General features: G+C 51.0%; 48 protein-coding genes and 1 tRNA gene (2 of these 49 running past the window's edge). 23 read left to right on the forward strand and 26 right to left on the reverse strand.

Translation table 11 applies throughout. From position 1 onward, the window contains the following. From ACTJJJ_RS07815 to ACTJJJ_RS07825, 3 genes are all read left to right on the forward strand, one after another. Window positions 1-531 carry the 3' portion of a chromate transporter gene (locus ACTJJJ_RS07815; RefSeq protein ID WP_440701695.1) on the forward strand. It extends 657 nt beyond the left edge of the window, so only the last 531 of its 1,188 coding nucleotides appear in the window; its start codon lies beyond the left edge, outside the window; the stop codon is at window positions 529-531. Between the two features lie 151 nt (window positions 532-682). Next, window positions 683-3,724 carry a SusC/RagA family TonB-linked outer membrane protein gene (locus ACTJJJ_RS07820; RefSeq protein ID WP_426294194.1) on the forward strand — a complete coding sequence of 1,014 codons (3,042 nt, stop codon included), beginning with the start codon at window positions 683-685 and terminating at the stop codon, window positions 3,722-3,724. Window positions 3,725-3,738: 14 nt separating this feature from the next. Next, complete coding sequence (locus ACTJJJ_RS07825; protein WP_426294193.1) at window positions 3,739-5,169, forward strand: RagB/SusD family nutrient uptake outer membrane protein; 1,431 nt, start codon at window positions 3,739-3,741, stop codon at window positions 5,167-5,169. A gap of 105 nt (window positions 5,170-5,274) precedes the next feature. On the opposite strand, the gene ACTJJJ_RS07830 is transcribed toward ACTJJJ_RS07825, so the two are convergent. From ACTJJJ_RS07830 to ACTJJJ_RS07850, 5 genes are all read right to left on the reverse strand, one after another. Beyond that, on the reverse strand, window positions 5,275-6,315 hold the full coding sequence (locus ACTJJJ_RS07830; protein ID WP_426294192.1) for a ligand-binding sensor domain-containing protein: 1,041 nt from the start codon (window positions 6,313-6,315) through the stop codon (window positions 5,275-5,277). 88 nt (window positions 6,316-6,403) lie between these two features. Further along, a complete protein-coding gene (locus ACTJJJ_RS07835; protein ID WP_426294191.1) occupies window positions 6,404-7,108 on the reverse strand; it encodes a DUF6250 domain-containing protein in 705 nt (234 codons plus the stop codon). 5 nt (window positions 7,109-7,113) lie between these two features. Next, the gene (locus tag ACTJJJ_RS07840; protein WP_426294190.1) at window positions 7,114-8,487 is read right to left on the reverse strand and encodes an arylsulfatase; all 1,374 of its coding nucleotides are present in this window, start codon (window positions 8,485-8,487) and stop codon (window positions 7,114-7,116) included. Between the two features lie 24 nt (window positions 8,488-8,511). Beyond that, entirely contained in the window at window positions 8,512-10,767 is a 2,256-nt protein-coding gene (locus ACTJJJ_RS07845; protein ID WP_426294189.1) for a RagB/SusD family nutrient uptake outer membrane protein, read from the reverse strand. Between the two features lie 13 nt (window positions 10,768-10,780). Continuing rightward, window positions 10,781-14,092 carry a SusC/RagA family TonB-linked outer membrane protein gene (locus ACTJJJ_RS07850; protein ID WP_426294188.1) on the reverse strand — a complete coding sequence of 1,104 codons (3,312 nt, stop codon included), beginning with the start codon at window positions 14,090-14,092 and terminating at the stop codon, window positions 10,781-10,783. A gap of 388 nt (window positions 14,093-14,480) precedes the next feature. Between ACTJJJ_RS07850 and ACTJJJ_RS07855 the strand changes: the two genes are divergently transcribed. The 4 genes from ACTJJJ_RS07855 (at window position 14,481) to ACTJJJ_RS07870 (ending at window position 21,433) form a co-directional block, all read left to right on the forward strand. After that, a complete protein-coding gene (locus tag ACTJJJ_RS07855) occupies window positions 14,481-17,120 on the forward strand; it encodes an exo-rhamnogalacturonan lyase family protein (RefSeq protein WP_426294187.1) in 2,640 nt (879 codons plus the stop codon). 264 nt (window positions 17,121-17,384) lie between these two features. Continuing rightward, complete coding sequence (locus ACTJJJ_RS07860; protein ID WP_426294186.1) at window positions 17,385-18,695, forward strand: hypothetical protein; 1,311 nt, start codon at window positions 17,385-17,387, stop codon at window positions 18,693-18,695. A 33-nt stretch (window positions 18,696-18,728) separates the two neighbouring features. After that, entirely contained in the window at window positions 18,729-20,588 is a 1,860-nt protein-coding gene (locus tag ACTJJJ_RS07865) for an arylsulfatase (protein WP_426294185.1), read from the forward strand. Between the two features lie 5 nt (window positions 20,589-20,593). Next, window positions 20,594-21,433 (forward strand): alpha/beta hydrolase, encoded by an 840-nt coding sequence (locus ACTJJJ_RS07870; RefSeq protein WP_426294184.1) that lies wholly within the window; start codon window positions 20,594-20,596, stop codon window positions 21,431-21,433. Between the two features lie 40 nt (window positions 21,434-21,473). On the opposite strand, the gene ACTJJJ_RS07875 is transcribed toward ACTJJJ_RS07870, so the two are convergent. Beyond that, entirely contained in the window at window positions 21,474-22,904 is a 1,431-nt protein-coding gene (locus ACTJJJ_RS07875) for an MFS transporter (RefSeq protein WP_426294183.1), read from the reverse strand. A gap of 189 nt (window positions 22,905-23,093) precedes the next feature. On the opposite strand from ACTJJJ_RS07875, the gene ACTJJJ_RS07880 reads away from it, so the two are divergent. Further along, entirely contained in the window at window positions 23,094-23,399 is a 306-nt protein-coding gene (locus tag ACTJJJ_RS07880; protein WP_229221297.1) for a winged helix-turn-helix transcriptional regulator, read from the forward strand. Here ACTJJJ_RS07880 and ACTJJJ_RS07885 read toward each other — a convergent pair whose 3' ends face one another. Genes ACTJJJ_RS07885 through ACTJJJ_RS07895 form a run of 3 tightly spaced genes read right to left on the reverse strand, consistent with a single transcriptional unit; the run spans window position 23,400 to window position 25,708 of the window. After that, window positions 23,400-25,082, reverse strand: coding sequence for a PepSY-associated TM helix domain-containing protein (locus ACTJJJ_RS07885; protein WP_426294182.1), 1,683 nt, complete (start codon window positions 25,080-25,082; stop codon window positions 23,400-23,402). After that, on the reverse strand, window positions 25,072-25,371 hold the full coding sequence (locus ACTJJJ_RS07890; RefSeq protein WP_188928847.1) for a hypothetical protein: 300 nt from the start codon (window positions 25,369-25,371) through the stop codon (window positions 25,072-25,074). The genes ACTJJJ_RS07885 and ACTJJJ_RS07890 overlap by 11 nt, the downstream gene beginning before the upstream one ends. Window positions 25,372-25,375: 4 nt before the next feature. Continuing rightward, window positions 25,376-25,708, reverse strand: a complete 333-nt coding sequence (locus ACTJJJ_RS07895) for a hypothetical protein (RefSeq protein ID WP_188928844.1) — start codon at window positions 25,706-25,708, stop codon at window positions 25,376-25,378. Window positions 25,709-26,010: 302 nt separating this feature from the next. Here ACTJJJ_RS07895 and ACTJJJ_RS07900 point away from each other — a divergent pair, with 302 nt between their 5' ends. Continuing rightward, window positions 26,011-27,672 (forward strand): serine hydrolase domain-containing protein, encoded by a 1,662-nt coding sequence (locus ACTJJJ_RS07900; protein WP_426294181.1) that lies wholly within the window; start codon window positions 26,011-26,013, stop codon window positions 27,670-27,672. Between the two features lie 61 nt (window positions 27,673-27,733). On the opposite strand, the gene ACTJJJ_RS07905 is transcribed toward ACTJJJ_RS07900, so the two are convergent. From ACTJJJ_RS07905 to ACTJJJ_RS07925, 5 genes are read right to left on the reverse strand one after another with little or no spacing between them, the layout of a single operon-like run. Then, window positions 27,734-28,300, reverse strand: a complete 567-nt coding sequence (locus tag ACTJJJ_RS07905) for a DUF4256 domain-containing protein (RefSeq protein WP_426294180.1) — start codon at window positions 28,298-28,300, stop codon at window positions 27,734-27,736. A 35-nt stretch (window positions 28,301-28,335) separates the two neighbouring features. Beyond that, on the reverse strand, window positions 28,336-28,908 hold the full coding sequence (locus tag ACTJJJ_RS07910) for a YdeI/OmpD-associated family protein (RefSeq protein ID WP_426294179.1): 573 nt from the start codon (window positions 28,906-28,908) through the stop codon (window positions 28,336-28,338). A gap of 12 nt (window positions 28,909-28,920) precedes the next feature. Beyond that, complete coding sequence (locus tag ACTJJJ_RS07915) at window positions 28,921-29,304, reverse strand: DoxX family protein (protein WP_188928836.1); 384 nt, start codon at window positions 29,302-29,304, stop codon at window positions 28,921-28,923. 6 nt (window positions 29,305-29,310) lie between these two features. Beyond that, complete coding sequence (locus tag ACTJJJ_RS07920; protein WP_188928834.1) at window positions 29,311-29,778, reverse strand: SRPBCC domain-containing protein; 468 nt, start codon at window positions 29,776-29,778, stop codon at window positions 29,311-29,313. A gap of 3 nt (window positions 29,779-29,781) precedes the next feature. Then, window positions 29,782-30,105, reverse strand: a complete 324-nt coding sequence (locus ACTJJJ_RS07925; RefSeq protein WP_426294178.1) for an ArsR/SmtB family transcription factor — start codon at window positions 30,103-30,105, stop codon at window positions 29,782-29,784. Between the two features lie 132 nt (window positions 30,106-30,237). Here ACTJJJ_RS07925 and ACTJJJ_RS07930 point away from each other — a divergent pair, with 132 nt between their 5' ends. Continuing rightward, complete coding sequence (locus ACTJJJ_RS07930) at window positions 30,238-31,680, forward strand: sulfatase family protein (protein WP_426294177.1); 1,443 nt, start codon at window positions 30,238-30,240, stop codon at window positions 31,678-31,680. A 5-nt stretch (window positions 31,681-31,685) separates the two neighbouring features. Here the strand turns inward: ACTJJJ_RS07930 and ACTJJJ_RS07935 are convergent, their stop codons facing one another. From ACTJJJ_RS07935 to ACTJJJ_RS07955, 5 genes are all read right to left on the reverse strand, one after another. Next, the gene (locus tag ACTJJJ_RS07935) at window positions 31,686-33,455 is read right to left on the reverse strand and encodes a sulfatase-like hydrolase/transferase (protein WP_426294176.1); all 1,770 of its coding nucleotides are present in this window, start codon (window positions 33,453-33,455) and stop codon (window positions 31,686-31,688) included. 9 nt (window positions 33,456-33,464) lie between these two features. After that, window positions 33,465-34,979, reverse strand: a complete 1,515-nt coding sequence (locus ACTJJJ_RS07940; protein ID WP_440701696.1) for a sulfatase-like hydrolase/transferase — start codon at window positions 34,977-34,979, stop codon at window positions 33,465-33,467. 111 nt (window positions 34,980-35,090) lie between these two features. Next, window positions 35,091-36,239: a serine hydrolase domain-containing protein gene (locus ACTJJJ_RS07945; protein WP_188928825.1), complete on the reverse strand. Its 1,149-nt coding sequence runs from the start codon at window positions 36,237-36,239 to the stop codon at window positions 35,091-35,093. After that, entirely contained in the window at window positions 36,236-37,438 is a 1,203-nt protein-coding gene (locus tag ACTJJJ_RS07950) for an acyltransferase family protein (protein WP_426294174.1), read from the reverse strand. The genes ACTJJJ_RS07945 and ACTJJJ_RS07950 overlap by 4 nt, the downstream gene beginning before the upstream one ends. A gap of 264 nt (window positions 37,439-37,702) precedes the next feature. Then, window positions 37,703-38,374, reverse strand: a complete 672-nt coding sequence (locus tag ACTJJJ_RS07955) for a CAP domain-containing protein (protein ID WP_188928821.1) — start codon at window positions 38,372-38,374, stop codon at window positions 37,703-37,705. A 129-nt stretch (window positions 38,375-38,503) separates the two neighbouring features. Between ACTJJJ_RS07955 and ACTJJJ_RS07960 the strand changes: the two genes are divergently transcribed. Beyond that, window positions 38,504-40,429 carry a pectinesterase family protein gene (locus ACTJJJ_RS07960; protein WP_426294173.1) on the forward strand — a complete coding sequence of 642 codons (1,926 nt, stop codon included), beginning with the start codon at window positions 38,504-38,506 and terminating at the stop codon, window positions 40,427-40,429. A 24-nt stretch (window positions 40,430-40,453) separates the two neighbouring features. Here the strand turns inward: ACTJJJ_RS07960 and ACTJJJ_RS07965 are convergent, their stop codons facing one another. After that, on the reverse strand, window positions 40,454-41,632 hold the full coding sequence (locus ACTJJJ_RS07965) for a PQQ-dependent sugar dehydrogenase (RefSeq protein WP_426294172.1): 1,179 nt from the start codon (window positions 41,630-41,632) through the stop codon (window positions 40,454-40,456). 169 nt (window positions 41,633-41,801) lie between these two features. On the opposite strand from ACTJJJ_RS07965, the gene ACTJJJ_RS07970 reads away from it, so the two are divergent. From ACTJJJ_RS07970 to ACTJJJ_RS07985, 4 genes are all read left to right on the forward strand, one after another. Then, on the forward strand, window positions 41,802-42,308 hold the full coding sequence (locus ACTJJJ_RS07970; RefSeq protein WP_188928814.1) for a GbsR/MarR family transcriptional regulator: 507 nt from the start codon (window positions 41,802-41,804) through the stop codon (window positions 42,306-42,308). Window positions 42,309-42,388: 80 nt separating this feature from the next. Further along, window positions 42,389-43,192: a DCC1-like thiol-disulfide oxidoreductase family protein gene (locus ACTJJJ_RS07975; RefSeq protein WP_440701718.1), complete on the forward strand. Its 804-nt coding sequence runs from the start codon at window positions 42,389-42,391 to the stop codon at window positions 43,190-43,192. Window positions 43,193-43,236: 44 nt separating this feature from the next. Then, window positions 43,237-43,806 carry a Crp/Fnr family transcriptional regulator gene (locus ACTJJJ_RS07980; protein ID WP_426294171.1) on the forward strand — a complete coding sequence of 190 codons (570 nt, stop codon included), beginning with the start codon at window positions 43,237-43,239 and terminating at the stop codon, window positions 43,804-43,806. An 87-nt stretch (window positions 43,807-43,893) separates the two neighbouring features. After that, entirely contained in the window at window positions 43,894-44,412 is a 519-nt protein-coding gene (locus ACTJJJ_RS07985; RefSeq protein ID WP_426294170.1) for a cupin domain-containing protein, read from the forward strand. Between the two features lie 3 nt (window positions 44,413-44,415). Here the strand turns inward: ACTJJJ_RS07985 and ACTJJJ_RS07990 are convergent, their stop codons facing one another. Continuing rightward, window positions 44,416-45,579: a DUF3095 domain-containing protein gene (locus ACTJJJ_RS07990; protein ID WP_426294169.1), complete on the reverse strand. Its 1,164-nt coding sequence runs from the start codon at window positions 45,577-45,579 to the stop codon at window positions 44,416-44,418. A 182-nt stretch (window positions 45,580-45,761) separates the two neighbouring features. Here ACTJJJ_RS07990 and ACTJJJ_RS07995 point away from each other — a divergent pair, with 182 nt between their 5' ends. Beyond that, window positions 45,762-47,108 (forward strand): WG repeat-containing protein, encoded by a 1,347-nt coding sequence (locus ACTJJJ_RS07995; RefSeq protein WP_188928804.1) that lies wholly within the window; start codon window positions 45,762-45,764, stop codon window positions 47,106-47,108. Between the two features lie 17 nt (window positions 47,109-47,125). Here the strand turns inward: ACTJJJ_RS07995 and ACTJJJ_RS08000 are convergent, their stop codons facing one another. Continuing rightward, window positions 47,126-48,352: an RNA polymerase sigma factor gene (locus tag ACTJJJ_RS08000; RefSeq protein WP_426294168.1), complete on the reverse strand. Its 1,227-nt coding sequence runs from the start codon at window positions 48,350-48,352 to the stop codon at window positions 47,126-47,128. Then, on the reverse strand, window positions 48,342-48,695 hold the full coding sequence (locus ACTJJJ_RS08005) for a YciI family protein (RefSeq protein WP_188928800.1): 354 nt from the start codon (window positions 48,693-48,695) through the stop codon (window positions 48,342-48,344). Before ACTJJJ_RS08005 ends, ACTJJJ_RS08000 begins: the two co-directional genes overlap by 11 nt. Window positions 48,696-48,993: 298 nt before the next feature. Here ACTJJJ_RS08005 and ACTJJJ_RS08010 point away from each other — a divergent pair, with 298 nt between their 5' ends. Continuing rightward, window positions 48,994-49,272 carry a hypothetical protein gene (locus ACTJJJ_RS08010; protein ID WP_188928798.1) on the forward strand — a complete coding sequence of 93 codons (279 nt, stop codon included), beginning with the start codon at window positions 48,994-48,996 and terminating at the stop codon, window positions 49,270-49,272. Window positions 49,273-49,293: 21 nt separating this feature from the next. Here the strand turns inward: ACTJJJ_RS08010 and ACTJJJ_RS08015 are convergent, their stop codons facing one another. Continuing rightward, complete coding sequence (locus ACTJJJ_RS08015; RefSeq protein WP_426294167.1) at window positions 49,294-49,848, reverse strand: dihydrofolate reductase family protein; 555 nt, start codon at window positions 49,846-49,848, stop codon at window positions 49,294-49,296. A gap of 88 nt (window positions 49,849-49,936) precedes the next feature. Continuing rightward, window positions 49,937-51,676 carry a gliding motility-associated C-terminal domain-containing protein gene (locus ACTJJJ_RS08020; RefSeq protein WP_426294166.1) on the reverse strand — a complete coding sequence of 580 codons (1,740 nt, stop codon included), beginning with the start codon at window positions 51,674-51,676 and terminating at the stop codon, window positions 49,937-49,939. A 509-nt stretch (window positions 51,677-52,185) separates the two neighbouring features. On the opposite strand from ACTJJJ_RS08020, the gene ACTJJJ_RS08025 reads away from it, so the two are divergent. From ACTJJJ_RS08025 to ACTJJJ_RS08045, 5 genes are all read left to right on the forward strand, one after another. Beyond that, window positions 52,186-53,862: a selenocysteine synthase gene (locus ACTJJJ_RS08025; protein ID WP_426294165.1), complete on the forward strand. Its 1,677-nt coding sequence runs from the start codon at window positions 52,186-52,188 to the stop codon at window positions 53,860-53,862. 285 nt (window positions 53,863-54,147) lie between these two features. Then, window positions 54,148-54,229: transfer RNA gene (locus ACTJJJ_RS08030), tRNA-Leu, on the forward strand. A gap of 94 nt (window positions 54,230-54,323) precedes the next feature. Further along, on the forward strand, window positions 54,324-54,842 hold the full coding sequence (locus ACTJJJ_RS08035; protein WP_426294164.1) for a hypothetical protein: 519 nt from the start codon (window positions 54,324-54,326) through the stop codon (window positions 54,840-54,842). 134 nt (window positions 54,843-54,976) lie between these two features. After that, window positions 54,977-55,369 (forward strand): DUF6294 family protein, encoded by a 393-nt coding sequence (locus ACTJJJ_RS08040; protein ID WP_426294163.1) that lies wholly within the window; start codon window positions 54,977-54,979, stop codon window positions 55,367-55,369. A 468-nt stretch (window positions 55,370-55,837) separates the two neighbouring features. Continuing rightward, window positions 55,838-56,302, forward strand: a complete 465-nt coding sequence (locus ACTJJJ_RS08045; RefSeq protein ID WP_426294162.1) for a hypothetical protein — start codon at window positions 55,838-55,840, stop codon at window positions 56,300-56,302. A 9-nt stretch (window positions 56,303-56,311) separates the two neighbouring features. On the opposite strand, the gene ACTJJJ_RS08050 is transcribed toward ACTJJJ_RS08045, so the two are convergent. Then, window positions 56,312-56,926, reverse strand: a complete 615-nt coding sequence (locus ACTJJJ_RS08050) for a deoxynucleoside kinase (protein ID WP_188928789.1) — start codon at window positions 56,924-56,926, stop codon at window positions 56,312-56,314. Window positions 56,927-57,161: 235 nt separating this feature from the next. Here ACTJJJ_RS08050 and trhO point away from each other — a divergent pair, with 235 nt between their 5' ends. Then, window positions 57,162-57,671, forward strand: the 5' portion of a protein-coding gene (gene trhO / locus ACTJJJ_RS08055) for an oxygen-dependent tRNA uridine(34) hydroxylase TrhO (RefSeq protein ID WP_426294161.1). It continues 477 nt past the right edge of the window; the window shows 510 of its 987 coding nt (coding positions 1-510); the start codon lies at window positions 57,162-57,164; the stop codon falls past the right edge of the window.

The following is a 57,671-nucleotide window of genomic DNA, read 5'->3' on the forward strand; positions in this document are numbered from 1 at the left end:
CCGGGCAAACTGCTGCAACTGGCCCTATTCTTCACCGAAGCCGGCGCATTTGTTTTCGGCAGCGGCCTGGCGATCATCCCGTTTCTGCATGCCGGTGTGGTGAATGAAATGGCCTGGCTCAACGAGCAGCAGTTCCTGGACTCAGTCGCAGTGGCTATGATCACCCCTGGCCCGGTGGTGATTACAGTGGGCTTCATCGGGTTTCTCGTTTCGGGTTTCGCGGGTGCCATCGTAGCCGCGCTCGGCGTCTTTCTGCCCTGCTTTGTCTTCACAGTCCTTCCCGCGCCTTACTTTAAAAAGATCTCTAAAAACGAAAGCATCAAAGCCTTCGTGGACGGCATCACCGCCAGTGTGGTAGGTGCGCTGGTCGGATCGGTTTTTGTGATCGCCGGCCGGTCTATCGTGGATGTTCCTTCGGCTGTAATTGCTATTGTCACCGTGCTGGCGTTGATTTATGTGAAGAAGTTGCAGGAGCCTTATATTATTGTGATTGCTGCTGTGGTTGGGGTTCTCCTTAAGTATTATAGTTAAATACAGCTCAAAAGGGCTCACGTTTTTATACTATTTAATCTACCAATTTAGTAGTATAAAAGTTTAAAATAACTTTACTTTGCCCATCAAACAAGTATAGTTATTAACGAGCTTACCTATGATTCAATTTCTCCGTTCAAATCACATTCGATTGATTTGGGCCTTTCTGGGCGGTATAATGGCCCTGCAAAGCCAGGCCCAGTCCGTTTCCATTCAGGGAAAAGTTACCTCTGCCACCGACCAATCGACTCTGCCGGGCATTAATGTGCTCATCAAGAACAGCACCGCCGGGACCACCACCAATACCGACGGCAGGTTTGAGATCACCGCCGGACGCGATGCCGTACTGGTGTTTTCGGGCATCGGCTACATTACCCAGGAGCTCGAAGTGAAAGGACGTTCACAACTCAACGTTCAGCTCAGCGACGATACCCGGCAGCTAAACGACCTGGTGGTCGTGGGGTATGGTACCCAGAAAAAGCGTGACGTTACCGGCTCGGTGAGCTCGCTGGATAGCAAAGACTTTAATAAAGGCATACAAACATCTGTCGACCAGCTCATTGCCGGTCGTTCCGCCGGTGTGCAGGTAACGCAATCCAGCTCGGAACCGGGTGGTGGCGTGACGATCCGCATCCGCGGCGCCAACTCCATTAATGCCAACAACGAACCACTGTACGTGATCGACGGGCTGCCAGTAAACAATGCCTCGGTGGTACCAGGCTCCACATTGGTGAACGAACAAGCGCCCCGGAACCCGCTGAATGCACTAAATCCGAACGATATCGAGTCGGTCGAGATCTTGAAGGACGCTTCTGCGACGGCCATTTACGGTTCGCGCGGAGCGAACGGCGTGATCCTGATCACGACCAAAAAAGGCACAAAGGGCAAGCTGAACGTCAATTACGCACTTTCCGGCGCGGTGTCGGAGGTGACCAAACGCGTTCCGATGCTCAATGCTGTTCAATACATGGCGCTGCTCAACGACCTGCGTGCGGACCAGAAGCAAGCCCCCGAATTTTCTGCAGAGCAGATCGCAGCCGTGGGCCAGGGTACTTACTGGCAGGATGAGATCTTTAAAAAAGGTTATTTGCAAAACCACCAGCTTTCGTTCTCGGGTGGGCAGGACAAATTCACTTATTATGCCTCGCTCAATTACCTCGATCAGAAGGGCGTTGTGATCAGCTCAGGCATCAAAAAATACGTTGGCCGGGTGAATCTGAATTACACGGGCGACAAGTTTAAATTCGGATTAAATCTCAATTCCAGCCAGGTAAAGGACGATTTCGTCCCCAATGGCGTGAGTGTGAATGAAGGTGCGGGCGTGATCAATACGGCTATTTTCCAAGACCCTACCCTTACCATCAAAAACCCGAACGGCACCTGGACGCAAACGCAGATCGTGAACCTGGAAAACCCCGTAGGACTTGCCAATGAGGTGAGCGATTTTGCATCTACCAACCGCACATTCGCCAGCGTTTTTGCGGAATATTACTTCCTGCCGGAGCTTTCCGCCAAGATCAATTTCGGTACCGACCGCCAGGATTCGCGGCGTGACATTTTCACCTCGCGGCTCACCAAACGGGCAGAGGGTACCAAAGGCATTGCAAGCGTGCTCACGAGCAATGCTTCCAACAACCTCGTCGAATTCACGGCCCGGTACAGCAAGGCGCTGAACAAGGACAATCAGCTCGAAATCCTCGGCGGTTATACTTACCAGGAATTTGTGGTGAGCTCGCTTTCGGCAGGCGCGCAGAACTTCCCACTCGATGCATTGGGCACCGACAACCTCGCGGCGGGCGCGCAGAGCACTTTCTCACTCGGTTCCGGCCGCACCAAGAACCAGTTGTTGTCCTACCTCGGCCGCGTGAACTACAATTTGCTCGACAAATACCTGCTCACCGCTTCCATCCGGGCCGATGGTTCCTCGCGTTTCGGCGACAACAAGAAGTACGGTATCTTCCCCTCAGTGGCACTCGGCTGGCGGATCAAAGATGAGCTTTTTCTCAAAAATGTGAATGCATTGACAGACTTGAAACTCCGCGCGAGCTACGGCGTAACCGGTAACCAGGACATCGGCAGCTACAAATCGCTGGTGCTACTCGGGCCACAGGGACAGGCTATTTTCGACGGCGCACCTTACGTGGGCATTTCCACTACCCAGCTTCCCAACCCCGATTTGAAATGGGAAACCACCACCCAGCTGGACATTGGAGTAGATTTCAGCCTGTTTGCCAACCGCTTGTCGGGTAGCATCGACTATTTTCATAAGCAAACCAAAGACCTGCTCCTGCAACTGCCGATCCCGCGAACCAGCGGTTTTACGACCACTTTTAAAAATGTGGGCGGCCTGAAAAACACCGGTTTCGACTTCTCGCTGACGTCCATCAACATCACTGCGCCCTTCACATGGCGGTCGAGCCTGAATTTCTCGGTCGTGAAAAATGAGGTGACCGACCTGGGCGCATTGCCTTACATTCTGGGCGGCTCCGCCGGTTTTACCAATGATTTCACCATTATCCGAAAGGGCGATCCCCTGAATGCCTATTACGGCTACATTGTCGACGGCGTGTTCCAGCAGGGCGAGGATATCGGAAAATCCGCACAGCCGCTCTCGCGCCCGGGTGAATACAAATACCGCGATGTGAACAAGGACGGTACCATCAACTCCGCCGACCGGACGATCCTCGGCTCGCCATTCCCGGATTTCACTTATGGTCTGAACAACGATTTCACTTACGGCGCATTTAATCTGTCGTTCTTCTTTCAGGGTGTTCGGGGTAACAAGCTGTTCAACCTCAACCGCACCGAATCGGAGAACCCGATCTCGTTCCGCCGGAACCGCCTCGCCGAAAGCTACACCGACCGCTGGACGCCAGCCAACCCTACCAATGCCAATTCCTCGGGTGTACCCGTGGCTGTATCCTACACGAGCAATGTAAACAGCCGGGCCGTGGAGAATGCCTCTTACCTGCGGTTGAAATCGGTGCAGCTCACTTACAATTTCCCGTCGGCTAAATGGAAGCATATCAAAGGCTTGCAAGTGTATGTAACAGGCCAGAACCTGTTCACGATCACGAAATACACGGGCTATGACCCTGAGGTAAGTGCCTTCGGGATCTCCAACGTACGCGCCGATTACAATGCATTTCCGCTATCGCGCACCTACACCGCGGGTGTGAGCATCAATTTCTAATATCCTGTGAGACAATGAAAAAGTTACTTTATATACTATTGCTACTGGGCGCCGCTGCCTGCGACAAGCCGCTCGAGGAGGAGGTGTATTCTTCTTTTGGCCCCAATAATTTCTTCAAAACCGCCGACGACGCCGAAGCATTGCTCAACGCCGCCTACGCCCTCGAACAAAAACAGGGAACCGACGGCTTCCGTAACATCCTGGTCATGGCCGAAGTCACAACTGACCTCCTCATCATCCGCGAGGGTGGGCTACGCGGGCTCGCGCAGCCACTAGAAGATTTTACCTGGAATGCCTCGCACGAATTTTTCGATGTAGCCTGGACCCGCTATTATGCGGCCATTTACCGCGCCAACCTCGTGATCGACAACGTGCCTAACATCGATTTCGACGAAGAACGTAAGAAGCAGATCGTGGCCGAAGCGCGCTTTTTGCGCGCGAGTGGCTACATTTCGCTCTACGACCTCTTTGGCCCTACCCCATTGATCACCAACAGCATTAGCAGCAGCGAAGACCGGCCTGCACGTGCGGGTAAGGAAGAATTTATCAAGTTTGTGGCTGATGAACTGACGGCAGTAGCAGATATTCTGCCCGTTACCGCCAAGCAATATGGCCGCGCTACCAAAGGAGCCGCGCTCGCATTCCTGACTAAATTTTACCTGAACAACAAAAACTGGCAGAAAACGAACGAAACCGCCCAGAAGGTGATCGACCTGAACGCGTACAACCTCTTCAATTCGGCTAACCGGACGGACCTTTTCAAACTCGCCAACGAGAAAAACAGCGAGTTCATTTACGTACGTCCGCACGTGGCGCAGCCGGGGCTGGGTACCAACTACCTCCCGCACGCCGCTCCGCCGAACTACAAATACAAGGGTGCGACCAAAGCCAATTACGCGACGCAGCTGAAAACGTTGTCCGGCTTCTACGACTCATTTGACCCGAAAGACCAGCGCCGTGAAGCATTCCTGGCCGAATACGACGACCTGAACGGCAAGCACATTGTATTGGGACAAGACGACAAGCGCAGCTTCAAATTTGAAGAAGACCTCCCCGCCACTGGTGCCGACCTCGGCAACGACTTCCCGGTCGTTCGCTATGCCGACATCCTGCTCAGCAAAGCCGAGGCATTGAACGAGCTCGAAGGCCCTACACAAGCGGCTGTGGAGCTGATCAACCAGGTGCGTGCCAAAGCAGGCGTTGCTGCGCTATCCGTTTCCGCATTTGTCTCGAAAGACGCACTGAGGGCGCATATCCTCAAAGAAAGAGGTTGGGAATTCTTCACCGAAGAACTGCGTCGTCAGGATCTGGTCCGTCATGGGAAGTTCATTGAACTGGCCAAGGGAAGGGGAAAAACGGCATTCGACCACCAGGTATTATTCCCGCTCCCGCAGAGCGAGATTGACCGGAATCCGAGTCTGAAACAGAATGAGGGCTATAAGTAGGAAATTCATTGACTGACTGCCCCATCACAACAAAAGCCAGGCTATCTGCACGATGGCCTGGCTTTTGTTTTACGCAGGGAAGCATTCAAATTGGCGGCCGCGGCCCTATTTCCCTTTAAAATCCTTAATAGAATTGCCATCATAACGATACACACCGCCCAGAGAGCCAAACCAGATACTTCCGTCATTCGCTTCCAGAATTCCAAAAGTCATTCGTTCATTAACCTCATATTCCGACTCTATTTTGGTGGCGGTTGGCTTTTTATCGGACAAAGACTTTTTATCGTACCTGGAAATCCCCCATTTCCCGCTTACGGCATCTTCAGAGCTCGTCCAAATGTTTCCCTTCCGGTCTTCGTAGACATAACCCACAAAATCATCCGTGATATTGGTAAATGTAATACCGTCGTAACGCCAAAGACCATCCTGCCCGGCCAGCCAAATATTACCCTTACTATCTTCTATTATCGTACGGACATTTGTAAACGTTTGCCCGTTATGGACAAGGACCGAGGATGTTTTCCCATCGTAAACACGGGCATTACCCCTTGTGCCAAGCCAAAATTTCCCGTTTTTGTCCTCGACGATGGAATTAACATCATCATGGTCGTCAGGCGGAAGGTCACCCGTTTCCAGACTCGTGAAAGGCGGTCCCCAATTCGCCCTGTAGTTCCTGAACTGTTTACCATCATAGCGGCTTAACCCTTTCAACGTGCCGAACCAGATATTGCCGGTTTTATCTTCATAAATATGAGGGACTTGGTTATCGACGAGCCCCTCCGCGGTTGTAAAATGTTGAAAGGATTTTCCATCATAACGATAAACACCTGAACCGATCGTACCAAACCAAAAGTTGCCCTTCCTGTCCTCCAAAACGGAAAAGAAACGGGCCGAACTTACTTTACTGGTGATATTGGTGAACGACTTTCCGTCGTATCGAAAAATCCCGTCAAATGCGGCCATCCAGATGTTGCCTTTTCGGTCCTGTATGATATTACGGGTGATGCGTTCGGGCCCGTGGGAGCTGACCATACCGGCCGTGTCGGATTTGACAATATCCTTTTGCTGGTTCGTTGCATTTTGTCCTTCACACCAGGTGATGGAGACAAATAGCAACAATGCGATCAAGTGTACACATTTCATCATTTTCTTTTGGGTATCAAGGATTTCGACAAACCTACAAGTTTTTGTATCGGGCATTTCAAACGACTTGTTAAAGAAGGTTAATGAAATGTTAAAGTTGCTCCCCCCACACCCGAAACCCATTCACCGCATGCCTTGCCCCAGTAGACCGAAACCCAAACCACCCATTCCTTAACGGCGCCGGATCAATAAAATCGAAAAGCACTTCGCCATCCACCGAAAAGGTCGTCCGCCCATCAATCACCGTTATCACAATATGATAAGTATGGTTAGCCTTCAACAAATGCGCGCTATCCAGATATTCTTTGAGTAACGGCTTCGTCCCATTCCCATCGTACTTCCGAAAACGCGTAGTTGAATTGGTATTACCCCCAAAACCGACATAATAAAGCGAAAGCGAATCATAATTCTCAAACTTGCCATTTCGCCCAAAAACGTCTGCATTACGTGGGTCGGTAGCCATCCAAAACTGATTTAAATCCGAAAGCCGGTCATTCCGCCCGGAGTCGACCAGCACGGTCCAGTCATATTCAATGCGGATGTTTCCTTCCAACCGGGGTTTGAACCATACCGTTACGCCTCCCGCGGTGTTCAGTATCAGCCTGCCCTTGTCGGTACGCACTTCCGATTGCCCCACCGGCTCGATTTCCGCATGCCAGCGCGTCTTATCCAGTTCTCCCGAAAAATCTTCGGAATACAACAGCTTATCCTTCGGCTTGCTGGCCGTTTGCGCATTTGCCCGAATGCAAAAGAGCAGGACAACGCCCAGCGCTGCCCTGCCTATTAAGCTAAACATTCCTTTCATTCCCCTTCCACCGGCCAGAATGGCGATTCTGTCCTGCTGGTTTTTAAATAGTTTTCAATTTTTGCAACAATGTCAGGATGCCCGGCGGCTACGTCGTTCGTCTCGCCGATGTCCTTATCCAGATCATACAGTTCGAGTTTCCCTTTTGCTTTCACTGCCTTCCAGTTGCCATATCGCACGGCCTGTTCGAAGCCTTTTTCGAAAAACTCCCAATACAGGAACCGGGGCTTCGAAATCTTCTGCCCTTTAATGGCCGGCAGTACGCTCGCACCGTCGGTGTTATACTTCACTTTGGACTTCGCAATGTCGGCAAACGTCGGCATAATATCGGCAAAATAGGCCGGTTCCTTGCTTACGGTGCCCGCTTTGGCAGTTCCGGGCGCCCATACGATCATGGGCACGCGGATGCCGCCCTCGTACATGTCGCGCTTGTAGCCGCGGAGCTGGCCGTTCGAGTCGAAAAACTCGGCCACGGCGGTTTGTTGTGGGGTGCCTTCGGAGCGCGGACCGTTATCGGAGCAGAAGAATACAATGGTATTTTTGGATAAATCACTCTCGATGAGGCACTTCTTAATGCGTCCGACGTTCTCATCGAGGTGGTGTACCTGGGCGCCGTAGATTTTCATATCCTCTGGCCAGTCCTTGTTTTTATAAATAGTGCTGTCCGCAGCGTCCAGCGGTGAATGCGGGCTGTTGTAGTTGATCATCAACACGAACGGCTTCTTTGAACCTTGCTGCCTGGACAAGAATGCAATGCTCTCGTCCGTCGTCAGGTCGTCTGCATAGTAGCCTTTCTGACCGTTCTGATTGCGGGCTACATTGGCGAGCTTGCCATTGATGTACCGCTGCGCAGGCCAGTAACCGTTCGCATAAGTACCCGGGTAAGCAATCAGCCAGCCCGAAAATTCATCAAATCCGCGGTGAATGGGCGTGGCGAGGGTGTCGTAACCGTCGAGGTGCCACTTGCCCGTCAGCGCCGTCGTGTACCCCGACTGGCTCATAAGCGTACCGATCGTGAAATCGTCAACAGCCAGGTTCGTCCTCCGAACGGTCTGCTTGCCTTTGCTACCGGCAACACCGCCGCGGATCGTTGCGTTCCCGCGGATGGTGGTATGCCCCGTGTGCAGGCCTGTGATGAGCACACTGCGGGAGGGTGAGCACACGGGCGCGCCTGCATGGAAATCGGTGAAGGTAATACCCTCCTTGGCCAGCGCGTCGATGTTCGGCGTGCGGATCAGCTTCTGGCCGTTCACACCGATGTCGCCATAACCGAGGTCGTCGGCGAGGATGAAAACGATATTGGGTGTCTGCCCCATCGCCCGGGCACCGATCAGCAGGGCCAGCGCCCATGTACTTAGTCTTTTCAGCATCAGTATTTTATTTGTATCTCAAAATCAATTATAACCCGGATTCTGGTAATTCCTGATGGCGTCCGTGGTCAGCGGTGCCCCTTTTTCATCGGTCAGCATATTGATATACGACTGCGGGAAAGGTTTGAAAGTGTCCTTAGCTTTGAATACACCCTTTCCGTTTCCATTCTGCCCGTTGGCATTCACCGGGTTATCGGCTACCGGCCAGTTGCCGGTTTTGGACGACGCGAGCTGGTTATGGTGCAGCACGCGTTCGAGCTGTATGCCCGCGTGATGAATGCCTTCGTACACGATCTGTTCCGAGTTGAATTCGCGCGAGTATTCATTGTAAATAAAATGAATAAAACGCCTGGCAGCGCTATTTGCTTCCGGCGGGTAATTTTCCAGCCGCGACTTGGCCGAAGCCCCGTCCCAATACGAGGCATCCACCTTGATTTTGCTGTAAGTATCTGTCACAGCGGCATAAGGATAGCTTTTTTCCGCAGGCGCGAGGTTTTCCGATCCCGGGTACAATCTTGCCAGCACTTCCGCACGGCTTTCGCCGGTTTTATAGGCTGCGCGGGCGCGAAGCACATTGATATCTTCGATCGCTGCCGAATAATTGCCCTGCCTTCCATACACTTCCGCGCGGATCAGATAGGTTTCGGCCAGACGGAATATGGCCACGTCGCGCGTTCCGAAATGGTTATCCACGGTGCTGCGGTTCGGGTCGATAAACTTCCGGGACGATGGGCGTATGGTACGGCCGATCAGCAAGCCGGTGTTCGACGAAAGTCTGTCCACACCCGTTTTGCGGTAGTAGTATTCGCCGCCCTTTTTCACCCAGCGCGGATAGAGCACATAAGGTTGCGCCACCGCTTCGCTGATATCAATCGCCGTTTCCTTGGTGTTCTCCAAAAATACCAGTCCCAAATCGCCCTGTCCGATCTTCCGCTGACCGGCCACAGCCTTGCGCCCACCCCACGACGGCCGGTTGTAGCCCGCCTGGATATGGGAATTAAAATAACCCGCCTCATCGGCGGTCCACGTCAGCGATTTGTTATTAGCATCGGTGTAAGCCAGCCCCGGGCCGTCCTGCAACGCCGCATTGTCGAATGAAGCGCTCACGTACTCGATCTGAAAGCTTTTTTCAAAGCGTGAATCATTGATTTTGTCTGTAAAAACATCATAACCCCAGTCGGTAGGCAAAAAGCCGGTGCCTTTGCGCAGGCCATATGCCCAGGTTTTAGAAGGAATGTTCCAGGCTGCATTGGTATAATCGCAGGTAAATGCGGCAGTAGTACGCATTCCGTAGCGGCCGTTGTCGAGGTTGTTTCCGTAAGAAGCTTGCAGAATAATCTCCTTATTACCTTCATTACTCCAATCACCGCGCGCGGTTTTGAACAAATCCAAATAATTGCTTGCCAAACCACCAAATTGGCCGCCATTCGAAGATGCGTAGGTATCGATCACCTCTGTCGCGAAAATCCGTGCCGAATCCAGGTCGCCCGTTCCTTCTCCCTTAAAAAGCAGGCCCAAATGTGCATTGGCATCGCCCGGGTTAACGGTTCCGTCCGCATTTCGGTACTGCTTAAACTCCTGCCCCTGGGCACGTTGCAAATACAGTTTGGCCAGCAAATGCGAAACAGCGCCTTTCGTAATGCGCCCGCGCTCGTTCTGGCTCACTGGCAAATGCTCGTGTGCGAAGCGGAGATCGGCGATAATACGGCTGTAAACCTGCGCTGAGATTGATTTTGGAAAATTGAAAACCGCAGGCAGCGAGTTGTTGCTCCGGAGCGGCATTGGTACGTCGCCGAGCTGTGTCACAAGCATATAGAATGTCCACGAGCGCAGGAAATACACTTCCGACAAGCGCTGATCGGCATATGCCTTATCCGAACCAAACTTGCCCGGCGCTTTTTCCTTAATGATCTCAATAGCCTTGTTGCAGTCGTTGATAATGGGATAGCTGCCGAGCAATTGCGTCGCATAATAGCCCATCAGGTTGTTGGCATAGCTTCCCGCCTCGCCGGTTGGCGCCCACACGGCCGGGCTGATCGTCGCCCAGTTGTTATCGGTCGGCTCGGTAATGTCGGTGCCGGTTTCGAACAGGTAAGGCCCCTCCATGAAGCCGTATTTCCAGCGAAGCGTATTATAAGAAGCCACCACAAGTTCTTCGGCCCCCTTTTCGGTTTCGAAATAATCCTGCGTGATGGTCGACACCATTTTTTCTTCCAGAAACTCCTTGCAGGAGCTTAGCGGAAGCAAAAAGAGAATGGGTAGGATGTATTTTTTCATCATTTGAAATGCTTTGTTAAAGAGTAATTCTCACGCCCAGCACCAGGCTGCGGTTCAGGATGGTGTTGTTCGTCTGCCCGCCAGCCTGCGCGCCGGCGGTAGTATCCCAGCCAGTAAGGTCCTCGGGATTCAATCCTGCCTTCACGGCCCCGGCACCCCACATAAACGGGTTCAGTACCTGCGCGTAAACCTGCGCACTGCCGATCTTGTAGCGGTCGGCAATGCCCTGGTTGAGCGTGTAGGTGAGCGACACATTGCGCAATGCCACCAGCGAGCCGTTCACATAGTTGCGTACGTAATTGTAGTTGGTAAATGTCGCGGTGGTCGGTTGCGGGTAAGCCGCGCCAGTGTTGGACGGGCTCCAGGTGTCGTTCTCCACGCGGCGACCATAGGTTTGCAATGCACCGTAATACAGGTTGTTCATGCGCGCTTGCAGCAGGAAGCTCAGTTCAAAGTTTTTGTAGCCAAATGTGTTGGTCAGACCCGCCGTCCAGGAAGGGCGGTTGTTGCCGAGGATCGACTTGTCGCTGTCATTAATAGTTCCAAAGCCGTTATCGAGGTAATTGACCACCTCTCCGCTTGCCAGCGTCACCGATTTCGCACCGGCCGCGCCCTCAGCCACTTGCACCAATGGCTGGTCTTTGATCTTCACCTGCCCGGGCAACGCGGTAATGTTGCCGATCTTCTTGTAAAGCTCGATCAGCCGTAGATCCTCCGGCGTGTCTTGCCAAAGCCTGTCGTACCGGTAATCACGGAAAATCGAGATCGGCTGACCGATGTACCAACCGTTCGCCAAATCGTCCGTTGCGCCGTTGGTCAATTCGAGGATCTTCTCCCGGTTGCGCGACCAGTTCAAATCCGTCCGCCAGGTGAAGTCCTTCTGGTGCACATTCACCGAAGAAATCGTGATCTCGATACCACGGTTTTCCGTCTTCCCGATATTGCTTAGAATGCTCGTATAGCCCAGTACCGGCGGGATAGAGCGCGACATGAGCAAATCGCTCGTCCGGGCTTTGTAAACCTCTATCGACCCTGAAATGCGGTTTCTCAGCAAGCCAAAATCCAGACCAATGTTCTGCTGCGCGGTTTTCTCCCAACGCAATGCAGTATTGGGCATCGTAGCCGATTTGTAGCCAGCATATTGGGTTTCATTAAAAACATAGGCTGCGCCGATGATAGAACCGCCGGTGGAGTACGCACTGACCGACGAATTACCTGTACGGCCCCAGCTGTATCGTAGCTTCAACTGGCTGATCCAGTCGATCTGCTTCACAAATGTCTCTTCTTCCAGCTTCCAGGCCAAGGCGGCCGAAGGGAAAAACTCCCATTTATTCCCCTCGGCGAGTACTGAAGCACCATCCCAGCGACCGGTCAACGTCACAAGGAAGCGGTCGAGCAGGCCGTAATTGATCCTTCCCATGTAGGAAGCCAGCGCCGAACGGCCGTAAGACGTTCCATAACCCATCGGGTTACCGATCGCGTTCGCAGCCAGGTTGTACCATTGCGACGACGGGAATGTAATGCCCTGGGCGCGGATGTTGATGGAGTTGTTGGTGTTCTGCTGCACAGACTGTAATGCGGTGATACCAATGTTGTGTATTCCAATTTGTTTATTGAAAAACAAAAGGTTTTCAAACGTCCAACCCAACGACTTGTTGTGCGAATTATAACCAATCAGTGGCGCGGTACCCACGGCACTGAACGGGTTGGTGTAGTTGGCTCCGTAGAAAGAGCCATACTCCTTGTCGCTGTACTGTGCGCCGAACTTGCTCGAGAATTTCAGCCATTCGGTAAAACGGATTTCAGCATACACATTCGAAAGCAGCGAGGCAAGCTTGTGCTCGTTGGTAGAGTTATTGATATTTAAAAGAACGTTGTGCGCCGAAAGCCCCTCGCGGTTGGTATTCAGGATATTGCCATTGTCGTCGTAGGCACGTGCATAAGGCATCAGCGCGAGCGCCTGCCCGTACGAGTCTTTGGCGCCGCTGTTCGACGAGTTTTCGGAAGTTCCGTAGTTCTGCAGCGAATACACCCCGTTCAATGCCAGACCGACGGTGAGCCATTTGCGGGGCGTAATGTCGCCTTTCAGGTTCAATGAATAGCGTTTAAAATCCTGATCTTTCAATGTCCCGAGCTGGTTGAGATAGCCCAGTGAAAGATAGACGCGGGATTTGTCGGTTCCCGATGACAGGGAAAGCAAATGGTTCTGGGTCTGGCCGGTGCGGGTCACCAGGTCGGACCATTTCTGATCGAATAAATTGGCTGCATTGTAAACCGGCACTTGCGCGGCGTAGCCTGCGGCCTGCTCTTGGGAGGTAGCGGCGCGTAGCTTCACAGTACCATCTTCGTTCCATTCATAGGCAGTGCGAATGCTGTTGATACCGTATTGCTCTCCGCCTCCGAAGTTTTGTACATCGAAATCCGGGTCGGGCGCGGTGCCGTATTTGCCAGTATAAGTTCCGCCGTTGATATGCGACTGCCTCTGCCAGTTCAGGAGCTGGCCCGAGTTCATCCAGTCAGTCGTCGAATGAATCTTCGTAGCAGTGTAACTCACATCGTAACTGATATTGGTCTTACCCTTTTTTCCTTCTTTATAGTTAATGAGAATGACCCCATTAGCACCACGGGAACCATAAATGGCTGTGGCAGAAGCATCTTTCAGCACTTCTACCGAGGCTATATCGTTCGGGTTGATTGCCCCGACCTCGCTGGCCGACAGGGGCACACCGTCGATCACATAAAGCGGCTCGTTGGACGCATTGATGGACCGGTTACCGCGGATGCGGATTTGCCCAACCTCGCCGGGCCGCTGATTGGTGGTAATATCCACCCCGGCCACCTTACCCTGCATGGCCTGCACCACGTTCTGCACAGGTCGCTCCCGGAGCTGTGCCTCCGAAAGGCTCGAAATCGCTCCTGTTACATCACTTTTCTTCTGGGTCCCGTACCCTACCACCACGAATTCTTCAAGGGATTTGGTGTCCGAGAGCAATACCACATTTAAAAGTGATTCATTGTTTACGGTAACTTGCTGCTGCACATAGCCTACGAACGAGAACACCAGCACGGTTCCATGCTCAGGGACAGACAGTTCGAAATTCCCCGTCTCGTCGGTAAGCGAGCCGCGCGTGGTGCCTTTGATCACTACGCTCACGCCGGGTAGCCCCTCCCCTTTGTCGTCCTTTACAGTACCTTTTACTGTCCGTTCGGCATTGCGGCCCGGCCTTACCGGTGCATTCCGCTTTGTTTCGGCGGGCTTGGCATGCACCATGACCGACGCCCCCGCCAGGCAGACGACGATGCTGAAATGATAAAAAAGTTGCTTCATAAAATCGGTGACCTTCGGTCGCTGCGGTTGGTACTCATTTCGTTTTTTGGGATTATTTGAATAAAGCATTCCCTGGCCGTGCAGGGCGGTTCTACACGGAAAGAATTGTCGGCAAATGCACCGGCGTGTCGCGATCATGCCGGTTTCGCTGACGTGCTCAGCTAAAATGAATTTTTAAAATGGATCAACGGAGTCCAATGAAATCTCGTAAATTTCACTAATTGACCAACTATATATTCAAAATATACAATTTTATAGAATAATTGTAGGTTTGACACAAAAATAGATAATCTATTTAATCTACAAGAAATATATACTAAAAAACTTTGCTAATTTGCCTCGCTTTTGAAGGCAAACAAGGTATTAGAGTGCCCTTACCGATATACAAATGAAAAAAGTAACACGAAGGAAATTTGTAAAAAACTCAGTCACGGCCGCAGCAGGCATCCCCGTCTTAGCAAACTTACCGAACCTATATCCGACCGGTGCGCCCGATGCTCCGGCCGCCCCGCTCCATTGGCTCGACCAGCCCAGCCACTCCATGCGCGGCACGACCTGGGGCGTTCCCTGGCCGAAAGGGTCGGTGAAGGCTACCAGCGGTTTCCGGCTTTGGGCGGGCAACTCCGAGCAAGCCGTACAAACCTGGCCCCTGGCCTACTGGCCCGATGGCTCACTGAAATGGACCGCACACGCGCTAGCAGCGACTGAGATACCAAAGGGCAACTGGACGATCCAACCCATTAAACCCCAAAACCGGCCCGTTAAACCGCTGATCGAAGAAAATGGAACACACTTGAAAATCGATACGGGCAAGTTGCAGTGCCTGATCCGGAAAAATGAAAATACATTGTTCGAAACACTGGCTACCGGCGGCAATATCACTGCCGGTAATGCTCGACTGGTGCTACTCGTTCAGCGGCAGGATTCCGACCTTGAAGAGACCAACACTTCCATTAACCGTTTCGAGGGCAAAATCAATAAGCTTACAATCGAACAAAATGGCCCTATACGTGCGGTGGTGAAAGTCGAAGGAAGCCATGCGGACGCCGGGCGGCAGTTGCTTCCATTTACGGTGCGGCTCTATTTTTATGCTGGCAGCGAGGCAGTGCGGATTATGCACACCGTTATATATGACGTCGACGAAAACAAGGATTTCATCCGGGGCCTGGGCGTCCGCTTCGAGGTGCCGTTCCAACAACAGGAACTGCACAACCGGCATATCCGGTTCGCGGGCGAAAACGACGGCATATTCGCCGAAGCCGTGCGGGGGCTAACGGGCCTTCGCCGCGATCCGGGCAAGGCATTTACCGAAGCGCAGGTCGCAGGGCAGGCCACGCCCGCGAATGATAAGCTTCCCGAAAACGTATCCAAAAGGCTGCAATACATTCCCGCATTCGGCAATTACACGCTTTTCCAGCCGACACCGGATGCATTTGAAATACAAAAACAGACTACGGCCAGTCACGGCTGGCTGCAATCGGCTTACGGAAAACGGTCGGCGGGTACAGGTTATGTGGGTACACCAGCGGGCGGGGCGGCTTTCGGTATCCGGAATTTCTGGCAGAGCCACCCTGCTCAGCTCGACGTCCGCAATGCGGACAAGGACCACGGCGAAGTCACGCTCTGGCTTTGGGCGCCGCGTGCTCAGCCGATGGACCTCCGTTTTTACCACGACGGCATGGGCCAGGACACCCACGCCAAGCAACTGGAAGGGCTGGAAATCACTTATGAGGATTATGAACCGGGCTTCGGGCGCCCCTACGGGGTTGCACGCACGAGCGAGATCCAGCTCTGGGCATTGCCTGCAACGCCTGCCAACGCGGCGCTGGCTGAGATCGCGCGGCAAATACAGTCGCCCCCGTTACTATTGCCGACGCCGGCATACCTGGCATCGACGGGCGTTTTTGGAGGTGCATTCAGCCTCCCCGACCGTGCCACGCCAAAGAAAGAGAAGATCGAGAAACAGCTGGATTCCTATTTTGATTATTATAAAAATGAAGTGGAAGCACGACATTGGTACGGTTTCTGGAACTACGGGGATTTTATGCATTCCTACGACACCGACCGGCACGTTTGGAAATACGACGTCGGCGGCTTCGCCTGGGACAATTCCGAGCTATCGACGGATATCTGGCTCTGGTACTACTTCCTGCGTACCGGCCGCGCCGACGCATTTCGCTTGGCCGAGGCTATGACGCGCCATACCGGCGAGGTGGATGTACATCACATAGGCCCGTTCGCGCCGCTCGGGTCGCGGCATAATGTAATGCATTGGGGTTGCAGCGCCAAGCAATTGCGGATCAGTACGGCTACCAACCGGCGGTTTTATTATTACCTCACGGGCGACGAGCGCGTGGGCGAGCTCATGCGGGAGCAGATCAATGCGGTGCAGACACTTCAAACAGTCGTGCCCGTGCGAAAAGTGAATGCCGCAGCGCCGAAAAATACCGAAAACTCCGATCTCGCTACGGTCTCGTTCGGCACCGACTGGGGCGCAGTAGCCGGAGCCTGGCTCACCGAATGGGAGCGCACGCAGGACAATGCCATCCGCGACAAGCTGCTGAACAGCATGCGCACCATCGCCGCCCAACCGCACGGATTTTTCACGGGATCGTCTCTATTAAACCTGAAAACCGGCGCATTTCAGCCCGAGCCGACCGGGAAAATATCGGTATCGCACCTGAGCGCCGTCTTCGGCCTCGCGGAGGTGTGCTACGAGCTAAGCTACCTCGTCGAGGACAAGGCGTTCAGACAAGCCTGGCTGGATTATTGCCGGTTATACAATGCGACGCCCGACGCGCAGAAGCAGGCATTGGGCGAAAGCCTCAAAAAGCTAAGCCTTCAACAAGGCCACGCCCGCCTGACTGCTTTCGCGGCCCGGGCAACGGGCGACAAAGTACTGGCCCAGCGGGCATGGCAGGAGTTTTTCCGAGGGGAATCAACCCAGATATCCACCAACGGCGTGGCGCAATGGAGCCTTGCGGCGATGCAATGTCTGGCGTTTGCGGGCGATCAGCTCAATGATTAAATGACTGAATGTCACGTATGGTCAAGACTAGTGAAGTGTTGTATTTATTTAATCTTGACAATTTATGACTACCTCTGATCTCCTGACTTAATCAATTCGGTCATCGGTCCGGCGGTCCGGCAGACCGATAAAATTCATTCCATTCCTTCGATTCAGTCATTCAGTCAAGTGGTAACATTCCGAAATATTAGTCTATTTATTTTATAGATTAAATTGGTTAATATTAAAATTAGCTAATTTGCGCCACCAATACCGATTTTACTTATGCCCGTTTCTACCCCTTTGCCGGCATCCGTTTGGAAGCCTTATGAAAAAATCCTCTTGCGCGTTGCGCTGATTTATGCGGTGATCAGTACGATTCCCTTTAATCCCGAGTTTTATCAACAGGACTTTGATGCGGGGTTTAATGTAAACTCTTACCCCTTTCGCTGGCTGGATGTGATTTCACAGAACAAGCCGTGGTTCTTTGCCAGTCAGGAAGGCAAAAACTACACGGGCTGGTTCCTGACTTTGCTCGTTTGCCTGGCAGCTGGCTTCGGCTGGGAGCTGATCGATCGTCGGCGGAAGGATTTTGAAAAGCTGTATTATTGGTTTTACGTCGCGGCCCGCTACGGGATCATTCTGAGAATGTCGTGGTTTGCCTGGGCCAAGGTGTTTCCGGTCCAAATGCCTTTCCCTACCATCAGCCAGCTCAATACCAACCTTGGCGATTTCACGCCGGGCAAGCTCTACTGGCTCACAACCGGCGTTTCTCCTTTTTTTGAGGTGTTCGCAGGCATTTTCGAGCTAGTAGCGACGTTGCTGCTGCTTTTCCGGCGTACTACCACGCTGGGTGCCTTGATGATGGTCGCTATTCTGCTGCCGATCTGGTTTGTCAACATCGGTTATGACGCGGGCGTGGAGCTTACCAGCCTCCACTTGCTCTCCTTGTCGCTGCTACTGCTTGTCCGCGACAGCCGGAGGTTTTACGACATCCTCATCGAACACAGAGCCGTGGCGCTCACATTCGTTCCCGCATTCCATTTCCGCAACATCTGGCCAAACCGCCTGAGAATCGCATTCAAGTATGGCTTCATCTTCTTTTTTGTGGTATTCCGAGGTTTCAGCTACGGTCAACTGTTCGCCAGTGGGAAGTCGTTCAAACTGCCGCTCGACGATGGTCTGCCCTCCGCAACAGGTCTTTACAAGGTCACGGAATTCCGGCTGAACAACCGGCTTCTGGCGCCTTCGCCAACCGATTCTGTCCGCTGGGATAATGTGATTTTCGAGAAGTTCAACACCATCAGCATTAAAGTGAACAAAAACTTCCGGCTCGATACGCGCAATGCCGTGCGTACGACGGAGTACTACGGTAATATCGGCCGCTATTACTATGGCTATAAGGCCGATACGGTCAACAAGGTGTTCCATTTGCACAACCGCGTCGATACCGCTGCGCATATCACCCTGCATTATGAGCAGCCTGCACCGGGCCGTTACATTCTGCGCGGCGTGAATGAGGGCCGCGATTCGCTGTTTGTCGTTTTGAATAAAATAGAAAAGAAATACCCGCTGGAAGAAAAGCGGGCCTGGTAGCATTCACGTCCTATTTCATTAAACATTTCACATATGCGCTCTCAAAAAATACTTCTGGTGGCATTGCTGGCGGCAGGGCTCACCTCGCGCACATCCGCACAAAACATCACGCAACAACAGCAGCCGTTTACCGGCACGGTCGGCAAAACGCTGGCTGAATCGAAGGAAGTCTGGACTAACCCCGTGAAAGCACCCGCAGGAGCGCCCAACGTGGTTTGGGTACTGCTCGACGACGTCGGGTTCGGTGCTACGAGCACATTTGGCGGGGTGATCCGCACGCCTACATTCGACAGCCTGGCGAATAACGGGCTGCGTTACACCAATTTCCACACGGCTGCCATTTGCGCCCCGACCCGCGCAGCGCTGCTTACCGGCCGCAACCAGCATTCGGTGCATGAGGGCGGCTTCTCCCACACCTGGTCGTCGTTTGGCTTCCCAGGCTGGGATGGCCGCATTCCTTCCGACAAGGGAACCATCGCCGAAATCCTCCGCGAAGCCGGTTACAATACTTTCGCCGTCGGCAAATATGGCCTTACGCCCGACCAGGACGCCACCGACGCCGGGCCATTCGACCGCTGGCCGTCGGGTAAGGGCTTCGACCATTTCTTCGGCTTTCTGGGCTCGCAAACCGACCAGTACAAGCCTGACCTCGTGGAAGACAACGCCCACGTGACGCCGGACGGCCGCCACCTGAACGACCAGATCACCGACAAGGCCATCAGTTTTATCGACCGACAAAAAAAGGCCGCGCCTAACAAGCCATTCTTTCTGTACTACTCGCCTGGCGCCACCCACGCCCCACATCAGGTTGCTAAAGAATGGAGCGAGCAATACAAAGGCCAGTTCGACGGCGGCTGGGACGAGTTTCGCGAAAAGGTGTTTGCCCAACAGAAGAAGCAGGGCATCATTCCCGCCAATGTGATCCTGCCCGAGCGTAACCCGAATATCCGCGCCTGGGCGAGCCTTTCGGCCGATGAAAAGAAGCTGTATGCACGTTTCATGGAGGTTTATGCGGGCTACCTTACCTATACCGACTACGAAGTGGGAAGGATTGTAAACCATCTCAAAAAGATCAACCAGCTCGATAACACACTTATTCTGGTGGTAATCGGCGACAATGGAGCCAGTAAGGAAGGCGCGTTGGGTGGTGTGATTGCAAGATCCTCGGCGGCGGCAATTGCAGCGCCACTTTCGGAGGCCGAGCAGGTTAAAAACAACCTGGCGCAGATCGACCTGATCGGATCACCGGAAGGTACCAATGCCAACTATCCGCTCGGCTGGGCGCAGGCGGCCAATACGCCGTTCAAATACTGGAAACAGGATGCACATTCGGAAGGTGGCACACGTAACCCACTGATTGCATTCTATCCAAAAGGCATTACCGACAAGGGCAGCGTCCGCACCCAGTACGGGCACGTGATCGACCTGTTGCCTACTACGCTGGAAATAGCAGGTATCAAAGCGCCAGAGGTGATCAGGGGCATCAAACAGGACACAATCCAGGGAACCTCGCTGGCCTATTCGATTAATGACGCCAAAGCCGCCTCGCGCCACAAAACACAGTACTATTACATTTTCGGGTCGCGGTCGATTTACCAGGATGGATGGAAGGCCGGTTTTGCCTACAAACCCACAGCAGCGGCAACGGGTAACCTTGTGAGTGCCATCAGCGTCGCTAACCCGGATCATAACGATTGGCAGCTTTACAACCTGAATGAGGATTTCAACGAGCGCATCGATCTGGCCAAAAAGAATCCGAAGAAGCTGGAAGAACTGAAAGCACTTTTTGAAGAACAGGCAAAAAAATACAACATTTATCCCTACATCACCTGGGACGATGTCCTCAAACGAAGACAGCCGCAGCCTGCGCAGCAGCAACCGGCGGGAAAATAACGACCATGCATTTAAAACTCACATTCCTGTTCCTCCTGTTCGGTCTGGGCTATTTACACGCCCAGACCGAACAGGATACTATCCCTGAGGTGCTTGTCTATAAAAAGATCGATACGTTAAGCCTGCATATGCGGGTGTTTAGGCCCGCAGGGTTTAACGCGACGAACAAGTACCCGGCCATTGTCTTCTTCTTTGGAGGCGGCTGGATCAGCGGCAATACCGGGCAGTTCCAAAAACAGGCTCTGTACCTGGCATCACGTGGAATGGTGGCCATTCTGGCCGACTATCGCGTGCAATCCCGGCATCATACCACCCCATTCGAAGCCGTGATGGACGGTAAATCGGCGATCCGGTACGTACGTTCACACGCCAGCGACTTAGGCATCTATCCCGACCGCATTGTAGCAGCTGGTGGGTCGGCCGGCGGGCATGTTGCGGCAGCTACCGACCTAACTAAACTCGACGAGCCGACTGAAAACGCAGCGGTCAGCTCGCGGCCCAATGCGCTGGTTCTTTTTAACCCGGTGTTCAACAATGGTCCGGGCGAATACGGCTATGACCGTGTTGGTAACCGCTACACTGAAATTTCACCTTACCACAACATCCGGAAAGGCGCCGCGCCTACGCTGGTCATGCTAGGAACGAAGGACAAACTGGTGCCGGTAGCCACGGCCGAGGCATACAAAGCGAAGCTGACTGAGGCAGGGAGCCAGGGCGAACTGATCCTTTACCCCGATCAACCACACGGCTTTTTCAACCTGGGCGAATGGTTCACCAAAACCCTACGCGACACTGATGTTTTCCTGAAATCGCTCGGGTACATTCAGGGCGAGCCTACGCTCTGAGGTGCGTTCGGGCAGGCTTACAGAGGTGCCGGACGCTACATTAATGTGTGACCGATTCGCTGCGAACCATTCCCTCTACCGGTAGCAGGCACATAAACAACCCGACCAACGCCAGCAATGCCATGTTGGTAAAGGTGGCAACGCGATATGCTGAAATGTAAGCCGTAACATCCGGCAGCGGGCCGAGATTGGAAAAGAAAATCCCTCCTATCACGCCAATGCCCAAAGCTATCGCAGTTTGCTGGAAGGTCGAAAAAGTACCGGAAGCGGTGCCTGCGAGCTCAACAGGAATGTTTTTCAGGCCCACAGCCAGTAACGATGGCAATACCGATCCGCAGCCCGCGCCGTATAAGAAAAGGACCGGGTAAAGCAGTCGCCGGTTCACTTCCGGGCCATTCAGCACGATGATATGTAAAGCTAATGTAATGATCATCGTCAGCACGCCGCCCTGCAATACTTTTTTGCCAAACAACGGGACCAACCGTAATGAGACCAGTGACGCCACCACGTAGCCAACGCCTTGAAATACAAACAATATACCTGTTTCCGAGGAACTGAATCCCAGACCGGTTTCCAGCAGTACGACGTTGATCAGAAAATAGGAGTCCTGCACCATGAAATAGAACAGCACGATCGCCATCCCTATATTGAAATCGCGGAAGCCGAACAAGCGCACATCCAGCAACGGAAGCCGCTGCCTACCGGTCGACAGTTTTTGCTTTTGGTCCCTGACAAACAGTGCGAGCACAATGCCTCCCGCAGCGAGCATTGCGATACACCACCATGGCCAGTCCAGTTCGCGACCGCGTATGAGCGGGTATATCAGGCACACGAGCGCGCCTGTAAGCAGGAGAACGCCCGCATAATCGAAGCCGACATTGCAGCAACGCCGACCGTCGGGAGGCAGGAAGAGCAACGCCATGGGCACCACCGCCAGCCCAATGGGCAGATTGATGAGAAAAATAAGCCGCCAACCTTCCAGGAAGGAGTCAATTTCGGGCAACAAACCACCCAGAAACTGGCCGATCACAGAAGCGCTCCCGGCCACGCTTCCGTAAATACCCAGCGCTTTGACCCGCTCTTTGTTGCCCTGAAAAAGCTCCTGAATATACGTTATCCCTTGTGGGATCATCAACGCGGCACTGACGCCCTGGAAAAAACGGGCGGCATTCAGTTGCCAGGATGTTTGTGCGAAACCGCAGACTGCCGAGATTACGACAAACAGCAGCATCGCCACGACGAAGACCCTCTTTCGACCAAAATAATCCCCTGCCCGACCTCCCGTTACCAGAAAGGTCGCATACCCCAGAAGATAGAGGGCAATCACAAGCTGAATGTCGCTGTCGGTACCGTGAATGCCGGTTTTAATAGCCGGAATAGCGACGTTTACGATGAAAATGTCCAGCACGGACAGGAATACCGAAGAAGAAATAATGGCCAGCAACAGCCATTTTGAAATTTGTGTATTCATTGCGTTGTTGAATGATCATGGCGGACCGAAATGTTCGGTTTGCATTCATTTACGGCCAAAATTCATGCAGCCAACGCTCGTAATCAAGTAGTTTATAAGACGATACCAGGTATGACGGACGATACTATCAGTGCAGATCAGTCGATTACAAAAGAAGATTCCGGATCTTTTTCAGAAAAAAATAATACAATGAATATCGCGCTGGACATTATTGGCGGGAAATGGAAGCTGATGCTGCTCAACAAGATCCGGGAGGAGTGCCCGATGCGTTTCGGTGTGCTGCGCCGCAAGCTCCCCCACATTACACAGGCAACGCTTACGGCACAGCTGAAACAACTGGAGCGAGACGGTATTCTGCGCCGTGAAGCCTACGCAGAATCGCCGCCGCGGGTTGAATATAAGCTGACGGAGATCGGCAAAAGCCTGATCCCCATTATGGATTCGCTTTGCGCCTGGGGCGAGGATTACCAACGGCAAATCCGTAAGAAGCCATAGTTATTCTCTTACTTCGCTGGTTTTCAATACTTTTTCCGGCACTTTGCTCAAACTCAGCACCTTAAAAGGCTTCGCCTCCGCATTCACCCTCGTATAAGCATACGCACAGGAGCCCGCCAGAACGAGGAATAATGCATCGATAAAGAAAATATCGGATGCGCCCTGCTTCCAGGTATTCCAGAGCCACAGGCCGGTTGAAATGCCGTTGGCAATAGGCACGCCCAGGCAAAGAACGGCCGATAAGAGTAATGTGTGACGATTCATCCGGGGGAGGCTGCGGAGTACCATCAAGTAAATGCCCAGCACGAGCCAGCTGTAAAAATAGGTTTTATAAATAACCGACTGGTTCACATGATCGAGCGTTTTGACCATGATAAAAGTAAATGCCGTTACCGGTAGCATGCTCAGGCAAGCCGCCAGAAAGAAGTTACTCGCCCAGAAATTGAACCTGCGCTTGCGAAGCTCGGTAGCAACTTTGTCACGCGCAACGAGCCAGATCATAATGCCCGAAATGATAACGGCACAGCCCATTAACCCCAGTAAAAAGAACACGATCCGCAACGGCTGCCCACCGAAATCGCCGAAATGCAGGTGGTATACGAGGCTCTTGACGCCATCGATGTAATTCCCCCCGGCATTGGGTGACTTTTGTTCGAGTATTTTACCGCTGGCAATATCAACCGTCACAAATCCCGATCCGGCAAAGTTGGCGCTGGGGTTCGGCTTGGCTTCGAGGCTGACCTGCATACTCTTGTCCATATAATTGCGGATGTAAATGCGCGAGACCTGGCTGTCTTTCCATTCGCTATGCCATTTTCCCACAAATGCGTCCATATCGAAGGTTCCGTCCATTGGCTTATAGGTGTAATCCACGTTCACGGTCCGGTTGTATTGCAGGCTCTCATACAGCTTTTCACTATCTCCATTGTAGAGCAGGTTGGCAAAAGGCGCAAGCAGCACATAGTTCACAATCAGGATAACGCCTGTTACCGCAAATACGAACTGGAACGGAAAACCGATCACACCAAGTACCGTGTGCATGTCGGTCCAGACGGTCTTCCATTTACTCATTGGCCTGAAAAGGAAGAAATTGGACTTGATCTTATCCCAATGCAGCAGCAGGCCGGTAATCAGGGCGAACAGGAAAAGAAATGCCACAATCCCCGCCACCAGATACCCGAACGGCGTTCCGATATTGATACCGACCTGGTTGAGCTGCGCCAGGAAATGCAGGCGGTATAGGAACTCGGCCATATCGTAACTGTCCGAATAGTCGCCTGTTGTTTTATCCGCAAAATGATAGCGGAAATAGGCCGCATCGCCCTCATCCCTTCTCCCTCTTCCCCTTCTTCCTTCCTCCTTTTTGAGCTTAGGCATGGGTTTGCTGACGGTCGTGTCCTGAGAGGCAGTCATGTCCACGTAGCTTCCCTGGCCCTGGCGAAGCAGGTAGAAATTGAAGTTGCGGCCGCGAAGGTTATAGTGCTGAGAAAGCGAGTCGAGCAGGTGATTGTACGGTGCGTCGAACTTATGCCCTACCTCCGGCCGGCCCTTTTGCCAGGCAGAAATATCATCTTTAAAAAAAGAAAAGGACCCAGCGAAAAATATGACATACAGCAACCCGGCAATGAAGATCCCGCTAATGGTATGGGTGTGAAAATAGATGTTATACTTCCTAGTATCCATGATTAAAGTTGAATTTCAGTAGGTAAGGCAGGGCAAACACGAGCGTGAGCAACAGATAGAGGCCCCACACCCGCCATACGTTCGTGGCGATGAACGCGTATAGCAACAGGAATGCCCACAGGATGTAGCCGGTGATACAAGCGGTTATGATGACGTCTTCCTTGGGCAGGAATGCAGTGAAAAACAGATGCAAGCTTATGGTAACGGCATATCCGCCGACACTCCCCGCGAGGATCTTGCTCAGGCGCAGCCAGGGCGATTGGGTCAGATATTTCTTATTGGCAGGCATAAAATCAATGGATAACAAGTTCGAGCGTCACCGCACACAAGTAAAGTATCGCAACTCCGACCGAACCGAAGTAACGAAATGGAAAAAACAGCACCGACACCGAGCCGGTCATCATCAGGATCACGATCGAAGCGAACAAGCCGCTCCCTACCCCGAGCAGGCTGATGCATAGCCCGGTGGCAATTAAGAACAATGCGCCCGCCGCACACCGGCTGTACAATGGATTGTCGGCCAAATTGGCCATTACCTCATTTTTACCCGGCCAGGAAATTCGCTTGGAGGTGTTCATCCAGAACATGAACCCGAGAAGAAATAGTAAACAAATGGTACTGAACATAGGGCTGGTTCGAAGACGCATTCGGTGAAGAAATGTATCTTAGCTATTGGTTATGAGAAATTTGCAAGAAATTATTTGTAATTAGTTTAAATAAACTTCACAAATATAAATCGAAACGGCGAAATGGCTGCAAAGAATTGGCTGATTCAGAAAAAAAATAAACGCAGGGTTACTAATGAGCAAAACAGAAGTGTTGCTATATTGAATTAATTTATATATTAACAAATCCAAATGCATCAAGTCATTCCGACGGATTACTTTAAACGAGTCGGCTATCCTAACCACCTTTCAAAGTATCTGAAATGCAGCCATACAAGCTCCTTGCCTTGCCCGCTATCTTTCTGGTGACCCACACAAATTCACTTGCCCAGGGCGATCTGAGCGGTACCCAACAAAAAATCGACAGCCTCTTTCAATGCTATTCCCCTGATAAGCCGGGCGGCCAGCTGGCTGTAAGTGTCAACGGGCAGGTCGTCTATTCGAAAGCATGGGGAATGGCCAATCTTGAAACCGGCACTTCGCTGACAACAGCATCTCTTATCGAAGCTGGGTCAGTCTCCAAGCAATTCACGGCAGCGGCAGTTTTGTTACTCGAAAAACAGGGAAAATTGAAACTCGACGACCCGGTGGATAAATACATCCCCGGATTTCCCCGCTACGGCGAGCCGATTTTGATCCGCCACCTGATCCATCATACCAGCGGGTTGCGTGAATGGAGTGACATCGCAGAGTTTGCAGGCTCCCCGCTGGTGCTGCGCGTGATGGACAACAATGCGGCGCTTCGCATCATTTGCCGACAGAAAAGTATCAACAACCGGCCAGGCGAAGCATTCCGGTATAGCAACTCCAATTACATTCTGCTCCCGCTCATTGTCGAAAAAGTTTCCGGAATGTCTTTCGCTGATTTTACACGGAAACATATCCTTGGGCCGGCCGGTATGACACATTCCCAGTGGCGAAATGATTATGGCAAAGTGGTTCCCGGGCGCAGCCAGGCTTACGAGATCGTCAAAGGAAGGTTCCGTACACTTATGCCGGACAACGCCGTTCACGGCCCGGGCGGCTTGCTGACAACCGCCGAAGATTTACTGAAATGGACCGCATTTTATTCAGAAGGCAAGCTATACGGCGCGGCATTGCTGAACAAACAAACTGCTTTGGATACACTCAACAACGGGGACATTAACAACTACGGCGCAGGGCTCTTTATTGAACATAATCTCGCCAAACCCACGTTTCATCACGGCGGAGCCACGGCCGCTTACCGCGCCAGATTGATCTGTTCGCCCGCACTCGGTCTATCGATCGCGTGGCTCAGCAATACTTCCATGTTGGATACCATCGGTTTCAATCCCGCGACGGCCGTTCTGCAAATTCTGGCAAAACCGGAGGATCTCGCCGCTTTTCCACGCAAAAAGTCAGAAATTGTTCAGATAGACCCTAAAAAGTTGCAGGGACTTGCAGGGCTCTACAAGAGTGCCCAGTCCATGCGGGATGTCGATATTGCGCTCGGCAAAGATGGCCTGCTTCTGTCGGACATTCCACTGGAACCTATTATCAATCAGCGGTTTTATTTTTTTAACATACTCCTCGCCTTCGATCATGCAGGCGGGCTAACTGTAACCCCACCTTCGACCGAACCGATGGCGTACTACCTGGTGGATAGCACTGCGATAAAAACGCCAATTCGGGATTATGCCGGTAGATACCTTTCCGACGAGGTTGGAGCGCCAATAGAAATCACAGAATCGGCAACGGGGCCGGAGCTTCAACTTGTGAGCGGGGCACGTTATACACTAATACCATGCTCCCGCGACCGATATCTGATTCCGGATTTGAAAACCGACCTGCTTTTTAAAAGAAACGGAGAGAATACAATTACCGCGCTTGAATTGACCACAGCCCGGACGCTGGGCCTGCGGTTCGAAAAAACCAAACCTACTTCGCGAACGCACCCAGATTGAGCGACGCAAAGGGGCCCGTCTGTAAATGCACAAACGGGCCCCTTTTTTTATGAATGTCCTGTCAAACCCGCAAAGTGCCGCGGAAGCCCCTGGCCGCGTAGTATGATTCGGCACCATTGTGGTAATAGAAAACCGTGTCGTACCGGCGATCGCAGAACACCGCGCCGCCGAGTTTGCGGATGTCGGCGGGGGTTTTGATCCAGCTCGATGTTTTGAGGTCGAATTTACCGAGCGTTTGCAAGTGCCGGTATTCTTCTTCGTCCAGGATTTCGATACCGATTTCCGCAGCCACGTCCAATGCCGTGTTTTCGGGTTTGTGTTCTTTTCTGAAATTCCAGGCATCGCGGTCGTAGCAGAGGCTACGGCGGCCTTTGGGACTTTCCGCCACACAATCACAGAAGATGTATTCCCCGGTTTTTTTGTCGAAACCGATCACATCCGGTTCGCCGCCAGTGAGCTCCATCTGGTCGAGCGACCACAATTTTTCACTTTTTGCATTCAGCCTGGCGTCCACATCGGCCCATTGAATGCCTTCATGGCGGCTTTTGTGTTTTTCAAAACGTGCTTTTAAAGTTTTAAACAGTTCGTTGCGACCTCCCGTCGAGAGTTCTTTTTTATCAATGGCCATAGTATATTTTGCTTTAAATTAATTCACTAAAAACGCTAGTCGTTCAAACCTTTGCCGTTCAGGATGCGTTCGATGGATTTTTCGATCCTCAGCTGGCGGGTCTGGGATTGTTTGGAAGCGGAAAAATAGATGATATATGCCCGCTGCCTCCCGGGTGTCAATGCATCGAAAGCTTTTTTCAATGCGGGAATTTCGTCGAATGTGTCTTGTAATTCGGTCGGCGCCGGCAACGACTTGTCGATTTCCACCTTCAAGCCCGATTGCTCTGCCTGAACCGCCTCGCGGATGTAAGCTCTGAGGACTGGCTCCAACGCTAGCACGTCCTGTGCCGTCTCAAAACGGATCTGCCGTCCTACTTTCGTGTTTTCGCCGGTTTTGATCAGCACATTTTCGGGATCGCTCAGCAAGTAGCCTTTCATAAACAGCAGCGCACAATAGGCCTTGAAACCCTGAATGACAACGATATTGGTACCTTCAAACGAATAGCACGGCTTTCCCCATTTAAACTCCTCCGTCAGCCCGCAGTCCAGCGCGATGGTTCTCAACTGTTCTATCACGTCCCGCCATTGCCTGGCCTGGACCACATATGCATCGACTTTGGTATTCATGATCATGTGTATTTAGATTTGAACAGGGATCAGTCGTCTGCCGGCGGGCCGGAAATACCAGGATATCACCGTCAATACCAGCAGCAAAAGTGGCGGCGCCACCTCGCCGATGGGGTCGCCGAGTGCCATATGCGAGACGATCGCGCCTGTCATACAAAAGAAAAAACCGGCGTACGCCCACTCTTTTATAAGCGGGAATTTAGGAATAAGTACTGCTACCACACCCAGAATTTTCCAGGCGCCGATAATCGTCAGCAGGTATTCGGGATAGCCCAGGTGTGCGAACATATCCACTTCTTTTTGCATTTTCATGAGCTGCACAATGCCGGTAGACGTCATTCCAAGCGCGAGCCAGGCGGTAAAAATCCAGTAAATGATTCTTTTTCTCTTTTCCATTGCTGTTTATATTAATTGTTTGACAACTTGCTCCAACCGGTTATGCGCCATATTGATACCCGCCGCGAAAGGTAATTTCAGCGCTGCCTCGCGGTCCTCGGGCGACTTGTAGACGATCTGCATGGTGAGCTTACTGGTCTCGTCGGTGAGTCTTTCGAATACGAGAAATTCGAGTTGAACCGGGAAAGGGGTGTTTTCCATCTGGAACGTACGCGTGATCTTCTGCTCCGGTACAAATTCATGGATCACGCCATTCATCCTCAACACCACATTGCCCCCCGCATCGGACGTTTCGAATGCCCAGGCGCCGTGGGGTTTGCTTTCGAGTTTCACAACTTTGGTGCTCATCCATTGCTCGACGATCTCCGGCTCCACATATGCCTTGAAGAGCAAGTCCAGCGGCAGATCAAACTCGCGGGTGATCACCAGGTCCTGCCTGCCGTTTTCAGCATTGATTTTCGTTTTCCGTTCCATGTTCTATTTTTTGGATTGATAGTTTTTCATAATGGATTCCAGCTTGTTGAACCGGTCATCCCACATTTGCCGGAAAGGCTCGATGAAGTCAGCGATCTCTTTCATTTTTTTGGGATTTAAGTGATAGTAAATTTCCCGACCTGTTTGCTCCTGGTTCAGCAACTCGCATTCTGTGAGAATTTGCAGGTGCTTGGAAACCGTAGGCCTGGCCGTATCGAAGTTCGAGGCAATCGCCCCTGCCGTCAGGGATTGCGATGCCAGTAGTAGCAATATGGCCCTTCGGGTAGGGTCTGCTATGGCTTGAAATACATCTCGTCTCAGGTTCATTGCGTAGTTATTTGGCTACGAATTTATATGTAGTCACTTAACTACGCAAATTTTTTATGTATTTTTTTGAAAAATTAATAGTTAAATGGCTTTTTGCGAGCGTATTGGGCTTTTTCAACTAATCCGGCAAATATGACGCGGCGCTATTTTCTTCTGGTTGTAACCTTCCTGTTAGGCATTGTCGCACACGCGGCGCAGCCGGTCAATATTATATTCATCATCGGCGACGACATCAGTTGGGACGATATTGGTGCTTATGGTAACGGCAAGGTGAAGACGCCTAACCTTAACAGGCTCGCACGCGAGGGAATCAAGTTCACCAACATGTTCCTGACGGCCAGCTCATGTAGCCCCAGCCGCACGAGCATTCTTACGGGTCGGTACCCGCACAATACAGGCGCTGCCGAGCTTCATTCACCGCTCCCTGCGCATTTGAAATACTTCCCCGAACTCCTGAAACAAAAAGGATATTACACCGCATTAGCCGGCAAATGGCACGAAGGCCCCAATACCCGCCGCGCTTACGACACGCTGCTGGTCAATCAGGCACAGAATGGTGAAGGTGGTGAAGCACAATGGATTAACCTCCTGAAATCCAGACCCAAAAACAAGCCATTCTTCTTCTGGCTGTCTCCCTATGACGCGCATCGGCCGTGGTCGGCCACCACCAACGGCCCGCAGCACGACCCCGACCGCGACGTAGAGGTACCGCCCACGCTCACGGACACCCGTGAAACGAGGCAGGATCTGGTGGCCTACTACAATGAAATAGCCCGCCTCGACCGTTGTGTGGGAGAACTCGAACAGGAGCTCGCCGCGCAGGGGCTTTCGGAGAATACGCTTATCATTTTCACAGCCGATAACGGCCGCCCGTTCCCCGGAAGCAAAACACGCCTGACCGACGCGGGCATTAAAACGCCGTTTCTCGTCAAATGGCCCGCGGGTATCGGGGCGGGCCAAACCTGCCAAAGCCTGGTCAGCACCGTCGATATTGCACCGACATTACTGGCGCTGGCAGGTATCGATGCCGGACCTACGTTTCAGGGAAAAAGCTTCGCTCGCCTGTTCAAAAACCCGGGCCTGGAATTCAGGAAATACGTTTTCGCCGAGCACAACTGGCACGATTACGAAGCTTACGAGCGCTCAGTGCGTACGAAGGATTTTTTGTACATCATGAATAAAAGGCCGAAACTCGACAATGGCGGCCCGATCGACGCCAACCAGAGCCCATCGGCCAAAGCATTGAAAGCCGCCCGTAAATCCGGCAAGCTAAGCCCGTTGCAAGAAGATGCATTCACGACACCAAGGCCTTCGGAGGAGTTTTTTGACAATTTTAAAGATCCATTGCAAGTTGAAAACCTGCTCGGAAACCATACCTATTCCCAACAAATACAAACACTGAAAAAGGTGCTCGCTCTGTGGCAAAACGACACCGGCGACACCGTCCCCGAACACCTCACTCCCGACTGGTACGACCGTGAAACCGGTGAAGCATTACCCGCGAAGGACAAGCGTGGCGAAATGCCCGGCGCCGCAAAGCACGCAGACCGCATTAATGTGAAGGGGCCGTTTTGATGTTGCTACTTCAAAAGCACCAGCTCTACCGAGCGAATATCAGCGAACTTGCCGCCTTTCAGCTCAGTGGCCGACAATTTCAGCTCGCCTTTACCCTTTTCCAGCCTCATTTCACCAACTTTCAGTGTCCGAAACTCTTTTTCATAAGATTCCGCAGTTCGCTTTACACGATCAGGACTGGGGATCAGCGGAGGATCGAATGCTACGGGAATGCTGCCGGAGATGTGGCTTTTGTTCAAAGCAATGGTGAATGCGTCGCCCGCGTCGGCGCTGGTGTAGCGGATGTTCACCTGATACCTGCCAGTGGTATGCACTTCCACATTCCAGCTCGCGTAAGAAGCGGTGTCCGACCAGTTTGAGATCCAGGAAGAGTTTGGCGCGGAGGCACTGTATGAGAGGCTGCCTCTGGCCGACTTGTGCAGAATAGCGTCCTGGGAAGGCAGCACCGTCTTTGGAAACTGGCTGTAACCCACTGGCAGCGAACGCGTAGAATCAATATTTTTATAAACATCCGCATACCAATTGTCGAATGCGGTGCGGAGGCTGTCGGCCAGTCCGGGGCACCCGGAAGCAATGTTATGCTGTTGCGCCGGATCGGCGGCAAGATCATATAATTCATTGCTCTGATATAGGTAGTGGCCCTTTCTTACGCTGTTATTTTTGTTAATGGATAAAAACAGCAACCGGTCGGGCAGTTCGGCCACTTTCGTCAATGCAGGTTGGAGGCTGATCCCGTCGAGTGGTTTGCCGCTTTTCTTAGTTGGGACACCCGTCAGTTCGATCAAGGTGGGAAGCAAGTCGATATATGCTGCATTGCCATTTACCACTTTCCCGGCGGGGATCACGCCCGGCCAACGGATGAGGAACGGTACCCGCACGCTGCCCTCACCAGCTGTGCCCTTCCGACCTTTCATATCGCCGTTCCAGCGCCAGGAGTTGGGGCCGTTGTCGCTGAGGTAAATGACGATCGTATTGTCGGTCAGTTTCAGGTCGTCGAGCTTTTTTAAGATCCGGCCCACATTATCATCGATATTCTCGGACATCGCCAGCGCGGTAATGGTCGTCTCCCCATCCTCCTCTCCTTTGTTATCGCTGAACTGTTTGATACCCCGCACCTTTACCCTGTTGTAGTTCTCATCCGGCACCTGGAAGGGCGAATGCGGCGTGTTGTAGGGTATATAGCAAAAAAATGGCTTACCCGCCTTCTTGCTTTTCTCAATAAACCCAATGGCTTTGCTGGTCAGATCGTCGGCAATGTAGCCGGTACTTTTTTCAGGTTCGCCATTATGGTCGACGGTCGTATTGAAGTAATTGGCGTAATGCCCGCTGAGCATTCCGTAAAACTCGTCGAACCCGCGCCCGTTGGGATGGTAGGGATATTGACTTCCGTTATGCCATTTACCAAAGCAGCCGGTGGAATAGCCGGCGCTTTTGAGCAAATCTGCCAGAGTAACCTCATCAAGGTTCATAAATTCGCGCGAGTTGGAAACGCCCCAGACACCCGCACGGTAATGATAGCGCCCCGTGAGCAGGCCCGCGCGCGTGGGAGCGCACAACGGAGAGACGTAAAACCGCGAAAATTGCGCCCCTTCCTTCCCGATCCTGTCGATATGGGGGGTACGGACATTGGTATTGCCGTTGATGCTCAAATCGCCCCACCCCTGATCGTCGGCCAGGATGAAAACGATATTGGGGTGCACCTGGGCGTTTGCATTCCAGAACAATGTCGCGCACAGTGCCAGAAGCGTCGTGCGGATGATGCGGGCATTTTTCATTTTCAACAGCTACTTTTTAAAATATTTGTCCTGCGTGTATTTGGGCTGGTTCTTATCCATAATGCGCTCGAACTTTTCGGGCTCGTACTTCATGGGCAGGATCGTTTTCGCAGTGTAGGCAACGGTATCGCCGGTCTGCTGCTGCCATTGGACCAGGAGCTTTTTCAAACTTTCCTCTTTTTGGCGGTATGCTGCTTTTCCCGACAGGTTTTCCAGTTCCAGCGGATCTTTTTTGAGGTTGAAAAGCTGTGTATAGTCCCGGTTCGGGTATCGAATCAGCTTCCATTCATCGTCCCGCACTGCCCTTATCAGGTTTCGGTAGGCTGTAAAACTGCTTTCACGCACGCTTCTGGCCTTCCCGCTGATTACCTCCGAAAGACTCTTGCCGTCCACCGCGCCGGGTTTGGGAATGCCGGTTACCGATGCCAGCGTAGGGAAAATATCATAGAGGTACACCAGCGCATTGGATACCTGGCCCTTTGGAATACCAGGCCCCGTAATAATAAAAGGCACTTTCATGCTATGCTCGTATAAACTCTGCTTGCCCAGCAAGCCATGACTACCCACAGCCAGGCCATTGTCGGCGGCGTAAACAATGATCGTGTTCTCGTAAAGGCCCTTTTCCTTCAACGAGCGGATAATGTCGCCCACACGGGCGTCCAGGTGGCTGATCAGCCCATAATAATCCGACAATGTGGCCTTGATAATTTCCGGCGTACGGGGCCAGGGAGCCAGATTTTCATCCCTTACCTGCGCCTCACCATAATCGAACGGGTGCACGGGTTTGAAATTACCTGGTAGCGGAATGTCCTTTTCGGGATATTTGCCGATGTAGTCCTCACGCGGCGAGCGTGGGTCGTGCGGGGCGGTGTAGGCAATGTAGCAGAAGAAAGGATTAGCCTTTTTGCTCTTTGCATATTCATCAATATAGGAAAGCGCAGCCTCCGTGAAAATGTCGGTCGAAAAGCCCTTTGTCACCGGTTCGCCGAGTTTGCCATTGTTCAAATCCCGGACGGGCACCTGAAAATGGTCGCTCATGCCGCCCAGCATGACCGCCTTTCCTTTCTGGAACGAAGCTTCGAAAGTTTTTGCACCATTATGCCACTTACCGGTCCCGAAAGTTTCGTACCCGTTTTCAGCAAAATACTGCGGCATGGTATGAACGCCGTCCAGCACATCGTACACATGAAACAGGCTTTTTCCACTCATGAGCATCGCCCGGCTGGGCGCGCAAATGGCTCCGTGATGCCCGCCCATAACATAGCAATTTGCAAACCGGACGCCTGATTTTGCCAGTTGGTCGATATTCGGCGTCTTAACCACCGCATTACCGGCTATTCCCAGGGCATCGGCCCGCTGGTCGTCGGCGAAAATGAAAAGGATGTTGGGTTTTGCGGCAGGTTTGTCTGCCGTTTGTTTTTCAGGAAAGTATTGGAAGAACAAAGGTGCGGCCAGCAAGACGGCCCACAGCCAGTGCAGACTTGTGAGGCTTTTCAAAGTGGGTTTGAATTTGGGTTTAAACACAAACAAAAGGTTGGGTACTAATTTACATACTTATCCCACCATTTTACTTGGGTTTACAAACCCGCAACGCGGGGTTTGCGGCACTGTACCACCATTTTGTACGCTCAAACGTCACATCTTCCTTCTCACCAGGTCCCGGAAGGCCAGGTTTGTCAATATTGTTTTCTCGAAACCTGCCTGGGTGAAGATCAACCCATAGAAATTCTTTGACCGGTTCACCCACGCATGTACGCCGCGTGCGCTCAGGCAGGCCACTTCGGTAGATACCCCGTTCTGGATTTCGTACCGGAACAACCCCAGCCCGTAGGTAGGATCGACTTTGTTGCTGTTATCCTGCTCCATAATGGCGATCGACTCCTCCTTCAAAACACGCACGCCGTTGTATGTCCCTTTGTTGTAGATCATAGTCAAAAAACGCAGGTACTCGTTCATCGAGCACTCGATACCGTAGCCAGGTTCGGGGTTCAAAGGATGGCCGGGGCTATATACGACGTCCTTCATGCCGCATTTAACCCCTACCCGTTCCTGGAAGATCTGCGCCCAGGTCTTCTTCTCGACGACCTCCGCAACCCGTGCCACTACGGCATAGGCGACACTCCCGTACTGGGCCTGCTTGCCGGGCGCAAAAAGCAATTGTGTGCGAAGGGCGATACTGTCTACATTCTGCGCGAGGGTAAGGTCACTTCGGCTGTCGAACCGCGATTCCACCAAAATACCCGAAGTATGGGACATCAACTGCCTGAGCGTAATGTCCTTTTTCTCGTTGTTGAAAGAAGGAATGTATTTACTCACTTTGTCGTCCAGCGTCAGTTTGCCCGATTCTACAATACTCATGATCACCGCCGCCGTAACCGCTTTCGAGGCGGACATGATCGGCAGTCTGGTATCTGCATTGTATTGCCCCATCCGGAAACAGAACTCGGTCGTATCCCGACGACCGATGTACACCATCAGGTTGTTATCGTAATCTTTTGAATGCGATTTCAGGAAGTTATAGAAATCCAGACGGTTGCGGTATTTGTAGGGAGAAAGATCGGGTAAATTGCCTGCCTGCCCGTCCTTGAAGAAAATGCTTCTGATATCGCGGTCGGCGATAGGAATGGGCGTAGAATCGAGTTGAGAAAAACCACTTCCGGGGCAAGTTTTGCACCCGGTATCGACACCATCGTCAGGGTCTTCGGGCAATGGCTGGGGCGTATTTTTCTGTCCGCAGGAAAATACCGTCGTAAGAATTAATAGTAGTGTAAAAATTTGTTTCATGACCTGCTTACGTGCACAGAATTCGGGAATAGTTTTTTTCTGTAATTCATAAACGGCAATTCTACGAATTTGTACATTAAATAAGCTATGAAATAAATAAAAATATATGTTCCTAAAAAAAACAACCATTGCCAACCCGAACCAGCCGCCTCACTGTTTTCATACCATTTAATGACAAAGTCTAAAACCAGGAAATGCATCAGGTAGAAAGAATAGGACGTCTGACTCACATTTGAAACGATTTTCACCAACGTATTTCCCGGACGCGGGCATGAAATTGCATAAGGCAACATCAGCGCGAAAGTAAGACAAAACATCGGCAGCAATAGCACATCTACAAAATAATTGATCTTACTGCCAGCGATCGTATGCTGGATAATCTCAAAGCACAGCAGCAGCAGCATACCACCCACTGCAAATAACCACACCCGAGATTTGTAGGCCATATTACCCTTTTCGAGAATATAGGCCACAAGGCAGCCGTAAGCAATCGCATCGATTCGGAACACGACCATTTTGCGCATGCTGTCCCAGTCACCAGTAGGCGGGACAAAAGTCTTCCAGCTGGGCATCAATAGGCCTTTATTCAAAAAATACGTAAACAAGTCCTGATGGTACATCCAGTGGTAAATGGACTTTGTAACAAGCCCGGTGAAGATAAAAACGCCAATCGTTGTCAAGTAAATGCGGTACCGGCTACCGCGGTTTCCCGATATGGCGGCAACGGCAAGTAATACCAAAGGGAAGGTCAAATAAAACCATTCTTCGACTGCCAGGCTCCATGAATGTGGGAAAAAGCCCTGAGCGGGAGTAAGCAGATTTTGCGCAAAAAACACATAAAAAATAATGTTGCGCATATCGGAATAAAAGCAATAGTAAATGGCAATTGCAAGCAAATACGCTGGTAAAGTCCGCAGCCATCGGTTTACCCAAAAAACTTTCACTGCCTCCCAGGAAATCCCGGGTTGCAGCACAGTCCGTAATATAATGCGTCCGATCAGGAAGCCGCTTAGCACAAAAAAAGCCTCTACACCAAGCCCCAGCCAGCCGAATGGAAAATAACGATCGAGGGGGTTCAATGCCATCGAATGAGAAAGGAAAACCATCAGTATCGATACGGCACGCATGAGATCTAATCCGAAAATACGTTCAGTAGTTTTTGCGACCTTTTTCCTGGGTGCGGTAAAATTTTCTATCATTGAGTAGCTAGTTGATGTTTCGATTCCGAACCGGAAAATGGCAGCAGAATAGAAATTCAAAAAATATTAAAGTTAGCAAACAAAAAATTAACGGAACCTACCAGGTACAAAGTCAATTTTAATGCCTATACGTTTACGGCACGCTACTTATCACAATATCAATGCGATTAGTGAGCATATCCATTTAAATAAACGGACACCCATTTATTTAGCGGTGTTGCATTCTTTAATATAATTGTGGCTTGAAAGAAGAAAAGAGAAAATTTAACGCTCGCCGCCGAAGTTCTGAACCAGACTTGCGTAAGGGGCTTTTTTATGCAGATAGGGTTCGGGCGACAACCTCGCAGCGCAACCCAGGTAAGTATAAGCGGGATTCAACAGATTATTGCGGTGCGGCAGCGAAGCCATCCATTGCTCCACTACAAATCTTGCATAGGCCGCGTAGGTGAACGGAATGCAGGGCTTATTATCGCTTTCATTTAAAAACTCATATTGGTTCTGACGGCGGTTCCATCGCGCGATCATGAAATCACCACTTACAACTGTCTGATATTTTCCTATATTTTCGCCGATACGTTTAAATCTTTTAGTATACAATTCAACCCGCCGCTGAGCGGTACGTTCGTAGGGACTGTACGGATTAGTATGATTAAAAAACATTCGGTACACCATCGAGGTGGCATGTCCTGACGAGGCCAGATATAAACCGGGATCATATTGAAATGCCGGCAAACCATGCTGTCTCCTCACTTCGTTACTGGCATGAAAGACAGCCGCATCCAGAAATAATGTATCCGGATTTTGCAACGGGATCAATTCGTTCGATTTTGGCAAAGCAAAAAAACGGCCCTCTTCCACTGCATAATACTGCGTTTTATGCAGGTCAAACCATAAATGCGAATATAAATAGAGGGCGAAAACGATCAGGGTTTCCATTAGGTTGTAAAATGATTTCAATCATTTAGAACAATACAAATGAAAAATAATAATAAAATAATATTAAAAAAACTTTGCGGTGTAGCGGTACCTTCGCTGACTGTATTGATAAAAGCAAACCCGTTGAATATGTCAAAGAAAATCGGTCTCCTGCTGGCCTGGCTGCTCCTCCACCTGCACGTTTATGCGCAGGTACAAGCCGTTGAGCAGCAATTCACTGTCGCACAGGATGGAAGCGGCGATTTCAGGACAATCCAGGAGGCCGTCAATGCCGTGCGCGACCATTCGCAGGTACGCGCCACAATAAACGTGAAAAGCGGAACGTATCGCGAAAAGCTCGTGATACCTGCCTGGAAAAAGAACATTACGCTTATCGGCGAGAGCGCTGAGCATACCGTTATTAGCAACAATGACTATTCTGGCAAGGATTTCCCTAACCGTGATTTTACAGGCAATGCAAAATTCAGTACCTACACATCCTACACGGTACTGGTGCAAGCCAACGACTGCACCCTGCAAAACCTTACCATCGAAAATACTGCGGGACGCGTCGGCCAGGCCGTAGCGCTGGCCACCGAGGGCGACCGGATCGAGGTCTACAATTGCCGGATCCTGGGCAACCAGGACACGTTGTACACCTCCAAAGACGGCAGGAATTTTTACAAGGACTGTCTCATTACCGGTACTACCGATTTCATTTTTGGTGAAGCAACAGCCGTTTTTCAGAATTGCACCATCCGTAGCCTCACCAACTCGTACATTACCGCCGCCTCCACCACCCGCGAGCAAGCGTATGGTTATGTTTTTTTCAATTGTAAACTAACGGCCAACGATGAAGCAACCAAAGTATACCTGGGCCGGCCCTGGCGGCCGTTTGCCAAAACCGTTTTTATCGACACGGAAATGGGGAGCCATATTGTAAAAGAAGGCTGGGACCCGTGGAAGGGCGACAATATGTTCCCCGAAAAGGAAAAGACCGTATTCTACGCCGAATACAACAGCACCGGCCCGGGCGCCAATGCGGACGCGCGGGCAGCGTGGTCGATACAGCTCACTGCGCGCGATAGGGAAAAATACACGCTCGAAAACATTCTTTCCGGTTGGGTACCGGGCAAAAAGTTGCGTTTACAGCCTTCGGGCATCCCCGACACCAGCTTTTCGGTGAAAGGCTCCTACCGGCACGAGATCACCCGCCACCCGAGTATCCGCATGGCTGACTCCACTCTGCCCGCCTCGGTCCAGGTCATCAGGAATGTACTTTACCGCACGACGCCTGACGGGAAAAAGCTGCTTTTGGACATTTACAGGCCTAAGAGAAAGGGGAAAACGCCGCAACCTGCGGTATTGATGGTGCACGGCGGAGGCTGGCGCTCGGGCGACCGCACGCATAACAACACGCTCGCGCGCAAGCTGGCAGCCAAAGGGTACGTATGTATCACAGCCGATTACCGCCTCTCCACCCACGCCCTCTACCCTGCCGCAGTGCATGACCTGAAAGCTGCCGTACGCTGGATTCGCTCCACCGCCCCCGGCATCGATACAGCCCGCATCGCCATTCTGGGCTTTTCGGCCGGCGGAGAACTCGCGGCATTTGTCGGTGCGACCAATGGCGATCCCAAATTTGAGGGCATAGCCCGCGAACAAGACGCTTCCAGCGCCGTTCAGGCTGTAATCGACCTCGACGGCACGCTGGCTTTCATTCACCCCGAATCGGGTGAGGGTGACGATTCTAAATCGATTTCCGCTGCCACCTATTGGTTTGGGTATCCCAAAGCCGAGCGGCCCGATTTATGGAATGAAGCCTCTCCTCTTACGCACGTGAGCGCAAGAACCCCTCCGTTTCTGTTTATCAACAGCTCGGTATACCGTATGCACGCGGGCAGGGAGGATTTTATCAAAAAGCTGAATGCATTCGGCACATACAGCGAAGTCCGGACTTTCGCCGACGCTCCGCATACTTTCATGTTTTTCGAGCCGTGGTTCGAACCTACGCTGGCCACCATCCAGGGTTTTCTGGACCGGGTTTTCGGCCAGGCTGCCACCGCGCACAGATAACAATAATGGATCTTGCGAAAATCGTCAGGGCCTGGCCAGTTTCATGATCTTGCCGGTAGTGTAATTGCAGATATAAAGTTCATTCGACTGATCGGTCCCGAAGGCGGATATTTGCCCTACCCCTTCGGCAATCACACTGTTTTGTATGGCTTTGCCGTCTCTGGTTTCCAAAGCAAAAAGCCGTCCGCTCACGTAGTCTCCGAATACGTATTTGCCTTCCAGCGCCGGCACCGCTTTGCCGCGGTATACATATCCGCCTGTAATGGAGTGTTCGCCATTAGCCTGCGGCAGGTCCAGAACGGGATCGATAAGCCCCTCGGTGCCGCAGTCGCTTTTGGGATTGTAACAATCCACACTTTCCTTCAACCGCCACCCGTAGTTGCCGCCTTTAACGATGATATCGATCTCCTCCCGCTTGTTTTGCCCTACATCACCTGCCCAGAGCGTGTTGGTGGCCTCGTCGAAACTGATTCGCCACGGGTTACGCAAGCCATAGGCATATACTTCCTCCCTGAACCCCTCCTTATTCCCCGCAAACGGGTTATCGGCCGGGATTCCATAATTCCCCTTTGTTTTGCTGTCTACATCCACCCTCAGGATCTTGCCCAGCCAGGCACTTTTGTTTTGGCCGTTGTTGCTTGGGTCGCCCCAGCTTCCGCCGTCACCCGTCGAAATATAGAGGTAGCCGTCCTTCCCGAATTTGACAGCGCCCCCATTATGGTTGTCGTAAGGCTGGTCGAATGTAAAAAGCACCGTTGCAGTGGCCGGGTCAGCGCGGTTGGGGTCCTTGGCACTCACCTGATAACGGACAATGGCCGTTTCCAGCTTTCCTGAAACCTTGGTGGTGTAGTTTAGAAAAAAATAACCATTACGCTTATAATCGGGGTGAAAAGCGATGCCTAACAGGCCGGCTTCACCGCCATAACTGACCAGCTTCTTGATATTCAGAAACTCCTTGGACGCCCCGGTTGTTGCCGCGTTTTCAAAAACCCGGATCGTTCCTTCGTGTTCCAGCACGAACAGGCGGTCCGTACCATCGTTCGCATGGGTGAGGTCGACGGGATTATTGAAATGCAGCCTGGGGAAAGCCTCCACGACCTTCACGGCCGCCGCTGTGTCCTGGCCAGGCTCATGTGGCCTCGATGCATTACAGGTAACCAATAGCGCAAAGCCTGCCAGGCTGCTTTGGACGAAACGTTTCATGGCGTATCAGATTTGACGTAAAAAGGACCGGCAGATTTCCTGCCGGCTTTACAAGTCAAATGCATTTCGGATTTACTCCCGCGGCGGTAATAACCGGCATCACATCAATGTTGAGTATTTAAACTTTCAAAAAGTTTTGAAAGTTTAAATACATTGCTACCTTTGAAATATGGAACTCGAAGAAGCGAAAAGGAAATTTATCGAATCATGGGGCAAACTAGGTTCTGAATGGGGCATTAACCGCACCATGGCCCAGGTTCATGCGTTGCTTCTGATCTCCCCTGACCCGCTTACGACCGAGGAAATTATGGAAACATTGCGCATTTCCCGAGGTAATGCCAATATGACCCTCCGCGACCTGATCGGATGGGGTTTGATCGAAAAACAGCATAAACCGGGCGAAAGAAAAGAGTACTTCTTTGCCGATAAAGACGTATGGAACATCGCAAAACAAGTGGCCAAAGAACGTCGCAAGCGTGAGTTGGAACCGGTTATCAAGGTTCTTGATGAGCTGTCAAAGGTTACCGGCGACGACAGGGACCCGGAATTCGCCACATTTAACAAGTCGGTTACCGACATCAACAAACTGGCTAAGAACGTCGACAAAACCCTTGAAACCATGCTCGGTGCGGAAGAGAACTGGTTTTGGGGTGGTATTTTCAAAATGTTCAAGTAATATTTTTTTGAAGCAAACTTTCATTTTTTTCTGAAAATTCAAAACATACAATACAAATAAAAACACTACACAACCATCTCATTCTTTACGATGCCGAATGCCCGATGTGCAACCTGTACACCCGCGCATTTGTCCGCACCGGACTGCTGGACGCCAATGGTCGCGAGGCATACCAGCAATATACCGATGCAGCCTGCCCCAATCTCGATTGGCAGCGGGCCGTCAACGAAATCGCCCTGGTGAACCAGGCCACAGGTGAAGTGACCTACGGTGTCGATAGCCTGCTGAAAGTATGCGGGAACGCCGTGCCTTTCTTTGCGCCGTTGCTTGGCTGGAAACCGTTTCTGTGGCTGGCCCGCAAAGCTTATGCATTCGTTTCCTACAACCGCCGCGTGATCGTCCCGGCGCAGGTTTCTGAAAATCAATTTGGGTATCAGCCGACTTTCAATATTAAATATCGTGTTGCGTGGCTGGTATTTGCATGGGTGGTAACGTCCTGTATACTGGGCGCTTTCCCTTGGCTTTTGGCGGGAATTTACCCCGAAGGCGCGATAAGCCGGGAGTTGGCCATCAATGCCGGGCATATTCTCCTCCAAGCCTCGGTGATTTTTCTTTACCGGAAGGACAAAATGTGGGATTATCTTGGCAATTTAATGACCATCTCACTGGCCGGTGCATTAATATTTCTGATTTCCACCCTCCTTTGCGTTTGGTTCAGAACAGGATGGTACATTGCCGGATTATGCTTTTTACCAGTGGTATTCCTGATGATCCGGGAACACCTTCGCAGGTGTAAATTACTTGGATTAGGCTATTTGCCAACCGCCACCTGGGTTTTGTACCGCGTTATCGTCCTTTTAATTTCAATACACTTGATATCCTGATATCCGCGGCAGAAACTTATATTCGCCCATCCAGCAAAATACCAATGGAACAGTTCCGCGCGAAGTTCAGGACTTATGGCACACTCTCGGAAGAGGCGATGGAGGATATGACCCAGCTTCTCCGGCCGCATTCCTACGCAAGAGGCGAGTATTTTTTGCGCGAAGGACAAACACCTAAAACTGTCGCATTTGTCGTTAAAGGGCTTTTTTCTCAGTATTATGCGTCGCCGGAGGGGGACATCGTCATCAAAAGGTTCTTTCCCGAAAACTATTTTGCCGGTTCTTTGCCCGCTATGCTCACAAACTCTCCCAGCATTTTCGCGATCAGGGCGCTCGAACCTGCTGAGACATTGGAATACAATTTCTACGACTTTAAAACGCTCACCGAGAAGCATCGCGACCTTGCTGCATTCTATATCCGCTACATGGAACTGCACTGGATCATCGAAAAGGAGCCGTTGGAAATTTCTTTTCGGTACGACAATGCAAAAACGCGTTACCTCAATTTCCAGAAAGAATACCCCAATCTGGAACCACGCCTCAAACAGCACGAAATCGCGTCGTACCTCGGCATTACCCCCACCCAGCTCAGCCGCATCCGCGCGGAAATGTAATTTTTAAAAGTCTCAACATTTGTAAATGTTTTCGGTTTCGGCAGATCCGACATTTGTCCTGTTCAAAACAAAACAATGACAAATGCCATGAAAAATAAAACCGATTTCCTCTCTGATACACTGGAAAACAAAGCCGTCCTGTTTGCCGCAGGTGAGGGCGAAATGCTTACCATGGGCGGAAACAGCATCACGTTCAAAGTAACCAGCGACATCTCCAATGATCAGCTGGGTGTTTACGAGATCCAACTTGCCCCCGCAACGATCGGCGCGAGATTGCATTACCACCGTTTTATGGACGAGACATTCATCGTCCGCAAAGGCACGCTGACGATCGACCTGGTCGATGGCCCGGTCCTTGCGCAAGAGGGCGCAGTCGTGTACGTGCCGCGCATGACTGCGCACGGGTTTTCCAATCAGTCGGGCGACGATGTTGTTATCAACCTGATCTTCAACCCCGGCCAGCAGCGGGAAGGGTTTTTCTACGGACTAAAATCGATATTGACCGAGCCCGTGATCGACGCGGCAAAATACTTGAAATTGTATCAGAAATACGACAGTTTCCCCGTAGATGTGCAGAAAATGCTGCCCGTCGGGCCCACACAATAGCCTCTAAACGCCCGCATTCCGCAATTTCTGTTTCAGCATTCCTGCCGCTTTGGTATAGCCACCTTCTGCGCCATCGATGAAATGGATATGGCCGTCTTTGAGGTCATGGACGTAGCACGACATTACGGATTCGCTACTCACGTGCAATCCGTAATGGATCTCCCGCGCTGCTTCCATGACGTCGAGGGCGTTTTGAAGCTGCGCCCGCTGCTCGGGCGTACCGGTAATCACCGTGTTGATTTTCCCGTCTATGACCAGCGTATCCGACATTTCGACCAGACTGTTCAGGTAATTTCTTCCGTGTGACGTCCGGAAGTATACGTAACCGAAAAGCCAGGCAATCCAAGATGCTGCCAGACGGAGGATGCTCGTGCTCCCCTCCCTGACCCGCATCTCCATTTCCATCTTTTTGAAAGTAGTCCGCCAGATCAGCCTGGCAACTGAGATAGGTTGCCGCCGTGGGTAGGGGCCATAAATGCCGTCAACGTGTTCCATGACCTTCGCAAACAATGCCGCCTGCTTTTTTCCCGCTGGTACGATTACGAGCAGCGTTACCACTTCCTGGTTCAATTCCGGCGGGCCGATCTTGTCCCAGCGGCATTGCATACCGCTCAGGTCGAGCTCGTCTTCCGGGTTGGGTTCATAGTCGAACCGATAATGCTCTCCTTTGATGAGTTTTTCGGCACAATACAGTCCGTCGCCTAATATGACGGGAATCGAAAACGCGCCGGATACTCTAAGTTTGCTGAGTTTCAGCTCAAATTCTTTCGCGTAAATTTCGCTCACCGCAACGATGCCAATGCGGAGGTCCAGCTCGAAATTCTCCTTTGTATTCTTCCTAAAAACTGCCAAGGCACGCATGGCCGCGTCCGCAATCAATGGCGGCACGATGAATGTGGCGCCGTCGCCGCCAAAAAAGAATGGAACGGTAATGCCGGCCTTGAATGCGATGTTGAGCACACTCACGATACTGCCCGTCGCGATCAGATTGACCGTCTCGTGCATCCCGCCCGCCACGGCGCCGGTCGAATTCCGGATGTCGGTAACCACCACATGCCACGACTCGGGCACATTGTAAAAGAGGTGCTCTTCGGTAAGCAGTTCGCCCAGCGAAATATGGTTTGCAGGCAAACGCGAATAAAACTGTTCGTTCCGGGCCAGCGACATGGTTTTTGTATAAGTTCGAGGTTAATTTAAACCTATTTTCTCAAATAATTACCCCTTGGAAAATCGATAATCCTGTCAAGTTTTTGTTTTTTGCAGGCTGAAATTGAATACCTGCCGCGTTCCCGGCCATGCCAATATGATGCGGTAATGGCAGCGACTAACCTGAAACCTGCGTTTTTTGAATGCTTCGACCGACTTTTAATCATCTTACACTCCTGTTATTCTTATTGCAATCGGCCTGGGCCCCGGCTCAGATAACACCCGCAGGCAACAAAGCATGGCTGAAAGAATATAATGAATACCGGGAATATGACGACATCTACGTTGTCAAGAAGGTGAGCATCCCTTGCCGTTCATACGAGACCTTCATTACCGACAAGAGCGGTCGAAAGCTCACACCCGCCTACCGCGATATCGGCGACTTTGCCGAAGGCGTTGCTGAATTCGTGCCGTTGGAACTCAATGCGGAAGGCCAAGGCCTGCACGGCTTCATCGACAAGCGCGGAAAAATTGTAATCGAACCCAAATATACCTCCACAGACCGGTTCCGTGACGGCAAAACCTGGGTTATATACCCGTCTGGCAAGCATTACGGATTATCGTACATCGACCTCACCGGAAAAGAGCTTTACCGAATACCCATTCACCATTATTCTAAAGACTACCTGATCAAGGATTCGGATATCGATTTCCTCTGCAACCACGACACGAAAGAGGATGTACTCTGGTGGATAGCAAGACCGACGGACTTTCACATACTGAATTTCAATTTCAGCCGCTTTATAGAAAAGGAGATTAAAGCCGCAAAATTTATTTACCACTTCAATTACAAAGGCAAGTTCGGCATTATTGATAAAAACATGATGCTGAAAGTGCCGGTAGCCCTAGACGACATCGATCCCGAATATAAATATTCCGGCCAGGGCATGGAGCGTGTACAATATGGCGATAAGTACGGTTATATCAGTCCATTCACCGGCGATCTCATCGTTCCTTTCGAGTATACCGACACCCGCAAGCCCACCAATGGTTTATTTTGGGTTAAGAAAAATGGCAAATGGGGTTGTATAGACAAAACCGGCAAGCTGCATATCCAACATTTATATGACGAGGCTACCGGTTTCACTGCCGAAAACCGTTCTGCCGTCGCCATCAATGGCAAGTTCGGGCATATCGATAAGTCGGGCAAAGTGCGGACCCCGTTGAAATACGATTTTGCGTCCTATTACAACCACGGCATTTCGATGATCCGCATCGATGATAAGTATGGCTATATGGATACTACGGGCCATTTCATCACCGAAATCATTTACGACGAAGCGCTTCCTTTCGACAACCTCACCACTACTGTTGAACGTTCCTGGCTCCGTTTCGAGCTCTCGCTGGATGGCAAGGAAAAATTTGCAGGCTTTTCCTACAAATTGAATGCCGTTTTTATCATTATCGGGGTGCTTATTTTCGTCTGGCTGAATAATCTGTTTTACCAAAGAGTGTTAAAAAGGCGTTTGGTAAAGAAAACGACGAAATAGTATAGGCTCGATTTGTTTCACAATGCCGCAATCCGCTTGCGGATAGCCTGCTGATCAGCGGCTGTTCTGGCGAGTCGTAGTGCATTTTCGAGGTTGTCCAATGCTTTTTTCTGGTTGATTCCGTCATAGAGTTCGCCCAGCAATGCGAAATAAAAATGATTGCCTTCGAGCGCCAGTGCCTCCGTTTGGCGGATTGCTTCGGCTTTCCCTTTGACTTTGGACAGTGCAAATGCCCGATTGAGCGCTGCGATCGGCGAATAACAGAGGCTCAGCAGTTGGTCATAATAATAGATGATATTGCTCCATTTTTCATGGCTGTCTTCCTTCTGCGTATGCCAGTACGCGATGCCTGCTTCAAGGTGGTATCGAGAGACCGTATCGCCCTTTGCCGCGCATTGCAGGAAAACAACACCGTTTCTGATCAAATCAACATTCCACAACCCCGGATCCTGTTCTTCGTACATCACAAGCGCACCGGAAGCGTCGGTACGCGCGTCGAAACGCGAGGCATGAAAACACATCATGGCCAACAGCGCATTGACCTGCGGCTTGTTGGTAGCATTGTTTTCAACCAGCATTGTGCAAAGCCGCATTGCTTCCATACAAACATCCTTCCGAAGGGTACGGTCTTGACTTACCGAATAGTAACCTTCATTGAATAGTAAATAAATGGCAGTCAACACCGGTTCCAACCGCCTGCCCATATCTGCCGGGCCGGGCATTTCGATCCGGATATCCGCCTCCCGTAGCCGTTCTTTTGCTCTGGTTAATCGTTTATTGATTACCTCTTTGGTCGTCAGAAATGCATCGGCAATCTCCTGAATACCAAATCCGCAAAGTATCCGCAACGCCAGTCCCACCTGGGATTCGTCCGATATCGCCGGATGGCACACTGCAAACAGCATCTGTAATTGGCTATCGGTGATGTTCGCGGGAGTGAGGTCGATGTCGAACGTTAAATCTGCGTCCAGGCCGGCCTGAATTTCCGGCAAAACCTTCTCTTCATAAACAGAATGTCGGTGCAGGTAATTTTTCGCCTTATTTTTTGCCGTGTTATACAACCAGCCTGCCGGATTCGGCGGCGGCCCTTCGATGCCCCACGCCCGCGCTGCTACCAGAAACGTATCGCTGGCAATATCCTCGGCCACCTCTATTTCCCTGAACCCGAAATGCCTGCAGAGCACTGAAACGATCTTCCGGTACTCCGTCCTGAACAAATGCGGGATCAGCGGCTCACTGTTCATGTACTGAAACGATTTTTCGTACCTCTACGCTATTCCCTTCGCCATTCAGGATCGGGCATTGCCCCGCCAGCCGCACAGCATCCTCAAAACTCTCCGCCCGGATCACGATAAAGCCCGCCAGCGACTCCTTCGTCTCGGCATAGGGCCCATCCGTCACTACATTGTTGCTTTTCAACACCTTCCCTTCCGTAGAAAGCCCTTTCCCTCCCGCAAACTTCCCCTCCATTACAATGCTGTTGACCCAGTGGTGGTATTGCTTCATATATTCCTGCATTTGTTCAGGAGAAGGCTGCGCGTCCTTTGTCAGAAGGTCGAGGCGCATCAGAATGAGATATTCTTCCATGGTGTTTTTAGATTTAGTTGTGAAAATAAATATTCCAATAAATTCCAAGACATTACCCTTAAAATACAATTTGATTCGTAACGAAACAAGTCTTAACTTTAAACACTAATACACACATTATATAATGCAAGAATTCCACCTCCGTATGCAGTTGGCAGCGCTTCGACAATATCTTCGAGACCGACAGGATTCGTTGACTCAAAAGGAATTGGATGACGTGCTCGACATCATTGCGCTAATTCAAGAAGTGCTGAATGAAGATGGCAATGGTGATACTGATTAATCCAGATTAGAAATCATGACGACAGAAACAAACCAATCAGAGCTCGAAAAGCTACTGGCAGACAGCAAACAGGCATTAAAAGACTATTGCGAATACAAAGGGATTCAGTACCCGATGGATCAATGGGTTACCATCTCTGAGTATTGCAAGCGATTCAATATCTCTAACACACAGACTGTTACAAATTGGATTCAAAGAGGGATTGTGCCAAAAGAAAATATAGTGACTATACCTGAATACAACAATATCCGGCTTATCAAGGCTATTCCTTATCACAACGGCCAGCCATCCTGAAACACAGTGCTACAGTGCATTTCAACTCGCTTCATAACTCAGCAGCACCACCCCGCTTTCGAACACCCGGTGGGCAGTCAGTTTCAAATCCAACTTCTGCGTTAGTCCCTGGAATGAAGGCGTGCCTTTGCCGATAGCGACGGGATCGATCATGAACTGATACTCGTCGATCAGGCGCGCTTCCGCGAGCTGCGTAATGATACTGCCGCTGCCCAGGATGGTCATGACTTTTCCGGGAATGGCTTTCAGTTTCCGAACGGCTTCTAACAGATCGCCTTTGACGAGCGTGGTGTTTTCCCAATCGACGTTTTGAAGGCTAGTTGAAAAGACGATCTTTTCGGCTTCGTTCATGCCTTTGGCGACTTCCGGCATATTGTCAGCAGCGATTGACGTCGGCCAGAAACCTGCCATCATTTCGTAGGTTACCCGGCCGAATAGCAGGGTTGCTTTCGCTTCGAGGTTATCGGCGGCAAACCCATTTTCCTCTTCGCCATGCCGGTGCCAGCTGATATCGTTGTCGACGCCTTTGAAGTAACCGTTGAGTGTCGTGAAATTGTAGGCAATGAGCTTTCCCATGATGTTCTGTTTTTGAGATAAATACTATTTCAACTACCCCCATTACAAACGGGAATCTTGAAACAGGACAGGGGCGTCACTTTTTTTCTCAACGCAGCAGATTCACAACGCCCTTATAACTCAAAAACGACCCGTTAGTCAGTTCTACCCTGATTTTGTACGGATAAACGCCCGGCGCCGTCTTCTGGCCGTGATAGGACCCATCCCAGCCCGCCGAAGGATCCGAGGCGGCAAAATTGGATTTTTGGTAAATCACTTCGCCCCACCGGTTGTAAATGAACATTTCCCTCACCTGCCTCACACAGGCATTGCCGTACACGTAGAAAATTTCATTCAACTGGTCGTTATTGGGCGAAAATGCGTCGGGTATTTCGATGCCGCAGGGCTTCACGTACACCTGCACGCGCGCCTGCCTGATACATACCTTATCCGGGTCCGACACATCCAGCTGATACAATGTCGATTGCCGCGGGGATGCCCAGGGATCAGGGCAGTCCGAGCAGGAAAGGCCGGGCTGGTCCCAATGGTAGCCATAGCTGTCCGCAGGCTCAATGATTGGCTCCACATGCACACTGTCGCCTTGTGTGATGGAAAGCGTGGGCGTCACCGAGAGATCGATCCTGATCACCTCGAGGACGGTTGTGACGACGCTGTCGCAGCCAGTTGTCTGCGGGATATGCTGGATGTAAGTTCCGGGAAGCGTGTAGGTGCTGTCGCCCACGTGCACGCTTTCGCCTTCACAAATGCGCAGGTGTTGTGTAAATTTCCCTACCGGGTTCACGGTGAGCGTCAGGGTTACGGTACTGTCGCACATATTGCTTTTGCTCACATTCCGCACATAGGTACCGCTCGTTTTCAGCAAGGTATCGCCTAATGCGAAGGCCTCGCCATCGCAAATGGATTGCGCCAGAACGGCCGTTTTCTTTTTAAAGCCGACCGTAAAATCAAGCCCCAATGCACAAGACTCATCCAGACTGCCGCGCGGCACCATCTCTACGTGAAACTTATCACCCACACTAGCCTTCGCTCGGATCTGTTGCGAGATTTCGCCATTATTCCAACTATATTTCCCGAATCCCTCCGGCGCTGCCAGCGTAATGTAGCCATCGGCATCCGGGCAATCCGCCACCTGTCTAATCTCCGATTTCAGGCATTCGGCGTCGAAATAGGCATAGCCGAAATGTCTCATGCGTGTACACCCGTGGGCGGTCACAACGATCGTCAGCTTCTTTCCCACAAAATCGCGCAAATCGATGGCGCCAACCGTCCAGTTGCGGTATTGAATATCGCCCGAGGCCCGAAAGCCCTCCACTGTGTTGGTGCCTTCGAGTTGAATATCGTAACTACTGCAAGGCAGTTCTTCGCCGTTGCTATCGAATATCAGGATATTAAACCCAGGCTTTTGATAGGGTGCATGATTAGCCCTGCCATCGACACCGGTATTCTGCAAAATGACGGCGAACTTATATTGAAAAAGCGTGTTATCTGCCGTTACAGTATATTCGGTGTGAATGCGGCTGAAATGCCCTCCCTCATTGACATTGCCGATCCGGATGGAGTGCATACTGCCGGGAGCAACCATCGGGATCGATGATATCTTCGGGTCATTGCCATCGGAAAGGCTGGTAATATAATGTTCGTTGTTCTGCGTGCCGTTCTGTTCCGACTGGAAAACGGTTTGCTGGTTAGCGTCGGTAACAGTCCCGTAGGTAAGCACCCAGCCGTTGGCATTCCCCTGCTCGAAGCCCACGTTACTGCAATCCACTTGCGCATTGGCCACTTGTAAGAAAAGGCAGGAAATGATGGTTAAAAGTAAAATATGCATCATAAGGGTCCGGGGTTCTTTGCAAATATTTTACGCTTTAATAATCACAGCCGTTGCGTGACAAGGGCAATCTTTTTGCATTACGTGCTAGTCAAATGCGACCGGAAAAAAAATCCGGTGTTTCGAGCTGGTTACCAGCGTAAAAGCAACATCGTCACTGCTTTTATCCGCGTGCTTACATCGTTGAAAATATTTACAGGCGTAGGATGAGGGGGTAGCTTTCAAATAGTTGTCCTCATCGTATATATGCAGCCTGTTTGCAACCGTATTATACCTGCATGCTCAATGCACGCGTGGAGCCTATCAGCCTGCCTCGTCAGAAGCGTTCGGCTGCAAGCCAGGGACAAGGAGGGCCTGAATTAAGATATTATTCAACAAAAAAGGGTATTCCCAACCAAATCAGGCATCCTTATCACAACACCTGACAATGTCTGACAAGACCTGACTGAGTCCGACGAAATTTCCTTACAAAGCCCTTTAACCATTCAAAACCCCCATATACCTTAACACCAATGAAACGCAGAGAAATTCTCAAAGAACTCACCATGATCCCGCTCGCGGGAGGCGTTCTGAGCACATCGGCCGCCTTTGCCGAAAGCAGCAAACCGAAATGGTTTCAGAAGGCTTCGGCAGCCGTGTCGGCACCGGGTCCGTTGAAAGCCGGACCGCAAATCTATCAGTCCATCGGTGTGGAGCCGATCATCAATTGCCGGGGGACATTTACCATTATCGGCGCGTCCATCGAGCTGCCGGAAGTGCGTCAGGCAATGGAATATGCATGCCAGTATAATGTACAGATCGACGAACTTGCATTTGGCGTAGGCCAGCGCCTTTCCGAGATCGTCGGCTCGGAATGGGGCATGGTATCATCGGGTTGCGCAGCAGGGATGAACGAGGTGACGGCAGGCATTATCGCGGGTGGCAACCCCGAAAAGCTTATCCGTATTCCAAATCTGGAAGGCTTTGAAAAAACGGAGGTGATTATTCCACGCTCCTCGCGCAACGTATACGACCACGCGATCCGCAATGTGGGTGTGAAAATCATTACCGTCGACACCATTGAAGAACTAAAAAAAGCCATCACCCCACGCACGGCGATGATCTACATGATGCCGGGCGATGAACCGTGGACAGTAAAAGCGGTAGCGGATATCGCCAAACCAGCGGGTGTACCATTACTGGTCGACGCCGCCGCCGAGCGTCTGACGATCCCCAATATCCACCTGCAAGCCGGCGCCAGCGTAGTGGCTTACAGTGGTGGGAAAGTTATTCGCGGACCGCAATGCGCAGGTCTGATGCTGGGAAGCAAGGACGTTCTGATGTCGGCATGGCAGGCCAGCGCACCGCACCACGGGCCTTGCCGCAATAATAAAGTAGGTCGCGAAGAAATGGTAGGTATGCTCGCGGCCGTTGAAGCGTGGGCGACGCGTGACCACAAAGCGGAAATGAGGACCTGGGTGTCGTGGCTCGACACGATTTCCAAAAAAATGAGTGGTATCCCAAGCGCCCAAGTGGAGATTCGCGAACCCAAAGAAGGTGCGTTAGACAATGCAACGCCAACGCTGACGATTACCTGGGACCCTACCAAACTCAATATAACAGGACAGGAAGTAGCCGACGAACTGCAAACCACCAAGCCGCGTGTGGCGGTAGGAACCGGCTACCGCAGAGGCCAGGCATCGGCTCAATCAGGCCCTCCTACGACGTCCATCACAATTGCTGCTTATATGATGGGCCCGGGCAACGATAAGATCGTGGCCGAACGCGTGCATGAGATCCTCACCCGTAAACGCAGCGCACCCAAAGCGGAAGCTTCTATGAAAGCCCCGGCCGCCGAAATCTCTGGCCGTTGGGATGTGACAATCGAATTCTACACCAGCACCAGCAAGCATAGTTTTATCATCGAAAAACAGGACGGAAACTACCTGTACGGAACGCACAACGGCGAATTCGCTACACGTGAGCTCTTCGGTAACATCGATGGCGATGAAGTACGCTTTCAGAGCCGGTTTAGCGTACCGGGCGACAATCTGACGATGACATTCCACGGAAAACTGTCGGGTGACACCATTACCGGCGAGATCGATATGGTGGAATATGTCAATGCGAAGTTTACCGCTAAAAAAGCGACCTTCCCCAACAACCGCCAGCGGATCAATATTCCTGCTGGACGGCCATTGTCGACCTAGTATCGGATTTCACATGACGCTAATAAACATAAAAAGCCTTGGATCGACGCCAGGGCTTTTATGCTAATTACTAAATCTAAAATTTTCAATATCTCGAAGCCATTTTTCTGGAATGGCTGAACACGCTGATCTGCCGGACACTAGCTCGTTTGAGAGCAGCGAAACTACGACCAAATTGCGCAAATACGAAGGTTTTCATGCGCAATTCGCGATATTTTCTCAAAAAAATCGGGGTATAACTGTTGCGCCGTATCTTTTAAATACTACTTTTGCATCACGATAGACGGCCAGGTGGTGGAATTGGTAGACACGCTACTTTGAGGGGGTAGTGCCTTCGGGTATAGGAGTTCGACTCTCCTTCTGGTCACATTGTCGAAAGTGCGTTTATGAGCTATAAACGCACTTTTTTTTATGTCCGAAAATTCAAAAACGGCTCTCGGGACAATTTTTAGCAACCAAATATGAGCTGGAATTATCCCAGGAAGGTTTTCCCCTTCGAACCAGCCGAACTCAAAAGGCCAAAAAATTCCACCTGGTACGTGCAGTACTATGTGTATTCGGACAAAGATCAAAAGCTCAAAAGAAGGAAAAAGTTAGTACAGGGTGCAACCCAGAAAGATCGGAAAGAAAGCGCCCGCATAATGATTCAGGAAATTAATACAGTGTTGAAGTCAGGCGGGCACATCGACCCGGTAAAAAAACTACGTGAAATTGGTCAAATGCCATTAGTGGTGGCGCTCGATCAGTTTATGGCAGACAAGAAACGTACGCTAAAACCGCAATCGGTTAGTACCTACGAAAAGTGGACAAACTACTTTTTGGACTTCCTGGAAGCGTTCGACTTGATGATTATTAATATTCAAGATTTCGATAATGAGAATGCGGCTGATCTGCGTACCCACGCGCTCGAATCACTAAATATGGCACCTTATACAATCCATTTCCTGTTACCAGCTTTTCCAAAGCAAAAGGTTCTCTAGCGACCCGGCGCAGTGAAAAACTTGTTGTGAGCCGTTGCGGCCTTTCCATACCTAACGAGCTTTAATTTCTTGCATTTGGGGTAGGTGTTGATTTTTTAAGCTACATTCAACAAACTACTCTAAACTAGATCATTATGGGTGTGCAAGCAAAAGTAAGCGGAGTTACGACGGAGCCCATCACTGGAAGACAATATGTCATTGCGTACTTTGGACAAATTACCGATAACGAGGGCGTAATGACGATACAGACGACAAGTCTGATGCTGTACAATACTGGAGAATACAAGTGGATTTGCACAATTGTATCAACAAAAGCTAAGGCGACCTGGCACCAATCGTTTAACTTACTGGATGAAAATAAAGGTTACTTAGGACGACTTCCAGATCTAGAGCAAGAAGATCTTGTTTATTCTCCTTATATACCAACACAGGTATATAACTGGCAGTCACAAAAGCACGGTTTCAATAGTAACCTATTTAAAAATATTGCATGGGTCGAGTTGAATTTTCGCACCACCCATGAATAAAAGGCCAGACACTTACTGCTAAGACAGGTACACATTATTTGATCGATCCATTGTCAAGCTCGTTTAGGCTTAATCATTCTAGTAGATAAGTATCCGTCAATTCCTTATTGCCTATCGTATTCCCACTATTTGCAGATTTCTGCAGATCGTGGGATATCCCTTGTTGATCTCTCCACACACAATATTTTTCCCATGGACCGTGAAGAGCAATTTCGTCTGCAATTTTTGAAATTATTAACCAACGCACTTTTTTTATGCCTTTTCGGCTCCTTCCCAGCTCCATTTCCGGTTCTCAGTATCCGTCACATACTTTTCGAGTCAAATAGAAAATACCTCCATCCGTCAAGCATAAGTTTTCCTCGAAATACAACTTTCCCCTGATCGTGTTGCATTCTACTTATCAGGCGATTATCTTTACAAACGTTTGAATAACCCCGATATAAGAAAGTGTTGAATTATGCCCTCTGCATGAAATTTGCTTTCCTGCTTGGTATGGTTGGTTTGCTGGTGGCTGGCAGGAATCATTGTTTTGCCCAATGCCGGGAAACGATCAGCCCATCGAATCACAAGAAAGTACATTATCACACGATCCAGCTTGCCGACAAGAAGGAATACCTGACACTCACACGCACGGGAGAAGAACGTATTCTCAGCTACCATAATGAAAAAATCGGGCTGGTCTACTATACCCAGATGTTTATCGAAATCAGGTTTTGGGCGCCTCCGGGGCATTTTTCGCTCTATGCAGCTGCCAACGACCGCAGCAATTGGCACCCGATTTTCGTCCTCGCCTCGCCTATTACTCCCAAAGAACTCGAAAGGATGAAAAGCGCCACGAAGATTGAGATACTACTTCCCGAAGACAAGAAGGTATTCAATCTCGACGCCCCAAAAAATGCATTGCTGAACAAGGCGATCGCCTGCATGTATTAATGCCTCCCCCTATACGTAGAACAGCTCCTTGTTCAGCAAAGAAACAATGTAGTCGAAATCTGCTGGATTCGAGGCGAAATCCATGTTATTGACGTCTATTTCAAGGATCTTGCCGTCTTCATAGTTGTGCACAAAATCGTCGTAATAGTGATTGAGGTTTTTGAGGTAATCAACCGAAATGTCCGACTCAAATTCGCGGCCACGCTTTTTAATCTGCGACACGAGCTTGGGAATGTCCGCTTTGAGGTAAATCATTAAATCGGGCTGGGATACGGTGCGAATAATGGATTCGAAAAGCAGCAGGTAGGTCTGGTAATCGCGTTCTACGAGCACACCCGACTCATATAGGTTGCGGGCAAAAATGTAGGCGTCTTCAAAAATAGTCCGGTCCTGAACGATCGTCGAATAAGTCGTTTCGCGGATTTTTTGAACCTGTGCGAAACGGTTGTTCAGAAAATAGATTTGTAGGTTGAACGCCCAGCGTTCCATATCCTGATAAAAATCAGCCAGATAGGGATTCCCTTCCACCGCCTCGAACATCACTTCCCATTTGAAATAATCGCCCAGCATTTGGGTCAAAGTGGTTTTACCTGCGCCGATATTACCAATAATAGCGATATGCATAAGGAGATAGGATAAGTTGAGTGAATGAACGAGTGCGTACAAAAATATGTATTTCAACGGATAAGCGCTCAGCTACAAAACTGATTTTCGGCATTTTCTTAAAACTTGCATTATTCGTATATTTGCGGCTGATTTAGAGAAAAGAGCTGCTATCCGGCAGCCGGCGCTGCGGCAGCCCGGCGCTCCGGAGCGGAATCTCAGGTCTTTCTCTTTTGGAATACTTAATCGACAATCGATGAAACCTTACAAGGTTATCCTATATTATTATTATACGACGATCGCGGACCCGGACGCCTACCGCGACGAGCACCACCTGTTTTGTGTAGAAAACAACCTGCTGGGCCGCATTATCGTGGCGCCGGAAGGTCTGAACGGCACTGTTTCGGGCACACCCGAGCAATGTGAGGCATATATGAACTACGTACGTTCGGATGCACGATTCGCGGGCGTTCAGTTTAAAGTAGAGGAGTCGGACCACATTGCTTTTCAAAAACTGCATGTGCGTGTGAAGGAGGAGATCGTGAACTCCGACCTCCCCGTCAACCCGCTCGTTCGCACGGGCAAGCACCTCGAACCTGCCGATTTCAAGAAGCTGCTGGACGACCCGGATGTGGTGCTCGTGGATATGCGCTCGGATTACGAACACGAAGTGGGCAAGTTTAAGGGTGCTATCACCTTCGATATGCATAACCTGCGCGAGCTGCCAGACCACGTGCATGAGATCGCCCATTTGAAAGACAAAAAG

This window comes from Dyadobacter sp. 22481 (assembly GCF_052044875.1).
GTDB classification, from domain to species: domain Bacteria; phylum Bacteroidota; class Bacteroidia; order Cytophagales; family Spirosomataceae; genus Dyadobacter; species Dyadobacter endophyticus.

Bases quoted from the DNA above. Each gene is read 5' to 3' on its own strand.
- ACTJJJ_RS07835 (WP_426294191.1), bottom strand. From the start codon at position 7,108: ATGTTTAGCTTAATAGGCAGGGCAGCGCTGGGCGTTGTCCTGCTCTTT.
- ACTJJJ_RS07990 (WP_426294169.1), bottom strand. From the start codon at position 45,579: ATGTCGCTGGCCCGGAACGAACAGTTTTATTCGCGTTTGCCTGCAAAC.
- ACTJJJ_RS07900 (WP_426294181.1), top strand. From the start codon at position 26,011: ATGCAGCCATACAAGCTCCTTGCCTTGCCCGCTATCTTTCTGGTGACC.
- ACTJJJ_RS08045 (WP_426294162.1), top strand. From the start codon at position 55,838: ATGAAATTTGCTTTCCTGCTTGGTATGGTTGGTTTGCTGGTGGCTGGC.
- ACTJJJ_RS07885 (WP_426294182.1), bottom strand. From the start codon at position 25,082: ATGGATACTAGGAAGTATAACATCTATTTTCACACCCATACCATTAGC.
- ACTJJJ_RS08050 (WP_188928789.1), bottom strand. From the start codon at position 56,926: ATGCATATCGCTATTATTGGTAATATCGGCGCAGGTAAAACCACTTTG.
- ACTJJJ_RS07965 (WP_426294172.1), bottom strand. From the start codon at position 41,632: ATGAAACGTTTCGTCCAAAGCAGCCTGGCAGGCTTTGCGCTATTGGTT.
- ACTJJJ_RS07855 (WP_426294187.1), top strand. From the start codon at position 14,481: ATGAAAAAAGTAACACGAAGGAAATTTGTAAAAAACTCAGTCACGGCC.
- ACTJJJ_RS08005 (WP_188928800.1), bottom strand. From the start codon at position 48,695: ATGGAAGAATATCTCATTCTGATGCGCCTCGACCTTCTGACAAAGGAC.
- ACTJJJ_RS07830 (WP_426294192.1), bottom strand. From the start codon at position 6,315: ATGATGAAATGTGTACACTTGATCGCATTGTTGCTATTTGTCTCCATC.
- ACTJJJ_RS07930 (WP_426294177.1), top strand. From the start codon at position 30,238: ATGACGCGGCGCTATTTTCTTCTGGTTGTAACCTTCCTGTTAGGCATT.
- ACTJJJ_RS07850 (WP_426294188.1), bottom strand. From the start codon at position 14,092: ATGAAGCAACTTTTTTATCATTTCAGCATCGTCGTCTGCCTGGCGGGG.
- ACTJJJ_RS08020 (WP_426294166.1), bottom strand. From the start codon at position 51,676: ATGATGCATATTTTACTTTTAACCATCATTTCCTGCCTTTTCTTACAA.
- ACTJJJ_RS07860 (WP_426294186.1), top strand. From the start codon at position 17,385: ATGCCCGTTTCTACCCCTTTGCCGGCATCCGTTTGGAAGCCTTATGAA.
- ACTJJJ_RS07995 (WP_188928804.1), top strand. From the start codon at position 45,762: ATGCTTCGACCGACTTTTAATCATCTTACACTCCTGTTATTCTTATTG.
- ACTJJJ_RS07865 (WP_426294185.1), top strand. From the start codon at position 18,729: ATGCGCTCTCAAAAAATACTTCTGGTGGCATTGCTGGCGGCAGGGCTC.
- ACTJJJ_RS07845 (WP_426294189.1), bottom strand. From the start codon at position 10,767: ATGATGAAAAAATACATCCTACCCATTCTCTTTTTGCTTCCGCTAAGC.
- ACTJJJ_RS07920 (WP_188928834.1), bottom strand. From the start codon at position 29,778: ATGGAACGGAAAACGAAAATCAATGCTGAAAACGGCAGGCAGGACCTG.
- ACTJJJ_RS07915 (WP_188928836.1), bottom strand. From the start codon at position 29,304: ATGGAAAAGAGAAAAAGAATCATTTACTGGATTTTTACCGCCTGGCTC.
- ACTJJJ_RS08000 (WP_426294168.1), bottom strand. From the start codon at position 48,352: ATGAACAGTGAGCCGCTGATCCCGCATTTGTTCAGGACGGAGTACCGG.
- ACTJJJ_RS07895 (WP_188928844.1), bottom strand. From the start codon at position 25,708: ATGTTCAGTACCATTTGTTTACTATTTCTTCTCGGGTTCATGTTCTGG.
- ACTJJJ_RS07925 (WP_426294178.1), bottom strand. From the start codon at position 30,105: ATGAACCTGAGACGAGATGTATTTCAAGCCATAGCAGACCCTACCCGA.
- ACTJJJ_RS08025 (WP_426294165.1), top strand. From the start codon at position 52,186: ATGAAACGCAGAGAAATTCTCAAAGAACTCACCATGATCCCGCTCGCG.
- ACTJJJ_RS07840 (WP_426294190.1), bottom strand. From the start codon at position 8,487: ATGCTGAAAAGACTAAGTACATGGGCGCTGGCCCTGCTGATCGGTGCC.
- ACTJJJ_RS07880 (WP_229221297.1), top strand. From the start codon at position 23,094: ATGAATATCGCGCTGGACATTATTGGCGGGAAATGGAAGCTGATGCTG.
- ACTJJJ_RS07980 (WP_426294171.1), top strand. From the start codon at position 43,237: ATGGAACAGTTCCGCGCGAAGTTCAGGACTTATGGCACACTCTCGGAA.
- ACTJJJ_RS08035 (WP_426294164.1), top strand. From the start codon at position 54,324: ATGAGCTGGAATTATCCCAGGAAGGTTTTCCCCTTCGAACCAGCCGAA.
- ACTJJJ_RS07985 (WP_426294170.1), top strand. From the start codon at position 43,894: ATGAAAAATAAAACCGATTTCCTCTCTGATACACTGGAAAACAAAGCC.
- ACTJJJ_RS07960 (WP_426294173.1), top strand. From the start codon at position 38,504: ATGTCAAAGAAAATCGGTCTCCTGCTGGCCTGGCTGCTCCTCCACCTG.
- ACTJJJ_RS07950 (WP_426294174.1), bottom strand. From the start codon at position 37,438: ATGATAGAAAATTTTACCGCACCCAGGAAAAAGGTCGCAAAAACTACT.
- ACTJJJ_RS07875 (WP_426294183.1), bottom strand. From the start codon at position 22,904: ATGAATACACAAATTTCAAAATGGCTGTTGCTGGCCATTATTTCTTCT.
- ACTJJJ_RS07935 (WP_426294176.1), bottom strand. From the start codon at position 33,455: ATGAAAAATGCCCGCATCATCCGCACGACGCTTCTGGCACTGTGCGCG.
- ACTJJJ_RS08040 (WP_426294163.1), top strand. From the start codon at position 54,977: ATGGGTGTGCAAGCAAAAGTAAGCGGAGTTACGACGGAGCCCATCACT.
- ACTJJJ_RS07890 (WP_188928847.1), bottom strand. From the start codon at position 25,371: ATGCCTGCCAATAAGAAATATCTGACCCAATCGCCCTGGCTGCGCCTG.
- ACTJJJ_RS07870 (WP_426294184.1), top strand. From the start codon at position 20,594: ATGCATTTAAAACTCACATTCCTGTTCCTCCTGTTCGGTCTGGGCTAT.
- ACTJJJ_RS07910 (WP_426294179.1), bottom strand. From the start codon at position 28,908: ATGAATACCAAAGTCGATGCATATGTGGTCCAGGCCAGGCAATGGCGG.
- ACTJJJ_RS07955 (WP_188928821.1), bottom strand. From the start codon at position 38,374: ATGGAAACCCTGATCGTTTTCGCCCTCTATTTATATTCGCATTTATGG.
- ACTJJJ_RS07945 (WP_188928825.1), bottom strand. From the start codon at position 36,239: ATGAAACAAATTTTTACACTACTATTAATTCTTACGACGGTATTTTCC.
- ACTJJJ_RS07970 (WP_188928814.1), top strand. From the start codon at position 41,802: ATGGAACTCGAAGAAGCGAAAAGGAAATTTATCGAATCATGGGGCAAA.
- ACTJJJ_RS07825 (WP_426294193.1), top strand. From the start codon at position 3,739: ATGAAAAAGTTACTTTATATACTATTGCTACTGGGCGCCGCTGCCTGC.
- ACTJJJ_RS08015 (WP_426294167.1), bottom strand. From the start codon at position 49,848: ATGGGAAAGCTCATTGCCTACAATTTCACGACACTCAACGGTTACTTC.
- ACTJJJ_RS08010 (WP_188928798.1), top strand. From the start codon at position 48,994: ATGACGACAGAAACAAACCAATCAGAGCTCGAAAAGCTACTGGCAGAC.
- ACTJJJ_RS07905 (WP_426294180.1), bottom strand. From the start codon at position 28,300: ATGGCCATTGATAAAAAAGAACTCTCGACGGGAGGTCGCAACGAACTG.